The following is a 57,127-nucleotide window of genomic DNA, read 5'->3' as shown; positions in this document are numbered from 1 at the left end:
AGTTCGATGCGGCGCTGGAAAATACGCCGGTCCATCGAACGATGATCTTCGATCAGCCTGAAGGCACGAAAGCCGTGGATTTCGGCTTCACCTCAGCCCGCGATTTCGCCCCGGAGCGCGGGCGAGGCGAAAACGTTTACACAGCGGTCGTCCAGCACCTCGACGAAGTGCGCAAGGCGAACAAGCGCCCCATTCTCGCGGCCTATTCGAAGGGCAGCCGGGCGCGCATTGCTTCGATCCTCAAGGAAGCGGGAACGGCAACGCGCGAAACCGACAGCTGGCAGGAAGCGCTTGGCGCGGCGCGCAAGGGCGATCCTGCGATCCTCGTCCTGCCGCTCGACACCGGGTTCTCGAACGACGAACTCGAGCTCCTGACCGAGCAGGACATTCTCGGCGATCGCCTGGTCCGCCGCAGGAAGACGCGGAAGGGAAGCGACGCCTTTCTCGCCGAACTCTCGGCACTCGTGAAGGGCGATCTCGTCGTTCATACCGATCACGGCATCGGCAAGTATCTCGGCCTCGAACCGATCAAGACGGGAAAGAGCGAGCACGACTGCGTGATGCTCGAATACAAGGGCGGCGACAAACTCTATATCCCGGTAGAGAATATCGATGTCCTCAGCCGCTACGGTAGCAGCGAGGAAAGCGTCATGCTGGACAAGCTGGGCGGCGAGGCATGGCAGCGCCGCCGGGCACAGTTGAGGGAACGCATTCGCGCGATTGCAGGCGATCTGATGAAGACCGCGGCACAGCGTGCCTTGCGCAAGGCGCCGGTGATGGATGCCGAAGACGGCGACTACAACCAGTTCGTCGATCGCTTTCCGTGGGAAGAAACCGACGATCAGGAACGCGCGATTGCCGACGTGCTCGGCGATCTGGAAGCAGGCAAGCCGATGGACAGGCTCGTCTGCGGCGATGTCGGCTTCGGCAAGACCGAAGTCGCCCTGCGCGCGGCGTTCGTCGCCGCGATGAGCGGAAAGCAGGTTGCCGTCGTGGCCCCCACAACCCTGCTCGCCCGGCAGCATTACACCAATTTCACCGAACGGTTCGCCGGCTTTCCCTTGAAGGTCGGTCGGCTTTCGCGTCTCGTCCCGTCGAAGGAAACGAAGGAAACGCGCGAGGCGCTTGCCGACGGAACGATGGACATCGTCATCGGAACGCACGCCATCCTTTCCAAATCGACCAAGTTCAAGGATCTCGGCCTCGTCATCGTGGATGAGGAACAGCGGTTCGGCGTGACGCACAAGGAGAAGCTGAAGCAATTGCGCGCCGACGTGCATATGCTGACGCTCACCGCGACCCCTATCCCGCGCACGCTGCAAATGGCCATGACCGGTTTGCGCGAACTTTCCACGATCCAGACGCCGCCGATCGACCGGCTCGCCGTGCGGACCTATGTGAGCGAGTGGGACGATGTCGTCATTCGCGAGGCATTATTGCGCGAACATCATCGCGGCGGGCAGAGCTTCATCGTCGTGCCGCGCATCGCCGACATGGAACCGCTGGCCGACTGGCTGAAGGAAAACGTTCCGGAAGTGAAGTTCGTAACCGCACACGGCCAGATGACCCCGGCCGAAGTCGAGGATCGGATGGGCGCTTTCTACGAGCGGAAATACGACGTCCTTCTGTCGACGACGATCGTCGAAAGCGGTCTCGACATCCCGAGCGCGAATACGATCATCATTCATCGTGCTGACCGGTTCGGGCTCGCGCAGCTCTATCAGCTGCGCGGACGCGTCGGCCGGGCAAAACTCCGCGCCTACGCCTGTCTGACCTATGCGCAGGACACCGCCCTATCCGAGGTGGCCGAAAAGCGTTTAAAGGTGCTGAGCGATCTCGACTCGCTCGGGGCCGGTTTCCAGCTTGCCAGCCACGATCTCGACATTCGCGGGGCCGGCAATCTTCTCGGCGACGAACAATCAGGCCATATTCGCGAGGTCGGTTTCGAACTCTACCAGTCGATGCTTGAGGATGCGATCCTCGCCGCCAAGGCCGGCGATGCGGGTCTTGCGAAGGATCGCAGCAAACTCAGCCCCTCGATTACGGTCGATGCACCGATCATGATCCCCGAAGACTACGTTCCCGATCTCGCCGTTCGCATGGCGCTGTATCGCCGCCTCAACGATGCGTCCGACAAGGCCGAGATCGAGGGGCTGGCGGCCGAGATGATCGACCGGTTCGGGCCGCTCCCTTCGGCAACCGCCAATCTCGTTCGCCTTCTCGAAATCAAGCATCAGGCCATTGCCGCAAATATTGCCAAGATCGATGTCGGCGCGGCGGGCACGCTCGTGACCTTCCACGAAGATGACTTTCCCGATCCCGAAGGACTGCTTGCCTATGTCGATCGCCTGAAGGACACGGCGAAGCTGCGTCCCGACATGAAACTCGTCATCAGCAGGAAGTGGAGCGACCCGCAATCGCGGCTGAACGGCCTGTTCCAGCTGACCAAGGGTCTGAGCGGGATCGCGAAGAAGAGTAACAGGGAACGAGAAGCAGCGTAGATCTACTTGCCGATAAGGTCCATGAACCTCTCGGGCCGAAGCGGTTCGCATTTCAGGAACCCCTGATAGAAGTCGCATTTCTCCCGTGCGATGATCCGGCGCTGTTCCTCGCTCTCGACGCCCTCCGCGACGATCTTCAGTTCGAGCGCTTTCGCCATGGCGACGATCGCGCGAAAGACGGACAGGTCGCGTTCGTCGTTCTCGATATTCTCGATCATCGTGCCGTCGAGCTTGATGTAGTCGAGCGGCAGGACTTTCAGATATCGAAAATTGCAAAAGCCTGCGCCGAAATCATCGAGCGCCAGACTGACGCCCTTGGCCTTTATCGCTTCGAGCGTCTCGGTGGTCTGGACAAGGTCGGTCAGCAGCAGTTGCTCGGTAATCTCGACCGTGATGTTGTTCGTCTTGCAGCCTGCTTCCTCGATCATCGCGAGAAAATCTCTGGCAAAATTGCCGGATGAGAGGTCTGTGGGCGTAATGTTGAGCGACAAGCGCATGGGTTGCGGCCATTTGCAGGCAAGTCGCAGAGCTTTTTCCGAGATATGTCGCGAAAGCTGCGCGACATGATCGGCCCGCTCGGCAATGGTGAATAGCGTGCTTGCGCCAACCAGACCGAGTTCGGGATGCTGCCAGCGGGCGAGCGCCTCCGCCCCGATCAGGCGCTCACCGGCAACCGAAAATTGCGGCTGAAAGACAATCTCTATTTCGTCCCGGTCGAGGGCCGCGATCAGGTCCGCCTCAAGCCGCGTGCTCGATCGGTTGTGGATCGGCGCGTCGTCGCTAACCCATGCGATCCTGCGGGCATTGCCGTCGAACTTCTCGGCAAAAGCGCTCGCCATCCGGTCTAGCAGCGCATCGGTGTCCAGATCGACCGACCGCATAAGCGTGACCCTCGGCCAGAGCCGAACGGTTCCCTCCCCGACGACGTTGGATACGGGAAGCGCGATCGCGTCCGCCAGAGCTTCGGCAAGCCACTGCCAACGCTCTCGGCTGCACCGTTCGAGCGAAGCTATCAGGAACGTTCCTCCACTCACACGCGCGGCCAGCCAGCCGCTTGCAGCAAATTCGTCGTCAGCGAAATGGGTGATCCGCCGCGCCACTTCGATAAGTGCGCCATCGCCTGCCGTCTCTCCGAAGGCGACGTTGATCGTGTCGATGCGTTGCAGAGAAACGAGCATCGCATGCATCGTGAACTGCGCGTCGCGCTTGGCAGCATTCGCTCGCCAGCCTTCGATGGTCTGCCGCGCCTGCGCAATGCTTGCGAGGCCAGTCAATTTGTCGCGTGCGTCAGCCGACCCAAGAGAAAAGCCCGAAGCCTCCCTGCCCTGCCCTGTCGATTTCGGCGAGACGGTCATCATTTTACGATCCGGAAAAACCCTTTTGAGCGTGCATTGCCGACCCACTCATGAAAATATACTTACTCGCCCGTATTGTCCATTTCACGCAGAATATCTTAGAGCAGTCGAAATGGCACACTCCTTCGGAAAAGCGGTCGCGTGAACGACGAGTTCGAAAAGATCGCATTGCTCGCTTCGGATACCGAAAACGCGCAAGAGGCAGCGACCAGCCTGTTGGAATTGCAAGACTGGTGCGATCCGAGCGAGGCCGACGCCGTCGTGGTCATCGGCGGCGATGGTTTCATGCTGCAGACGCTGCACGATATGCTCGATCGCGAAGCGGTCCTCCCCGTTTACGGACTGAACCTGGGCACGGTCGGCTTTTTGATGAACCGCCTGCGTGATCCGAACAAGCTGGTCGAACGCGTACGAAGGGCGCGGCAGGTCAGTATCGCTCCGCTCAACATGGAAGCGACTACGCAGGCGGGTTCATCCTTTTCCTATCGCGCTATCAACGAAGTCTCGCTTCTGCGCGAAACCCGGCAAACGGCGAAAATAGAGATTGCAGTCGATGGGAAGGTCCGCATCCGCGAGCTCGTTTGCGACGGCGTACTCTTGTCGACCCCGGCCGGCTCGACCGCCTACAACCTTTCGGCAAACGGGCCGATCCTTCCCCTGGATTCGCAACTTCTCGCCCTGACCCCGATCAGCCCCTTTCGTCCGCGCAGATGGCGCGGAGCGATCCTGCCGGACAAATCGCGCGTCACCTTACGCGTACGCGAACCGGACAAGCGGCCGGTGTCCGTCGTCGCCGACCAGATGGAAGTGCGCGATGTTGCAGAGGTAAGCCTCGAGATCGATCGCGAGCGTGCCCTTACCTTGCTGTTCGATCCCGGTCAGGCGCTGGACGAACGGATCGTCGCGGAACAGTTCATTGCCTGACTGTCGCAATGGCAAGGGTCGAAAGGCGTATTTTCGCGAAAGGGACGCTTGCCAAACACGAATGCGGACCATATAGGCGGCGTCCTGCAACGCAGCTGTTCCCCGATAGCTCAGCGGTAGAGTAGGTGACTGTTAATCACTTGGTCGTTGGTTCGAATCCAACTCGGGGAGCCACCTTTTCCGACAAACTGAAATAGTGGTCCGTCCGTAGGCAAACTTTCGTCTGCGCGCCGCAAACTGTTGCCTCTTGCGGTCCAGCCCGTCTAGCATTTTCCGATGATCGATTTCTGTATCGGAGGCGCGCCCAAATGCGCAACGACGGCGGTTGCCAAATATCTTGGCCAGCATCCGGACATCTTCTTTTCCGAGCCCAAAGAACCCTATTTCTATGCCTCCGAGGCGCTGAACAAGCAGGTAATGTCGCCTCGCATGTCGCGGTCGGAATATGAGTCGCTTTTTGCGAACAAGGCGGAGCACCAGGTCGCAGGCGAAGGATCGACCTATTACTTGCATCTTGCCGAGCGCGTCGCGCCATTGATGGCGGCCGACAATCCTGACCTTAAACTGATATTTTGCGTTCGAGACCCGGTCGAACGGGCGCGATCGCATTACAACTATGCGTTCAGTCGCATGGGGCCCTATATGCCGAACGGGGCGGGTCGGCCGATGCCTTTCGCCGAATTTGTGCGCGACGAAACGATGTTCGAAATGGGCAATTACGCGAAGCACTTGGAAACGTATTTCGACACTTTCGGGCGGGATAACGTGCTTATCGTGCTGTTTACCGACATCAGAAAGAATCTTTCGGACACGCTGTCACGGATTTGTCGGCATATCGGCGTCGATCCCCAGTTCGATTACCGCAAACCGGAAACGACCAACCGAACGAAATATCCGAAATACCATCGGACCATTCGCCAGTTCGATCGCGCTCTGAACCTCGTCTATCCTCATCTTCCGGTAAAGATGCGCAATGCGCTACTGCTCAAACGACGCGATCTTCTTTTTGCGGTCGACGGAGATAAGTATCAGTTGACCGATGAGGAACGGGCCGATGCACGCGCGCTATACCGCCCGTCGGTGGAAAAATTGCAGACCATGATAGATCGCGATCTATCGCATTGGCTGACGGACGATCGGGAGAAAACATCCTCTCACTGAGAGCTATCAAACCCGTATTGGCACTTCGCCGAGACGGAGGCCAAGTTACGTGCCGGTCAATAGTCGTGCGCCGACCCAGATCGTCAGGGCTGCTGTAAGCCACCTGATCCAGGCAAGCGGTAAAAAGCGGACCGCCAGCAAGCTGCCGATCTGACCGCCGATCACGACAGCCAGCATGAGCGGCAGACCGAACGATATTGCGGCGGAGAGGCGATCGGGGCCAGCCTTCATGATCTGGCCGGCGATGCCGAAAATCGAATTGACGAGAATGAAGAAGCTCGCCGTTGCCGCAATGGCTCGCGCGTCGTTCCAGCGAACGAGATGTAATAGCGGAGCAATAAAGATGCCTCCGCCGATCCCAACCAGGCCTGCGAGATAGCCGAGCGGAAAGGCGGCAATCGGCATCCACTTCGCCCCCGGCGACACTTGCTCGCCTTGCGGCCCGGTAGCGACGGGCGCGAGCATCGTAAGCCCGGTCAGAACAAGGCTTGCTCCGAGCAACAGCAGAAAGCTTCGCTCGTCGATTGGTGTCAAACCACCGAGAAATGCAGCGGGCGCGGCGATCGCCGTCAGAACGACAGCACCGCGCCACGGGGTTATCTTGCGACGTGCGAAGCGGACCGTACTGCCCGCCACCACGATGACGTTGCAGGATAATGCGAGCAGCGGCATTATCCGATAATCGACATCCGACAGGGCCAAAAGGGCACTATAGGTCGAACCTCCGCCGAAACCGACGGATGCGTACAGCAGGGCCGTCAGCAGGAAGGCTACCGCCAGGACAATCATTCAGCGGTGAGCTTTCCTGCTGTTCAGAGTTCTATTGCGCAGGTTCGCGCGCGCCGACTGCACCGTGACAATGCTTGTACTTGCTGCCCGAACCACATGGGCATGGCGCATTACGGCTGATCTCCTGATCGGCATAGGGATTGTCGTCCGCTCTACCACCCGGGCTCGCAGCCGCGCGCGGACTGCCCGCGAGCGAGCCGAACAGGGAAGCGCGACGCGCAGAACCATCGCCGTCGTTGGAATCATCCAGCCCGGTCAAGGGATCGATATGCCCGGTAAGGAAATCCGGCAGGTCGGGAAGCGGCGGCGGAGGCGGGGCCGGTGCGCCGACCTGGACCTTCAGCAGTTCGCCGGTCACATCTTCGCGCAGCGTTTCGAGCATTCGTTCGAAAAGACCGAATGCCTCCTGCTTGTACTCGTTGATCGGCTGCTTTTGCGCATGGGCGCGCAGCCAGACGACCTGGCGCAGCGCGTCGAGTGTTGCGAGGTGTTCCTTCCAGTGGAAGTCCAGACGGCGGAGTAGCAACCCCTTCTCGAACACGCGCCAGCGCGCCTCGTCCACCTGCGCGGTCTTCTCGTCCATCGCTTGCGTGACCTGCGCCAGCAGGCGTTCTTCGATGATTTCGGGTTCGACCGTATCTTCCTCGACCCATTCCTCGATCGGCGGCGTTATTCCCAGCGTTTCCTCGAGGCGATGTTTAAGGCCTTCGATGTTCCACTGTTCCGGATACGAGCCCGGCGGGCAGGTTTCGCTGACCATCGCATTGATGGCGTCCTGCCGCATGTCGAGAACGACATCGTCGACTGCTTCGCTATCCATGATTTCGGCGCGCTGATCGTAGATCACCTTGCGCTGATCGTTCATCACATCATCGTATTCGACGACTTGCTTGCGCATTTCGTAATTGCGCGCTTCGACCTTGCGCTGCGCCGTCTCGATCGCCTTGGAAAGCCATTTCGAGCCGATCGCCTCGCCATCCTCGAGGTTGGAATTCATCATCTTCGAGAACAGCGTATCGGGTCCGAAAATTCTAAGGAGGTCATCTTCGAGACAGAGATAGAAGCGCGAGAGACCGGGATCACCCTGCCGTCCCGAACGACCGCGCAGCTGATTGTCGATGCGCCTGCTTTCGTGTCGCTCGGTTCCGAGGACGAACAGCCCTCCGGCTTCGAGAACCTTCTGCCGCTCCTCCGCAACTTCTGCCTTGATCCGCGCGATGGCAGCGTCCCGCTCCTCACCCTCTTCCAGATGCGCAAGCTCTTCCTCGATCCGGAATTCGACGTTGCCGCCGAGCTGGATATCCGTACCGCGTCCGGCCATGTTGGTGGCGATCGTGACCGCACCGAGCCGCCCGGCCTGGGCGACAATATGCGCTTCCTTTTCGTGGAAGCGCGCATTCAGCACTTCGTGCTTTACCCCCTCCTTGTCGAGGAAGCTGGAAAGAAGTTCCGACTTTTCGATCGAGACCGTGCCGACGAGCACCGGCTGGCCTGTTTCGTTCTTTTCTGCGATCGAACGGGCAATGGCCTGGAACTTGTCCTTGGTGTTCTTGAAGAACTGGTCTTCCTCGTCGATCCGCTGGACCGGCAGATTGGTCGGGATCGTGACCACATTCATCTTGTAGATGTCCCAAAATTCGGAAGCCTCGGTGGCCGCCGTGCCGGTCATACCGGACAGCTTGGGATACATCCGGAAGTAGTTCTGGAAGGTGATCGAGGCCATCGTCTGATTTTCCGGCTCGATCTTAACGCCTTCCTTCGCTTCCGCAGCCTGGTGAAGGCCGTTGGACCAGCGACGGCCATCCATCATGCGACCGGTGAATTCGTCGATAATGACGACCTTGTCGTCCTTCACGATGTAGTCGGTGTCGCGCTTGAACATGTGAACGGCGCGCAGGGCCTGATCCAGGTGATGAACGACCTGCGTGTTCTCGACATCGTAGAGATTGTCGGTTTCGAGAAGGCCCTTCGCGATCAGCAGCTTTTCGACCTCCTCGATGCCGTCTTCGGTCAGAGAAATCTGCTTGGTCTTCTCGTCCTTCTCGTACCAGTCTTCAGGGATTTCCTTCACAACCTCGTCGAGCGCGACGTAGAGTTCCGACTTGTCCTCCGTCGGTCCCGAAATGATGAGCGGCGTTCGCGCTTCGTCGATCAGGATGGAGTCCACCTCGTCGACAATCGCGAAATTGAACGGCCGCTGCACCATCTGGTCGCGGCTGTGCTTCATGTTGTCGCGCAGGTAATCGAAGCCGAACTCGTTGTTCGTCCCGTAGGTTATGTCAGCCTGATAGGCTTCGCGCCGTGCATGTTCTGGCAGGTTGGGAACGATGACGCCGACGCTCAGACCGAGGAAGCGATAGATCTGCCCCATCCATTCGGCATCGCGCGGAGCAAGATAGTCGTTCACCGTGACGACGTGCACACCCTTGCCTTCGATCGCATTGAGATAGGTCGCAAGCGTCGCGACCAGCGTCTTGCCCTCACCTGTGCGCATCTCGGCAATTTCGCCGCGGTGCAGGACGATGCCGCCGATCAGCTGAACATCGAAATGCCGCATGCCGAGTACGCGCTTCGATGCTTCGCGTACGGTCGCGAACGCTTCGGGAAGAATGTCGTTCAGCGTTTTTCCGTCGGCCAGCTGTCCCCGGAATTTCTCGGTTTGCGCCGCCAGTTCCTCGTCGGAGAAAGAGGTTATCTGTTCTTCGAGAGAGTTGATCTGATGGACGATCTTGCCGAGCGATTTGACGTAGCGATCGTTCGAGGAACCGAAGATCGATTTGGCGATGGTCTTGAGCATGATGACGGCCTTTCGGGCACCAAATAAGTCGAAGAAGCCCGCCGCCATTCGGCGCGAGCGTAGAAAAACAACGATGTAGGAAGCGTTCGCCTATTCGTAGGCGCGGTCGATACCCATCTGCACCGTCGGCAGGAATATCGTCGTCGAGGCCACCGGCTTGCACCGGATGCGCTTGACGTCCTTGCGCTGCCAGCCACGAGGAGCGAGAACTTCGCATTCCACGTCGGCAGGCGTTTCGCTCGCCTTGTCGCGACCATCGACCTCCGCTGCCATCGCCGCCACGGAAAAGGCCTGCGCCGGAATTCCGATCGCGGCGAGACCGGTCAGTAATGCCAGACAGGTGAGTAGCCGTTTCAACATGGTGGCGCCTGCATATCGCATAACAAGTTAAAGGTCTATGCCCGGCGCACGAAATTGAGAATAGCCTGCCTACTGTTCCTTCGATACAGGCGTTGCGCATGGACCTGACCCGCTCGCCGCTCGCCCTTCCGTTCCCCGAACTTCCCGAAATAGAGGGTGTTACAGTGCGCGTTGCGCGTGCGCAGTACAAGGATTGGGACCGAGCCGACCTGACCTTCATCGAACTGGCCGAGGGAACGAGCGTAGCGGGCGTCTTCACGAAAAGCGCCTGCGCCTCGAGCGAGGTCGAACTCGGCCGCGAGCAACGCGAGAGGGGTAAGGCGCGCGCGCTCGTTGTGAATGCGGGCAATGCCAATGCCTTTACCGGCTATCGCGGGCGCGAAGCCGTCGAGCAGATCGCCAAGCAGGTTTCCGATCATTTGGGCTGCGAACCCGGAGAAGTTTTCGTTTCTTCTACGGGCGTCATCGGCGTACCGCTTCCGCAAGACAAGGCTCGGCGCGGCATCGCGGCAGTGTTGGACAGCGCTCCGGTCGGGTGGCGCGAGGCGACCGACGCCATCGCGACCACCGATACCTTTCCGAAGGCCGCCCGAACGAGTGCGATGATCGGCGATGCGCGGGTCGAACTGGTCGGTGTCGTCAAGGGAAGCGGCATGATCGCGCCGGACATGGCAACCATGCTCGGCTATGTATTCACCGATGCGGCGATATCGCCAGCACTGCTTCAAGAGATGCTCGAACGAGCGAACGAGCAGACCTTCTCGTGCATTACGGTCGATGGCGACACGTCGACGAGCGATACCGTGTTGGCTTTCGCAACGGGCAAGGCCGCTAACCCGACGATCACATCGCAGGACGACGCCGGAGCCGACGCATTCGCCGCTGCGTTGACAGACTTGTGCCGAAAGCTCGCCCAACTCGTCGTGCGCGACGGGGAAGGAGCGCAGAAGTTCATAACCATAGATGTCGTGGGCGCTGCTTCCGATGAAAGCGCCCGCAGGATCGGTCTGGCTATCGGCAACTCCCCCCTCGTCAAGACCGCCATCGCCGGCGGCGACGCGAATTGGGGTCGTGTCGTGATGGCTGTGGGAAAGGCCGGCGAACCCGCCGACAGGGATCGCCTCTCGATTGCATTCGGCGGCGTATGGACCGCGCGTGATGGCCAACCGGTCGAGGACTACGACGAGCGCCCCGTTGCCGAGCATTTGTCTGGTGATGCCATCGATATTCGCGTCGAATTGGGAATTGGTCAGGGTCACGCGACGGTTTGGACCTGCGATCTTACCCATGGCTATATCGCCATCAATGCGGATTACCGCTCGTGAAATCGCTTTCGAAAGCGGATCGTTCGCTCGACAAAGCTATCCATGCGCTGATGAAGCGCACGGCGGAGACTGCGATCCTGCCGCATTTTCAATCGCTGGATGCCGGAGACATCGAAAGCAAGGCAACCGACGACGTCGTGACGATCGCTGATCATGCGGCAGAACGGATGCTGGCCGACGGGCTCGCCGAGATCGACTCGTCGCTGGCCATCGTCGGGGAGGAGGCAGTTCACGCCGATCCTTCGGTTCGCGAGGGGCTGACGCGGCCGTGCTGGATCATCGATCCGCTCGACGGAACCAACAATTTTGCAAAGGGCAATCCGCCCTTCGGAATGATTCTTGCACAGGCCGAGAACGGCATCGCCACAAAAGGATGGATTTACGATTGCCTGACCGGCCGGTTCTGCTCTGCACATCGCGGCTCCGGGGCTTGGGCAGACGGAGAGCCTGTTCGCGCTAGCGAGACCGGTCAGGACAAGCCGGTCGCAGCGATCTCCCTCGTCTTCATGCAGGAAGAGCACCGCGAGGCCATTCGCGAACACATCGCCCCGCATTACCAGCTGGTCGACATTCCTCGCTGTGCGGCAGAGCAATATCCAAGGCTGGCATTCGGAACGAACGACGTTTCGATCTTCGAGCGAACCCTGTCATGGGATCATGCGGCAGGCGCGCTATGGCTCAATGAAGCGGGCGGCAAGGTCGCGCGGCTGGACGGCAGCGAATACCGCGTCAACGAACCGAATCGAACCGGCCTCGTCGGAGCGGCATCGCCACGATTGTTCGATGATCTGGCGGAGCGCCTCGCGGCGCTTCCTGCACGATCAGCCTAAAGCTGCTGTTCGAGCCAGCCCTTCAACTGGCTCTTCGGCGCGGCACCGCGCATATCCGCAACGATCTCGCCATTCTTGTAGAGCGCGAGATAGGGAATGCCCTGAACACCGAGCTTTCCGGGCGTATCCGGATTTTCCATGATGTCCATCTTGGCGATGGTAACGCGCTCGCCCAGTTCGTCGCTGATTTCCTCCAGCGCCGGGCCGATCATCTTGCAGGGTCCACACCAGTCCGCCCAGAAATCGACCAGCACAGGCTTGTCGCTTTCAAGGACATCGCTTTGGAAACTAGCATCGGTGACGGCGCTGGTGGGCATCGTATATCTCCTGTTTTCTTCTCAATAACAGCTAGGAAGCGTTCCGGTTTCGACAAGCTGGATGAGGGCGAAGCTTTCCTACTCCCCCGCGAACCCGGCCTGTGCCGCCTCCAGCATATCGTAGGGAAGGACAAAGGTCTTAGGAGCATGGGTATAGACCAGATGCACTTCGATGGCGCGATCCGGATATATTGCCTTCAATGCCGCGGCATAAGCGGCCATTTGCTCTATCGTCGCCTCGGGTATTTCGGATAGGTCGGAAGGGGGCCGGCGCGTCGTCTTGTAATCAACGATGCGGACGTATTCGTCAGTCAGCACCAGCCTATCGACGGTCCCGATAACGACGCGACCCTCGACGATGGCCGAGAATGGCACTTCGGCTAGAGAGTTTTCCCCGAACAAATCAGCGAAGCGAGCATCCCCAAGAAGGGAAAGCGCCTGTTCGCCAATCTCTTCGCGTTCCTCCACGGTAAATTCCTCACCATGTCGGGCAAGCCAATTTCGGACCAACTCGCTTCGTCCACCTTCTGGAACATCGGGCAGACGCTCAAGCAACTTGTGAATGAGGGTTCCGCGAAGCGCTGCCGCCGCCCGCTCATCGGGTTTGAGCGGCGGAAAGGACGGCTCCGCCTGGCCGAGTGCCGAAGGCGACAGCGGACGCGGCGGACGCGGTTCAGCGCCGACGGGCCGCCTGACCCATTCAGGGAAGGCGAAGGCAACTTCCTCGGCTTGCTTTTGCTGAGTCGCCGACGGCTTCGCGCGCTGCCCTATCTCCCAGCGCGAGCCCCATATCGGATCTTCCAGCGCATTATCTTCGAAGAGCGGTTTGAGCTTTTTATACCAGCTGTTCTCGGGCGCTTCTCCCTTGTCGCGTGGACCGAGCGAACCACCGATGAAAAGGGCCTCCTCGGCTCGTGTCATCGCTACGTAAAGGAGGCGCCAGTGCTCTTCCATTTCAAGGGCATTGGCTTCTTCGATCGCGGTCAGAAGCGGCCCTACCCGCTGCTCCTTCGCCGGGCGTGGAATGGGAACGCTTTTGGTCGTACCGTCGGCAAGTCGTTCCTCGAGCAAGAGATCGCCAGGCTCGGAAGGCTTGCCCGCAGCATCTGCGAGGATGACGATTGGCGCCTGCAAACCCTTGCTTCCATGGACAGTCATCACTCTGACCTGATCGCCGCCCTCCCCTGCCTCGCGCTTCAGTTCGCCCTCGCCAGCATCGAACCACTGGATGAAGCCCTGAAGGCTCACGATATGCGAACCGGCATAGGATTGGGCCGCGTTCAGTAGTTCGTCGATCGGATCGTTGGCTTCGCTCCCCAGCCTCGCGATCAGGGCTGCGCGCCCCTTCATCGGTCCGACGAGAATGTAGTGCAACAGAGCCTGCGGTGTGGAGAAGTCCGCTCTGGCTAGGATATTGCGCAATTCCTCTACCGTTCGGGTGACAACGGGCTGTTCCGACTTTCGAAGGTGGTCCCATAGCCGCACGCCGTCTGGCCGATAGCCATGCGTGAGCAAATCCTCCTGCGACCAGCCGCATAGCGGGGAAACCAGCAAATTCGCGAGATTGAGGTCGTCATTGGGTTGCACTGCGAAACGGATCGCCGCCATCAGATCCTTGACCGCGAGCGGATTGCCCAGTCGAAGCCGGTCGACGCCCGCTACCGGAACGCCATGGGCATAGAGGCGCGCGACGATCAGCGAAGCGAGTTCGCGGCGCTTTCTGACAAGCACCATAACGTCACCGGGGGTTGCGCGGCGGGCCTGGTCTTTAGCCAGTTCGAACGGTTCGTCTGTCATCCACCGGGCCACCTGCCGGGCGATCTTGTCGGCCATCTTGCGATCGTGGCGGGACAGCCAGTTCTCGCCCCCCTCCTCGTCCTCGCGGTCGTCGTCCTCCGAAACCCCGTCCTTCACAGTGTTCCACAAGGCTACGATGCCGGGGCGGCCCTCCCCCACATGTTCGACTTCGCCGTCGGACAGACCAAAGCTTTCCGGGCCGATTTCCGCGATCGCCCGATCGACGAAATCGAGGATATGGGACGAGGTGCGATAGGAGCGTTCGAGCTCGAAATCCTTGAGATAGCGCGGTTCCGGAGCGTCGCGCAGAAGCGCTGCATTATTCGCCGCCGCAGCCATGCGCTCCGCGACCTTGCGCTTCGCAGCCTCGAAATTCCGCGGACTCGTGCCCTGGAAACCGAAGATTGCCTGCTTGTAATCGCCGACGGTGAAGATGGTCCTCACCTTGCCCTCACGAGCACCTAGACCGGCATAGAAGTCGTCGATGAGGCCAAAGACGATGTCCCATTGAGCGCTGTTCGTGTCCTGCGCCTCGTCGATCAGAACGTGATCGAATTGCCGGTCCATCTTGTAGCGGATCCATGCCGCCATCGATGCATCGCCGAGGAGGCGAGCGGCTCGCCTGATCTGATCGTCGAAATCGATGAGCCCCTCGCGCGCCTTCGCCTCGTCCCAGCGTAGGGCAAAGCGCCGCCCGAGTTCGAGCGTCGGTGCGAGCGTGTCCGCAAAGTCGATGAACGCAGCCGTTTCGCCGATCGCTTCGAGACCTGCCTTGATCTCCTCGACCGCTCGTTCGTAAGTCTCGGATCGCTTCGCCAGCGCCGCGACCGGCGTTCCCGCCTTGGTGAGCGCCGTGCCGTAGAACCCGCCGAGCCGGTCGAGGCGTTCAGCTGGATCAAGGGCGAGCCATTCACTGAGGAAGTCCGCGATGTTCGTCCCGGTCTTCGTGTTCCAGTCGCGCGCGATCCGTTCGATTTCCCTCACTTGCGCGATCGGGAAGGCACCGTCGCCGCATCGCTCGGCAAGATCCTCTTGCGTCAGGTCTGCCGGCAATCCCAGAAGGCGCGCAGCACGCGGTCGCATCGGCGGGCTCCAGCCACCCGGTCCTGTCCACAGGTCCTGCGCCGCGGTACAGCGCATCAGCCAGCGAAGCACGGCATCCGGCCCCTTGCTGCGGCTGATCGTCTCGATCGCAGCGAAAACCGGATCGCCCGACCGGCGGGCTTCCTCGACGAGATCGCCAAGCACCTCCCGCGACAGGAGGTCGCGTTCGCGGTCGTCCATCGCACTGGTTCCCGGCATCAATCGCGCTTCTTCGGGGAAGCTCGCCAGCAGATATTGGGCGAAGGCGTGGATCGTATCGATCCGCAGGCCGCCGCCGGGACAATCGAGAACGCTGGCAAACAACGAACGAGCCCGGTCGAGGCTCGCCGGATCGATCGGTGCGCCGATATTCGACAACTCTGCCGCCAGTTCCGTTTCCGGCAGGCGCACCCAGCGGGCCAGCACCGAATTGACGCGCACCGCCATTTCCGCCGCGCCTGCCTTGGTGAATGTCAGGCACAGCAATTGTTCGGGCCGCGTGTCGGGTCTCAGCAGCAGGCGCAGTACGCGTGCGGAGAGAACCTGCGTCTTGCCGGTCCCGGCAGAGGCGGACAGCCAGACGCTCTCGCGAGGGTCGATCGCGTCGCGCTGCGCGCCTTCGAGGCGATAGACCTGACCGCTCATTCGGTTTCCTCTTCCGCCAGACGAGGAAGCCATTCGTCGAGCCGCATAAGCTGGTCGTAATCGTTATAAGCGGGATAATCGGGATTGAGGCGCGCCGTGAAAGCCGCGTCTCCCTTGATCCAGTCCGCGATCGCGCCCCGGAGGAAACCTTCCGTCACGGGGAGGAAATCATCAGGTGCAATTCCGCTTCGCTTGCGATCGACCTTGAGCGGCGTCTCGACATAGCCGAACCCCGTCTCGCTCTTCGCAGACTTGCCGAGCGACCAGTATTCGAAGCATTCCGGTTCGCCGCTGATATCTTCGAAGCCCCCCTGGCGGGCAATGAGGCCGAGCAGACCCAGTTGAAGCGCAAATCCCTTTTCGACCATCGCGGCACTCGGCGGCTTGCCGGTCTTGTAATCGACGATGCCAAGCGTTCCGTCCCCCATCCGGTCGATGCGGTCGGCCCGCCCGTAAATTCGCACATCGTCGACGATCATCTCGCCTTTGCGTTCGACCGCGAGCACCGTGCGAACGTCGTCGCCTTCCAGCGAAAGCGCGATCCAGCGCAGTGCATCGATCAGACGCGGACGCCATAGCGCGATGGTAAGAGCGCCGGTATGCGTCGCTTCCAGAACCTCGTCGGCGACTTCGACGATGTCGCGGCGCTGACCTTCCTCGTGCCATTTCTGGAGGATGTCGTGGGCGATGTTACCCTGCCAGGCGGGCGTGGCCGCCGCATCGAGCGCATCGAGCGATCTTAGTTGCAGGATGGAAGAAGCATAGAACTGATACGGATCGCCGCGCAGGCGATCAAGCGCGGTCACGGTGATCGGAACGTCGCGCTGCGCCGGGGACGGACGCGGCGCAGGACGCTCATACGCTGGCAACGCTTCGGTAGGCGCATCGAGCCGACGTGCGAGTTCGGGCATCCGCGCCTCTTTCGCGGCACCTTCCGGATCGTTTATCAGTGCTTCGACACGAAGAAGGAAGCGCGAGGCGATCGCCGGACCGGATTCGTCGCGTCGCGCCCTGCTCAACACGACTTCGGGAGCGCCCAACGCACTTGCGAGATCGTGGGCGGAGAGCCCGATCCGGTAATCCGGTCCGGGCACGCCCAATGCGCGAAGGACCGGAGCCGCGAGGTTTGCATCCATGGTCGCTCCGGCTGGCCAGGTTCCTTCATTCAACCCGGCGCAGATCATCACGTCGGCGCGGGCCATACGCGATTCCAGAAGCCCGTAGATCGCCACGCGCGAATGGCCGCCATAGGGCGGTCGAACCGCAATCCGTTCCATCGCGTCGGACAGGATCGCGGGAAGATCGCTTATGGCGACGATCGTGCCGGCTTCCCATGCGTGCCGCCGCAAGTCGTCGAGAAACTGGGACAGCGCACGTCCGTCCTCGCGTGCCCACAACCGCTCGCCGCACAGTTTCTCGCCCGCCTCGATCATAACCTCGCAGCACTCGGCAATCGGGATGCGCTCGCGTTCGGCCAGCGCGAAAAGATTTTCGAGTGCGTCGCAGCAGACCTGCCACCACCCGAGAGGCTCGTCGCTTTTCCTTTTCCTCGCAAACTCGGTCAGCATTGCCTCGATCGGTCGCAAACCGCCTTCCGGTCGTGGACCGCGGAGCAGCAATTCCAGCTCACGAACGCGCCGGAGCCAGATGCCTCGATCCCCTCCGCCGTCCACCAGCGGATGCGAGAAAAGCGAGACGAGCGGCACCGGCGCGGCATTCTCGGCCACGGTTTCAGCCAATAGCAAAACGAGCCGCCCGGCCGCCGTGATCGACAAAGGCTTTCCAGCGCTGTCCTCGGCAACGATGTTCCAGCGAAGGCAGTGCTCGGCTATTCGCGCGGCGAGGTTGCGATCCGGCGTCACGACCGCAATCTGTTTCGCTGGCGTTTCCAGCGCCTCCCGAACGAGAAGAGCGACCGCTTGCGCTTCCCCTTCCGGATTGGCGCTTTCCATAATCCTGATGCCTGCGAGACGCCGCTTTTCCGGTGGCAATTGCGCCCAAATCCGGCTCGCCTTCGGCGGCAGGAAAAGCGAGGATATCGCATGACTGCGCGCTGGAGGGCCAGCCATGTCGCCCTTGCGATGCCAGGGTCGCACCTCTCCGCGTGCGACACCCATCCGATTAAGCAGGAGCTTGAGGTGATATTGCGGATGGGTCACGGCGTCGTCGCGGGAAAATGGCGTCGAGCCATCGGCCGTTGGAGCACCCGCCGAGCCGAGTTCGTCCCAGACATCGTCCGGCATGGCGAGATCGAGATCGGGCAAGATGACCGAACCCTGCGGCAGGAACGCAATCGTTCGCAGCAGGCGCGCAATACCCGGCGAAGCGCTGGTAATGCCGGCAGCAACGATCGGGAAATGCGGCGGATTTCGGCTCCACCGCTCGCTTGCCTTGGCGAACAGCGCATTGCGCCGCGTGGCGAGATCGACCCGCCCCCATTCTTCCAACTTGGCGCGCCAGCGAAACTGGATGCGGGCAAACATTCGCAAAGAATCGGTCCAGTGCTGCGCCAAGTCTCCGAGCAGGTCGAGGACCGGTTCGCCCAGCAGGTCGTCGGGGGCTACTTCTTCGATCAGCAGCCGGTCCATCGTCGCCGCCATGTCGCGCGCCATACGCAGCCTTGCAGCATCGGAGCGGATGTCTTCGCCCCATTCCTCAGCGATCAGATCGGTGAGGGTCAGCCACCGGCGCATCGGATCGACGGCTGGCAGCAGATCGTCCGAACCGAGCGGATCGAGCAGGTGACCGAGCGCCTCGTCGAGTTCGATATCGCCGATGACCGCCATCCGGGGGAGGAGCATCCCGCGTCGGTCGTTCTGATCGAGGAGGCGCACGAACGCCTCGCCGACCGTTCGCTTGGCGCGTCCGCTGGGCAAGAGAAGCGTGAGGTTCGCCATGCCCGAGATGTCGTCGGCATAGCGCGGGACGAGACCGGCGACCAAGGCGTCGGCGAACCCGCGATGCGCCGCAACCGAATAAACGTCGGGGTGCGACTTGATCATCGCGGCGCGTGAAACCGCATGTCAGCCATTGCGCAGCGCATATTCGGTTGGAGCGATCGATTGCGGCGTGCCGACTTCGAACCACGATCCGGTGAAACTGACACCGAACAACCGGTCCTCCGAGATCGCACGATCCCATAAGACATTCGTCGAGAACTTTCCCTCTGGAGCGTCGCGCAACAGGCGATGCGACACGAGTTGCAAACCGGTATAGATGAACGGCGCAATGCGGCCCGACTTGCGACGGGACAGCCGCCCGACATCGCTGAGGTGGAAGTCCCCCTCGCCCTTAAAATTGCGGGCATGGCCGTGCTCGACCAGCAGCAGCAGCGCGTCCATTCGTTCGGGGTCCCATTGCGCCGACAGGTCGAGAAGCGCGTTCCGCGGTCCGTCGAGCCAGATGTTGTCGGCGTTGAGGCAGAAGAACGGGTCGGGCAACTGCGGCAGCGCCTTGATCATGCCCCCGCCCGTCTCGAGCAGCTGGTCGCGTTCGTCCGAAATCGTGATCGCAGGCTTCTTCCGCTCCTTCAGATGAGCTTCGAGCGCATCGGCGAGGTAGTGCACATTGACCACGGCACGTTCGATCCCGGCTTCCGCAATCCAGTCGAGCACATGGTCGATGAGCGCCTTCCCCGCCACGCGAACGAGCGGTTTCGGCTGCGTTGCGGTCAGCGGACGCATTCGCTTGCCGAGGCCCGCGGCCATGACCATCGCGCTATCGCTCGCGAGGCCGGACGCGCTCATTCCGAAATACCTCCATAATTCTTGCGGACATCGGCAGGAATGTTCGCGTCGAACCAGTCCGCTACCGGTTGCAGAGCAGGGTGGAGAAGGTCGCGTTCGAACAAGCGCCAGACGCGGGGGATCATCCGCAGATAATGGCCTTTGCCGTCCCGTCTCGCGAGTCGCACGAAGATGCCGACGATCTTGGCGTTCCGCTGCGCGCCGAGAATTGCGTAATCGGCGCGGAACTGCTCGCCCTCGCCGGTCCGCTCAAGATAGCGGTCGATCATTGCGACTTCGGTTTCCGGCGAGACGTCGCGCCGCGCATCCTGCAGCAGTGATACGAGGTCGTAGGCAGGATGACCGGCCAGCGCGTCCTGAAAATCGATCAAGCCCTGTTCCGGTGCAGCATCGCCGCCCGGGTGTACAAGCATGATGTTCTCGGCATGATAATCTCGCAGTACGCAGATGCCCTCATCCTGCCGAAGCATGACGGGTTGCAGCACGTCTTCCCACGCCCGCTCCCAACCGCTTTCGTCGACCGTCAGGTCCAACGCCTCGCAATACCATTCGACGAAAAGACGCGCTTCGCGCAGATATGTCGGGAGATTGTATTGGTCGAATTCGGGCGTCGGAGCTTCGCGCAGCGCGACGAGCGTATCGACCGCTTTCCCGTAGAGCGCTTCCTCGTCTTGGGGTCGGTCGTCCAGCCACTCGCGCAGGCGGATATCGCCGAAATCCTCAAGCAAGACGAAGCCCTTGCCCGCATCCTGCGCGATGATGTCGGGAGCCCGGAAGCCGTTATCGCAAAGCCATTTGGCAACTGTCAGAAACGGTTCGGGATCCTCGTGCGGGGGCGGAGCAAACATCAGCATTGCCGACGATGCCCCCTTTCGGAGCCGAAAGTAGCGGCGGAACGAAGCATCGCCCGGCAGCGGATGAACCGTCGCCCCTTTCCATTGCGTATCGGCTAGAAAGCGCTCGCCCCCAGGCGGTAATTCGCTCGAACTCATCTTTTCAGCCAATCCTTGCCCGGTTCAATCTTCGCAATCCGCCTTTCGCCTACAAGAGACAGGTCGATTTGCAAGCATCGCTCGTCATGCGCGAACCCGCCGACATTCTCCGGCCATTCCGCGATCATAGCGGCGTCCGCGCGATATTCCTCCAGCCCCAACTGGTCCGCCTCGGAAGGATCGTCGAGCCGGTAGAAGTCGGCATGGACCAGCGGAAGCCTGACCGAAGGCGGTTCGTACACTTCGAGGATCGTAAAACTTGGAGAAGGCACGTCCCCCTCATGACCGAGATGCCGCAGAATCGCCCGCGCGAGGGTCGTCTTGCCCGCCCCGAGCGTCCCGGACAAGGCGACCACATCTCCGACCTTCAACTTCTGCGCTATCGCGCTCCCGAGCCGGTCCACGGCATCGAGGTTGGGGAGTTCCGCGGTCGTTGGCAGTTGTTCCGTCACGGCAGCGAGATCGTCGCCATCGTGCCTTCGCCCTTCTTCGAGACGATCTTCAATGATCCGTCATGCGCTTCGATCAATTGCTGGGCCAGCGGAATACCGAGACCCTTGCGCCGTTCCAGGCCTTTTCCATCGGTGGCTGGCCGCAGCCCATCCATCGCCCGCGACAGTTCTTCCTGATCCATTCCGCAGCCATTGTCGGCAATGATGATCTGTGTGCGCTTTTCGTGCTTGCGAAGGACGATCTGGATTTTCCCGCCCTGCTCCGCTGCAGTAATTGCATTGTCGAGCAGATGTGTCACGGCCCGCCGCAATTGCGGGCCGTCTGCCTCTGCATAGAGGCCAGCATTTCCGCGCAGATCGAGCGTCAGTCCGTTCTCGGTTATGACTGCTTCGCGAGAGCGGACGATCTGCGTGATGAAAGGCAGCAATTCGAGTTTGGCTTTTCTAATGGGAAGCAGGCCCGCTTCGCTCTGCGTAAGGTTGAGGACGTTTTCCACCTGCTCCGTAAGGCGCGCGACAGATGCGCTGATCGCTTTCGCGTAGTCCTTCGCCTGATCGGTGAGTTGTCCGGCAGCACCCGATTCGAGCAATTCGGCAAAGCCGCTGATGGACGTAAGCGGCGTGCGAAACTCGTAGGACATATTGGCGAGGAAGCGGTTCATCACCGCATCGGCCTCCTCAAGCGCGCGATTGCGTTCGAGCAATGCTTCCTCTGCCCGGCGCGACGCAGTGATGTCGAGAATGGTAAGCAAGCCGTTGCCGTCCGGCAGGGGAACGCCTGCATATTCCAGGGTACGCCCGTCAGCCAATTGCACCCGCCCCTGCCGTTTCTTGCGGTCGAGCGTGGCTGCCCTGATCGAATTTCCGATAGCGCTTGCCCGTTGCGGTTCGGCAAGTTTCGGTTCGATGATCCGCATGAGCGTTTCCGCATCGGAATGCCCCTCGATCGCGTCCTCTTCCAGACCCCAGACCCGATTGAAACCACGGTTCCATAATTCGAGCGTCCCGTCGGGCGTGAATACCGCCAGCGCTTCATAGAGATTGTCGAACGTTGCCGTCCGCGTCCGCAGCAGCGTATCGCGCATAGCCGAAATGGCGAGTTGTTCGGTCCGATCCTCCGCGATGAAGACCAGGCCCCCGTCGGGCATGGGCTGGGCGACGATCCGCAGATGGGTTCCATCGGGCAGAGGCCAAGCCTCTTCCTTGGTTTCCTTCGCCTGAAACCACTCGGCGATTTCCTTGCGCCATGCGGGAAAATCGCGCACTTCCGGAATGCGGCCGCCTTCGCGAGCGATCATCAGGACCCGTCCGAAATCGGCATTCTCCGTGACGGCTCCCGGCGGCAACGCGAAGACCCGGTGAAATGGCTGGTTGGCAAAGGTCAGCCGACGCTCTGCATTGAACTGGGCAACGCCGATCGACAGCTGATCGAGCATCTGCCGCTGTGCATTGCGGAATGCACGGAACTGGCGCGCCTGTTCCTTCATTTCTTCGATGTCGACAGCATATCCGGCAATGCCTTCACCGATCAGCGGTAAGTCGGTGACCCGCAAGGTGCGCCGCTCCCCGCCGATTGTCGCCGTGACGACTCGTTCGATTGGCTGGCGCTTGTCGGCTGCCTGCTGTGCGACTTGCGAGGCGCTTGCGCCGTCGACCGTCTCGACTAGTTCGATCTGGTCGGTAACGACGGCATCTGCACTCTCCGCGCCGACGGCCTCGACATAGGCGCCGTTCACGAGGCGCAGCCTGGCGTCTTTGCCGCGAAACCACATCGGACTGGGCGCGGCCTCGATCAGTCCCACGAGCGCGGCAAAGTCATCGCGCGACCGCCTCGCTTCTGCCCGCAGATGCTCCAGTTCTTCGTCGCTCTCGCTAAAGTCGAAGACCCAGATGAGCGCGGCTCCGGTCGGAGAGACTTCCGGATCGGCGAGATACCCCCACATTGCGAGGCTGCGTGACGACCCGACCGCTCTTACGGAAATGCGAAAGGGCGCAGCTGTCTTTTGCGTGCGGCGGACAAGAGTCGTAAGTTCCTCGACCTGCGTTTCGCTGAGGCCGCGATCCTTGTGCGCCGACAATTCGCTGAGATAATCGGGAACCTTGTCGAGACCCAGCCAGCGTGCAAGTCGATCCGGTGCCTCGATCCGTCCGTCCGTACGCACGAGCAACGGCACGGCGGGTGCCTCCTCGATCATGCGGGAAAGGCGCTTCGAGGTTTTTTTCGTCGCCTCCGCGGTCCGGGCCCGCCCCGCATATTGCAGGACGACCCAGGTCGCGCCGCCCGTCCAGACAGCCAGCAATAGGCCGATCAGGGCAAGAGCGGTGGCGGATATTTCCATCGATTCGACGCTATGGCGCTGCGCGGCGCATTGCAACGCAGATTCGGTTGGCCGAGTGCGCTCGTCCGGTCCGGCCCCGAGCCTCTCGCGAGGTTCTCGAAACCGGAGCGGACGTCAGACGCAGTTCGCCCGATCAGTAGCGATAATGATCGGGCTTGAACGGGCCTTCCTTGGGAACTCCGATATAGTCGGCCTGCTTCTGGCTCAGCTGGCTCAGTGCGACGCCGAGCTTGTCGAGGTGCAGGGCCGCGACCTTCTCGTCGAGGTGCTTGGGAAGGACGTAGACCTCGTTTTTGTACTCGTCCGACTTCGTATGAAGCTCGATCTGCGCCAGCGTCTGGTTGGTGAAGCTCGCGCTCATGACGAAGCTGGGATGTCCCGTCGCGCAGCCCAGATTGACGAGACGCCCCTTCGCAAGGACGAGGATCTTCTTTCCGTCGGGGAACGTCACGAGGTCCGTGCCTTCCTTGATCTCCTGCCATTCGTAATTGTCGAGCGCGGAAATCTGGATCTCGCTGTCGAAGTGGCCGATATTGCTGACGATCGCCATGTTCTTCATCGACTTCATGTGTTCGGCGGTGATGACGTCCTCGTTACCGGTAGCCGTCACGAAGATGTCGGCCCGCTTCACCGCTTCGTCCATCGTAACAACTTCGAAGCCGTCCATCGCCGCCTGAAGCGCGCAGATCGGATCGATCTCGGTCACCATGACGCGTGCTCCGCCGTCGCGCAGGGAAGCTGCCGAGCCCTTGCCGACATCGCCGTAACCGGCGACGCAGGCCACCTTACCGGCAAGCATGACGTCGGTAGCGCGGCGGATAGCGTCGACCAGCGATTCCTTGCAGCCATAAAGATTGTCGAACTTCGACTTCGTCACCGAATCGTTCACGTTGATTGCCGGAAACGGAAGCTTGCCCGCCTTTGCAATCTGGTAGAGGCGCATCACACCAGTCGTCGTTTCTTCCGAAACGCCCTTGATGTTCTGCACCGACCTGGTGAGATAACCCGGCTTCTCCGCGATGAATTTCTTCAACGCCTTCTGCATCTCGATCTCTTCGGCATTGGTCGGTTCGGGCATCGTCTCGCCCGCTTCGATACGTGCCCCCCACAGCGCGAACATCGTCGCATCGCCGCCATCGTCGAGGATCAGGTTCGCCGTCCGCTCGCCATCGTCGTCGGTCGACCAGTCGAAAATCTTCCCGACATAGTTCCAGTAGTCGGCCAGCGATTCACCCTTGATTGCGAAGACGGGGATGTCCTTCGCCGCGATTGCAGCTGCGGCATGATCCTGCGTGGAGAAAATGTTGCAGGTCGCCCAGCGCACGTCCGCGCCGAGTGCGACGAGCGTCTCGATCAGGACTGCCGTCTGGATCGTCATGTGGAGAGAGCCGGTGATCCGCGCGCCCTTCAGCGGCTTTGCCGAACCATATTCCTCACGCAGGGCCATCAGACCCGGCATTTCGGTTTCGGCTATCTCGATCTCCGCACGTCCGTAATTGGCGAGAGAAATATCCTTGATGACATAATCGTTGAAGTCGGCCACGCGCGTCGGTCCTTGTATTTGTTCGGATAGAAGATTTGCAGCGCACGCAAGAAAGGGCGGCGCCGAGTTGGCACCGCCCCTATCCTTTCGCCCTGCCAAGAGCAACCGTTGCGAACTTCCGTAAGGCCGTTCGCGCCGTACCTGTTCCTAATCGAGATAGGCGAGGTTCCGGCCGCGGCGCGAATCGAGAAGTTGCGAGGCAGCCAGGGCGAGCTGATTGGGGTCGCGTTCCTCCGACAGGTTGTTCGCAACCTTCTTGAGCTCGGCACATTCGAGCCACGGATGCCCCTGCCCGTATTCGTTCGCCATGCCGACGCTCATCCGGTCGAGTGCGCGCATTGCACCTTTAGCACCGTGTCGCTTCTGCAGATCGGTGCGAAGCTGCCGCCCGGCGAGGTTCAATGTCGAAAGATGCGCTGCGGAAAACTTACGGTATTCAGGCTGGAAATCGTCCTTCCCGGTTCGGCAGCGAAGGCTCGTCACCATTAGCATGATGTCGAGCTTGCGGATGTTTTCTGCCGTTTGCAGCGTGTCTGCGGCGATCGCGTTCGACGGCGTGGCAAGCATGGCGGCAGCGACGGCTGCCCCAGCTAGTTTCCTGCGGATATTCTGCATTTCCTGTCCCCCGTTGGGCCGGCCGCTACGAAGCGGCGGCGTCTGCTTCGAACAGGGCTGTCTCAAGGCCCCTGCCAACAGGGATCGCGCCCAAGCATTTAGGCTTTCTTAAACAAACAGGATGAGCGCAAATTAACCATCCGTCGGACGAGCGACGGCGCTCCGATGCAATCGCTTGCTATGCGACGGCACATGCCTATGTGCTAAGCGGACCACGCACCACCAGAAGCGGAGAAACAAGAATGACAATTTCCGTCGGCGACAAGCTGCCCGATACCACGCTCATCAAACCGACCGAGAACGGACCTGAGAAAGTCCAGTCCAGCGATTTCTTCGCGGGGCGCAAGGTCGCGCTGTTCTCCGTTCCGGGTGCATTTACGCCGACCTGTTCGGCCAAGCATTTGCCGAGCTTCGAAGATCACGCCGCCGAGTTGAAAGCCAGGGGCGTCGACGAGATCGCCTGCACGGCCGTCAACGACCCGTTCGTGATGGGCGCCTGGAAGGACACGACGGGCGCGAAGGAGGTCACCATGCTTTCTGACGGGAATGGCGATTTCGCGCGCGAACTGGGCCTTACGATGGACGGATCGGGCTTCGGTCTAGGCCAGCGGGGTCAGCGGTTCTCGATGCTGGTGGAAGATGGCGTCGTAAAGCAGCTGAACGTAGAGCAGCCGGGCGACTATTCCGTCAGCAGCGCGGAACATATGCTCGAGCAGATGTAATACGAACCAGCCCCGGGAATGCCGCATGGCGCGAGCATTCCCGGGCGCCTCTCTCGGAACGAACGAAGATGGTCGAGAAGCCTTCCGAACAATTCCCGGAAACGATTGACAACCGTGCCGAGATTTCGGCCGATTGCACTGACTACAAGGTTCTGCTCGGCTGGAGCGCGGGAGATCTGGGCGATCGACTATCCCTTCGGATGCAGTCGCTCGACGCATCACAGGAACGCGATCAGGATGTCCACGAAACCTGCATGTTCATGACAAAAACGCAGGCAGTGCAACTGGCTACCTATCTTTTCCAGATTACCGGAGAGAGCGCGCCGACGCGGCACAAGCCGCCTCTGCTCGACAGGTTGCTCGGCAAGTAACGACTAGCGCTAATTAATAGCCCATCAGGCTGAGGACTTCTTTCCGGCTGCGTTCGTCCTCGCGGAAGATGCCCATCATCCGGCTCGTCACCATGCTCACACCGGGGGTTCTGACGCCGCGCGCAGTCATACAGGCGTGGCTTGCCTCGATAACGACCGCAACGCCTTGCGGTTTCAGATGCTCCTGAATGCACTGCGCGACTTCTGCCGTAAGTCGCTCCTGTATCTGCAACCGGCGCGCGAAACCATGCAGGACGCGCGCAAGCTTGGAGATACCGACCACGTGGTCGTTGGGTAAATAGGCGATGGCCGCCTTCCCGATGATTGGAGCCATGTGGTGTTCGCAATGCGACTGAAAGGGAATGTCTTTCAACAGGACGATCTCGTCATAGCCGCCGACTTCTTCGAACACCCGGCTGAGATGCACCGCCGGGTCTTCTTCATAGCCGAGACAATATTCCTTCCATGCTCGCGCGACCCGTTTCGGCGTGTCGAGCAAACCTTCTCTCGTGGGATCGTCGCCCGCCCATTCGATCAGCGTGCGGATCGCCGCCTGTACCTCTTCGGGTACCGGCGGCTTGCCGCGTTCTACGTCCTCATCCGGTCCCACCAAACTGCTCATCGCGTCAGCCTCCTTGCGATGCGATCCTTCACTCGTTTCAGCCTCGACCGCTTACGGAACATTCCGCCTTTTGCAAACGGCTCGAACATGTCCTCCGGATCCTCCGGATCGAGCAATTGCGACTCTGCCAAGGTCTCTTCGACGCCATTCAATTCCGGCAACTCATATTCGCGCAAATTGCGTCCGCCCTCCGTCTGCGTCGCTTCGATGACACCGCGCATCGAACCGTGCGTCTTGAGTAAGGCGACCATTTCGCTCTCTTTCACGCCGCAATGCTCGGCAAGCAGGGAGTGGCGGATCTTCTCGATCTGATCGCCGACATGCGCGTTGGCCTTGCGCCGCTTGTCCAGGAACACATCGCACTCGCTATCGAGACCGAGGGACCGATTGTTCATGTTTGCCGAACCGATGCGGAAGACGACATCGTCGACTATCATGATCTTGGCGTGGACGTATATCGGCGTTTTTCCGGTAAAGGGCGTCCAGAGCGAAAAGCGCTTCTTCGTATCGGCATCGTTCAGGCATCGGACCAGTTCCGCGCGAGCATGGTCCATCGCCTGCTGTTCGAGCCAGCCTTCAGCATGTTCGGGATGAACGATGACAAACTCCGGCGGGTTGTCTTCGCCGAGGCGATCCAGAATCGCTTCAGCGATGACACGTGAGGCAAAATACTGGCTTTCGGCGTAGATGAAGTATTCGGCCTCGCGGATATGCTTGACGAACAACCGCTCGATTTCCTCGACCTTTTCCCAGTCGCGATAGGCTGCGCGGGTTCGCGCAATGCCGAGTTCGACATTCTCGAACTGAACGTCGAGCCCTTCGGGCCAGATGCTTTCATGCGGTTCGACATCCGGAAGGGGTTTGCCCCCTGCCCTGATCCATCGGTCCTTACCCAGCTCCGCAAGAGCGGTCGCGATGGGACCTTCCATCATCATCGTGGCATCGTGCCACGGCGGATGCTGGTCGCCATCAGGCCCGGTCCGCCCGTCGTCGTCTTCCTTGTGTTGACGTGTGTCCCAGCGGCCGGTCGTCATGTCGATCCCCCCGCAGACGGCCAGCGTCGAATCGATGACGGCAATCTTCTGGTGATGGCTGCAACCGACCGGGTGCGCGCTGTCGAATTTGAAATCGATCTGTTTGTGGGGAAACCACCGCATCAGGTCCCACCACATCGAACCGCGCAGCGCGAACTTGAACGCCCCGAAGCTCCATTTCAGGATACGGATCTCAAGACCTGGACGATGGCGAGCGAGCCACGCGACGAAGCTGCCGAGCCTGCTCGGATATTTCTCGCTCCAGCCGCGTTGCCACCAGCTTCGTCCCGTAGCGAGATGAATGCGCGTGTCGACATCCCAGCCGATCAGCAGGATGCGCCGTCTGGCTTTGAGCATGGCGGCCTGCATGACTGCGAAGTAATCGGCAGCATCGATGATGAGGGAAGCGCGTTCGACCATCTCGTAGCGCCAGACTTCCGGCTCTACGCTCGGCGGCAGCCGCGACACGCTCTTGTCGGTCAACGTATCGTCGTCGGTCGTGCTCAATTGCAGGCTCCCCCTCGGCACCGTTGGCCTATCGCGCGCAAGCGTTAGACGCTTATCGCCCTCTTCGGCTAGAGCCGAAATCGCTCGCCAAGCCCCATCCCGAGAAGAAGCTCGTCGAACGGCTTACGGGATGGCGATTGCAGGGAAAAAATGGCGCGCCCGGAAGGATTCGAACCTCCGGCCACCTGATTCGTAGTCAGGTACTCTATCCAGCTGAGCTACGGGCGCGCAATGGAAGTGGCCACATAGGAGGCAGTGGCAACCTTGGCAATAGCTCAATTCAGAAGATTGGCTTCGCCTTGCCTACATCATGCCGCTTCGCATTGAATAAGGCGGCGAGATAGTTCGGCATCAATCGGCGGCATATCCAAATCTCGGAACCGGCTCGCGGGGACCCACGCTATCTGGCCCCCCTCGAGTGAGCGTGGTTCACCCTCCCACTGGTCGCAACTGTAAAGCATGACGACAATGGTCCCACCGTCTTCTCTGTCGTCGCTATCGCCGAAGGCAAATGCCCGGAGATCTTTCGCCTGAATGCGGATGCCAAGCTCTTCCGCAATTTCCCGAACGAGGGCGGTGCGAGGCGTTTCGCCGGGTTCGACCTTACCACCGGGAAATTCCCAAAGGCCGCCGTGCTCTTTTGAAAGAGGGCGTCGTTGCATCATCCAGTGCCCGTCCGAATTGCGCAAAGCCAGCGCAACCACGGGGAGCCATGTCGGAATACTTTCCACTTTCTTCGTTTCCTTCAACCAATCCTTAACTGCAAATGCTTAGTGCCTGTCGCATCCGAATTCCGAAACGTCCCGGAGACTGCTCCAGCATGCGACACGAACTGACAGCCTTCCTCAAGGACGAAAGCGGCGCGACCGCCGTCGAATACGGACTGATACTTGCGCTGATCTTCCTCGGCGCAATGACGAGCTTCACCTATGCCGGTGCGTCCATTTCCAACCTCTGGAACTATACCAGCAACAACATCGATGGCGTCGTCAACGACTGAGAATTCATCGGTTTCACGTTAGCGAATTTTCAACACCTTCAACCTAAACCCGAACACTCTTGAACCGACATGGCGCAAGACGGGTATCGAAGACCAAAACCAGGAGACTACAAATGACGAATTTCAAGAAGCTGATCCGCGACGAAGAAGGCGCAACGGCAATCGAATACGGCCTGATCGCCGCTCTTATCGCTGTCGCTCTGATCACGGCTCTCGGCAGCCTCGGCAACAACCTGAACAACACCTTCAACGCAGTTGGCGACGAACTTAGCAACGCTAACAGCTAAGTCGATGCCGATGCAGGCCTGAGACCTGCATCCGTAAAAGAAAGGGCGGCCGGCAATTCCGGTCGCCCTTTTCTTTTTTTTGTGTCTGTGTGGCTGACCTAAGTGGTTCTGCGTATGTTGTGGATAATGTAACCGCCAAAGGACAGCAGCTAACTCCCCCTTCGAAGCATCCCGCTGTTCGGGACGCCATCAGATCGGAGAGGGAAGATGAACAGGTTCATGCAGTGCCTCAAGAGCGAAGCGGGTTCTGCCAGCGTCGAGGCAGGCGTCCTCGCTGCTTTTCTAGCCTTGGGCGCAATGTCCTTGGCAGAGGCGCTGACGGAGCAGATATCGCAACCGCTAAACAGCGCCGCAGCAACCATCCAACAGAATTCGCAAACCGAAAAAACCGTGATGCGTACCTCTGCACCACCTGCTCACGAGAAGTCCCGCGAAGAAGCGTCAGGAGCGCGAAGTGACGGATTCGTACGTTCTAGCGTCCGCGAACGACGATCTTCACTTTTTGCCCGGCCCGAAGCTGTTCGTCTCCGACCAATCCGTTGAGGACGCGGAACCGCTCGATCTGTCCGGTGTCGTAAGCCATTCGGCTAGCAAGGCGCTGAACGGTATCACCCGGCTGCACGGTTACGACGTCCAATACGCGCGGTATGATGTTGTCAGCCTCAGCCTGCGTAATGCGCCGCATCGAATTGAACAGCGGCGAGAAGACGCCGGCCCTTCCAGCAGGCGCAATCGCCTGAAAGTGGTAGGCCCGGTCATTCGAGAATTCGTAGGCAAAAACGACAACATCGACCTGGCTTTGGCCGTTATTGACCCGTGCAGTGCCGTAGGCGGCAGGCAAGCCGTTGACGGTCGTGCGCTGAATGCTTGCCGGCGTTAGCGCCTGCTGGTCTCCGCCCAGACTCCTGAACACCGAAGCGACATAGTTTTCGAGATTTCCACCATACTGAGCGAGCGTAAACTGCGCCTGGCCGGTCTGCCCGTTGATCGCGACCGCTCTCGTCGAATTGACCATGTAGTAGCCGTCCGGCGCCGTGAAACGCAGACGAAGATCGGGATGAATGAAGCTCTGTCCTTCGATGACCCCTTGCGATGGGCTGTCACCATACGTCAGACCGTCTATCCGCGTCAGGAACGTGTCACGATTCGTGATACCTTCTCCCAAGCCCTGCGCCCGCTCCAAGGCAGTTTGCACACGACTGGCGGGATCGGGGTGCGTCGAGGCCCATTCCGGAAGTTTTGCGTCGCCCCTCCCCTGAAGCTGCGCATCGAGCTGGTTTTGCAGGGCAAGACTGCGCAGAACCGTGCTCATCGCACGCGGATCATAACCGGCAGTGTCGAGATAACGGATTCCAAGCGCGTCGGCTTCAAGTTCCTGACTGCGGGAAAAACGCAGGGTCAGCAATTGCGACGTTTGCAAGGCTGCCTGTCCAAGCTGCTGGCCGAGCGGATTGTTGCCCAAAAGAATGCCCGAAAGAATGGCGGCACCGGCGCCAAGAATCGAGTTACGCTGTGCATTCGCCTGCCGCCGCTGGGCGTGACGAGCAGCCACGTGGCCGACCTCATGGCCGAGCACGGCGGCAAGCTCCGCCTCGTTGTTCATGAGCGAAACGAGCTGGCGCGTCGTATAAACATATCCGCCGGGGATCGCGAAGGCGTTGTTCACCGAACTGTCGAGCAGCGAAACGGTGAAGGATTCGCGGGCATTGGCGAGGCCCGATTCGACGGCGATATTCTGTCCGACCTGTTCCACGTAGTTCGCTTGCGGGCCCGTCATCCGGCCACCGAACTCCGAGAGCAATTGCGGGTGATACTCGGCACCCTGTTGCGCTTCGGACTGCGTGATCGGTGCGGAGGCGCTCGGAATGTTCGCCGTGCCCATGCAACCCGACAGGGTGAGGGCGAGACCGGCACAGCTTGCCAGCGCGGTAATCTTGGAACGGTTGAACGACGATCTGGACATTGTTTTCCCCTTGCAGCGTGAGAGATGCACGATGCTTTTCGCATCGGCTTCAGCCTCACGGCGCGCTTGCGCGTTTTATGCAGGTGAAAGTATTGTCTTCGCCGATTTGTTCCCGCCTTGCGCGGTCTTAGCGGGCCATATTGAGAAAACGCTCTTCGCGCTGAGCAACGATTTCCTTCGAGGTTCGGCCATCGAATTGTGCGAGTTCTTCGGAAATTCGAGAGGTCAGGCGATCTGCGGCGGTTTCAGGATCGCGATGCGCGCCGCCAACCGGCTCGGGAACGACGCCATCGATAACGCCGAGGGACAGCAGATCGCTGGATGTCACTTTCATCGCTTGCGCCGCTTCGGACGCCTTTTCGGCGGTGCGCCAGAGGATCGACGCACACCCTTCGGGCGAAATGACGGAATAGACCGCGTGTTCGAGCATCAGCACGCGGTTCGACGCAGCCAGCGCGACCGCGCCGCCTGAACCGCCCTCGCCGACGATGACGGAGATGATCGGTACCGGAAGGGCAAGGCAGGCTTCTGTCGAGCGAGCAATGGCCTCTGCCTGGCCGCGTTCCTCCGCTTCGACGCCCGGGAACGCGCCTGAGGTATCGACGAGGGTGACCACCGGCAGGCCGAACCGTCCGGCAAGCTCCATGAGCCGGATTGCCTTGCGATAGCCCTCTGGCTTTCCCATGCCGAAATTGTGACGCAGGCGGCTTTCCGTGTCGTGCCCCTTCTCGTGACCGATCAGCATGACCCGTCGCCCGTCGAGCTTGGCGAAGCCGCCCATGATCGCCTCGTCGTCGCCATAGAGCCGATCCCCGCCCAGCGGCATGAAATCCGCAAAGCCGTACTGCACGTAATCGCGAAAATGAGGCCGCTTAGGGTGTCGCGCGACCTGCGTCTTCTGCCACGGGGTGAGCGAGGAGTAGGTCGTTTCGAGGAGGGCCGCGCTCTTCTGTTCGAGGCGAGCGAGTTCCGCCGAAATATCGACCTGGTCGGACTGTGCACTGCTTCGCAGATCGGCAATGCGCGCTTCGAGCTGCGCGACGGGCTTTTCGAAATCGAGGTAAGCGTTCATGCAAGCTGCGCTAATGCGTGGACCCTGCCCAAGCAAGCCTCGAACGGAACGTCGTCGCCGCTACCCGTCCCTTTTCGCCAGAGGATGCCGCTGATTGACCAGTTCGACGAGCCGCGCCGCGTCGAGATGAGTATAGATTTGCGTCGTCGCGATGTCGGCATGGCCGAGCAACGTCTGCAGAACGCGCAGGTCCGCACCGCCCTCCAGCAGATGCGTCGCAAAGGCATGGCGCAGCACATGCGGGCTGACTTTCTCCATCGGCAAGCCCGCGCGGCCAGCCAGTTCCTTGATTATCTGGTAGAGCCGGATGCGCGATATGTGCGTCGCGCGCGATGGAAAGAGGTAGCGCGATTGCACCTTCCTCAGAAGTAGCCAGCGCGAAAGAGCGATCCGCGCCCGGCCGCTAATCGGGACGAGCCGCGTCTGGCCGCCCTTCCCCGTTACCGTCAGGAAAGGAGCATCGCGCGGCACGGCGGCAAGCGGCAGTCCGACCATCTCGCTCGCGCGTAGCCCCGAACCGTAAAGCAGCTCGACGAAGAGAAGTTGGCGCACCTTGCGCGGTTCGTCGCCGGTCGCTTCCTCCTCCGCGCGTTCGAGCAAACGATCGACCTGTCCGACCGACAGGATCTTCGGCAAATTGCGGGCCGGTGTGGGCGCACGCAGAGCCGTGCTCGGATCGTCTTCGCGAATGCCTTCTTCGCGCAGAAAATCGCAGAATTGCCGAACGGCAGAAATCTTGCGCGCGACGGTCGCCGGCGCTGCCTCGGACAATGCCGAAGTGAGCCGCTCGAATGCACGCTTCTCGGCAGTGGCCAGGTCGCCAACGACCTCCGCGGCCTGTTCGAGGTCTCGCCTGTAGGCGAGGATGGTGTTCCGGGCGGCCCCTCGTTCAGCAGCCATCGCTGAGAGAAACCGCTCGATGAGTTCGCGGTTATCCGAGCGGATTGCCGCCCCGCCCGTCAACCGCGGGCAATCGCTTCGGCTGCGATCATGCGCGCTTCCGCGCCGAGGCCGACGGCGTCGAGCGAGCGCACGATTTCGAACAGGTGAGCTGGCGTCATGCGTGCCCAGCTATCCCCCTGCATTCCCAGCCCGGCAAGCAGGACCACCATCGTCGGATTGCGAACTTCTGCGGCGCGACGGATCGTCTGCGCCCATTTCGAATTCTTTTGCAGATTGACCGAAAGCCTCTCTTCGAAATCGGAGATGGTTCCGCCCTGCAAGCGGCCCAGTCCGGCGAGCCCGGCCAAAGCCAGCTTCGCCTTGCGCTGGCCGGAACTGTCGTCGTCATCGACGAAACTGTCGAAATCGCCTGACGAGACGCTACCGCCTTCGCCAGGGCGCGCGACGGCCAACAATGCCCAGGCCGCACTCCCCTCCTCGACCTGATTCTCCCAAGCGAGCGCATTGCGGTCCAGTCCAGCGGAAAGCATGGACGCCAGAAGTGAGAAGGCGTCGGCGCTTTCTACCGAGGTTACTGGATAGCGGGCCGAAGCGAACGCCGTACTGACCATCTTGCCGTAACGCGTTTCCCCCTCGCTCCAGATGGCGCGTAAGGCTTCCAGCTTCTGCGCCGGGCTCGGCGCAACATAGGCGGCACGCAACGCTTCCGCGCTCTGCAATGCGTCGCTGTCCTGCTCGGCAAAGACATAGGCTTGGGAATAGAGGTCGACCATTGCCGAAGAGGAAAGGATTCCGCGTTCCGCAGCTTCGGGCGCGCCGTCGAGCCGCTGAGCGATCGGCAGCATTGGCGCGGTCGCTGCGATCAGACGGTAATAGGCAGGTGCGCTTTCGACCAGTTCCTCGGGCACTTCCTCTCCCAGCGCGTTCGCCAAGGCGAACCGCCACGGCGTCAGTTCCTCGACCCCCTGCCACTCGATGTTTACCGCGCGTCGTCCGCGTGCCGAAGCGCCTGCGAAGCGTTGGGCGAGCAGCGCGTCGATACGTTCGGCGGAACCGCTTCGCAGGACGCGATTGAGATCGCTTGCCGCCCGGGCGCTTTCTCCGGCGAAAGATGTGCAGATACCCTGCAACATGCGCCACTGCGCGTCTTCGCGCTCCGTGCCCTGAAGGTTCACGGCCGGACAGATGCCCAGAATGTCGGACGTCGCGAGATAGGCGTTGACCGCCGCATCGGTCAGCGAACGGTTCCATTCTCCCGTATCGACGCTCTGGGCAAGCGACCGCGCCGCGGCGAACTCGTTCATGCGGTTCAGAAGGGCGGTCCGCTTCGCCGCGAAGACGACAGGTTCCATGCCTTCGGGTGCGGCTAGGCGACTGGTCAGCGCGCGCCGCAGAAGGATATGCCCCCAGCGGGACACGAACTGACCGTCCATTCCGTCTAGCACGGCGGCAACGAGCGTGCCGGGCTGGTTCGCGAGCGACTGACTCGGAACGCCGCCTTCCTGCGGTCCGATGACACCTACCCGCGTCAGCGGGCGGCGAGCAGCAGGCGGAATATCGTATTGTGGACGAAGGCCGAGCAACTCGTCGAGCTCGTCAGTGGAGAGGTTTTCGAGTTCTTCGAGCGTCGGTAGTTCTGCCAGAATATCGCGGCTCGGCGCCGGCGGGGCTGGCCGCGCCTCCTGTCCGCCGGGAATGGGTTGCACCACCGCGCCGGAAGGATCGGGTGCGGGCGTTCCGGGCGAACCCGTCGATGGCGCGGGACGGGACGGTTGCGCCGGCGAAGGGGTCGGTGCCGGGGCGGGAGCTGGCGTGGGCGCTGGTGGATCGCCGAATCCCGGCGGAAGGAGGGATTCGGGCGCTTCCTGCGCTACGACCAAGGTCGATCCGGCGAACAGCAAAGCGCCTGCGGCCACTCCTGTCAGCCAGCGCCTGCTCGGCATGGTTCGACCGTTCGTTCTCATAGCAATTCCAACCACTCGTTCGCGCATATCAGCCAGCCGCATCGTCCGGTACCGGGATTTCCTCGACCACAGGGCGCAGAGGTTCGCGGCCCCCGTCGATCAGGGCATATACCAGCAAGATTACCAGTCCGGCACCGAGGATGATCCCGATCCTTTTAGCAGACATCGCTATCCGTTAGCTCCTGCGCCGCACCGATGCGACTACGCTTGCGCAGCGTCTAGCGCATCTATAGCGATGCTATCAATGTCGAACAGGCCTCAAACAAGCGAAGCGGGGGCGGATGCAGCGCCTTCTCCCGACATCGAACGACAGGCGCTGCACGATCTCAGACGTCGCCTTCCCAAGCCGATCGTACTCGTCGGACTGATGGGTGCAGGCAAGAGCACCGTCGGGCGCAAGGTCGCCTCGCTGCTCGAATGTTCCTTCTGCGACGCGGACGAAGCGATCGAGGACGCTGCGCAGCGCAGCGTATCGGAAATCTTCGAGGCTCATGGCGAAGCCTATTTCCGCGAGGGCGAACGCCGGGTCATCGCACGGCTCATGCGTGAGGAAACGGGCGTCATCGCGACCGGCGGCGGAGCATTCTGCAACAACGAAACGCGCGAGCTCATCCTCGAAGAGGGGATCGCGGTATGGATCGATTGCGACATCGATACGCTGGTCGAACGGACCGGGCGGCGCAATTCGCGACCGCTCCTCAAGAACGGCGATCCAAAGGAGATCCTCACCCGGCTGTATGAGGAGCGCGCGCCTTTCTACGCGGAGGCGCCGATCCGCATATCAGGCTCGAACAATCCGCATCTTGAAACGGCGAAGAACATACTGGAAGCGGTCGAACGATGGCTGTCATAAAGGTCGCCTTGGGCGGGCGCTCCTACGATGTGGTGGTCGAACCCGACATCTTGCCAAATTTCGCCGCTATTACCGACAAGCTGTTGAAATCAGACACGGTTTGCGTCGTTGCGGATGAACGCGCCTGGGCCGAACATGGTCGCCGATTGGAGGCATCGCTGGCGCAGGGCGGTCGAGAAATTGCGCTTTACGAAGTCGCTTCGGGCGAGGGCTCGAAAAGCTGGTCGGAGCTCGAAAAGCTGACCGACTGGCTCTTGGAGAAAGGTGTAGAGCGCAGCGACAACGTCATCGCTTTCGGGGGCGGCGTGGTCGGCGATCTCACGGGCTTCGCCTGCTCGATTCTCAAGCGTGGCTGCGGGTTCATCCAGGTGCCGACGACCCTTCTGGCGCAGGTGGACAGCTCGGTCGGCGGCAAGACGGCGATCAACACCAAAGCCGGGAAGAATTTGGTGGGCGCGTTCCATCAGCCGAACCTCGTCCTGGCGGACATCACGACCCTCTCGAGCCTTCCCCCGCGCGAGATGCGCGCCGGATATGCGGAGGTCATCAAATACGGCATCCTTGGAAATCTCCCGTTTTTCGAGTGGTGCGAGCGTCATGGACCCGCGCTGGTTGCGGGCGATACGGCGCTGCTCGAAGAGGCGGTCGCGCAGTCCGTCTCGATGAAAGCGGCGATCGTCGCGGAGGATGAGCGGGAAACCACCGGAAAGCGTGCGCTCCTCAATCTCGGACATACGTTCGGCCATGCGCTGGAAGCGGAAACAGGCTTTGGAAACAAGCTCTTGCACGGCGAAGCTGTAGCGCTCGGCATGGTGCTGGCCGCCCGTTATTCCGCCCGGCTCGGAAACATCGCCCGGAAAGAGGCGGAGCGCATCACCCGCGCCCTCGATGCGGCTGGATTACCGTCCGAAATCAGTGCCTTGTCGCTCGATTGCGATGGCGAAACTCTGGTCGGACACATGCTCCATGACAAGAAGATGGAGGGCGGCACCCTGCCCTTCATCCTGCTCGACGCCATCGGCAAGGCGCGCCTCGACCGCAATGTGGTGCTCGACGACGTCGCGGCCTTCCTGACGGAAGAATTGCAAGCGCATTGAGTGACTTAGGCGGCGCTATTCGGATCGACTCGAAAATCGGCACAATGATGTCTAAACGGCCCACACTGATGTCGAGGGCCCGCCAAGCGTCGGCTATTCCAGTTCGAGAATGACCTCGTCGACGGCCAGGCTGTCGCCCTCGCCTGCATTGATCGTGGCGATCGTTCCGCCCTTCTCGGCGCGCAGGATATTCTCCATCTTCATCGCCTCGACCGTCGCCAGTGGCTGGCCCGGTTGGACTTCTTCGCCTTCGGTCACATGCAGCTTCACGAGCAGGCCGGGCATCGGGCAAATGAGCATTTTCGACGTATCGGGCGGGACCTTCTCGATCATGTGTTCTGCCAGATGCGCGACATGAGTCGGCAGGATCCGCAGCCGGTGCGTCCGTCCACGGGTCGTCACTGCATAGCCGGTCGTCGTCGGCTTCAACTGGATCGTCAGTTCTTCCTCGTCGAGGGTTACCGCGACGACCCGGTCGCCGGGCGTGTATTCCATTTCGAGCGCCACTTCGCGCCCGTCGACCTCGATGTCGCTCTCGCCGAGCGTCACCGCGTAGTCCTGTCCGTCGATCCGCACCGTCCAGTCGCCCGGAGGCGCAACCCGCCCGCCGAGGCGCTGGTCGATCCGCCGTGCGCGGTCGGCATCAACCGTGGCGATCACCCCGCCGATTGCAGCAAGCCCGCGTTTCAACTCGTCCGAGGCCGCCGCCCCTTCGAACCCTTCGGGATATTCCTCCGCGATGAAGCCCGTCGTCAGTTCGCCGGAGCGGAACCGGGGATGCTGCATGATTGCGGATAGAAAATCGACATTGTGGCCGACCCCCTCGATCCGGAAGGCGTCGAGCGCGGCCACTTGCAGGTCCGCCGCCGCATCGCGCGTTTCGCCCCAGGTGACGAGCTTGGCGATCATCGGGTCGTAGAACATCGAGACTTCGCCGCCATCCATCACCCCGTCATCAACGCGGATGCCGTCGATGCCGCGCGTGTCGTTCTTCGCCCCGTCGCTTGCCCAGGGTTCGACCGGCGGGTCGTAATGGACGAGCCGCCCGATCGAGGGGAGAAAACCGCGATAGGGGTCTTCGGCATAGACCCGGTTCTCGATCGCCCAGCCGTCGATGCCGATATCCTCCTGCCGCATGTCCAGCTTTTCTCCGGCGGCAACGCGGATCATCTGCTCGACAAGGTCGATGCCAGTAATCGCTTCGGTCACCGGATGCTCGACCTGCAGCCGGGTGTTCATCTCGAGGAAGTAGAAACTCTGGCCGCTCTTGTCCGCGCCGCTGACGATCAGTTCGACCGTGCCCGCCGAATGGTAATCGACCGCACGTGACAGGGCGACCGCCTGTTCCCCCATCGCGCGACGCATTTCGGGCGTCACGAAAGGCGAAGGTGCCTCTTCGACGACCTTCTGGTGGCGTCGCTGGATCGAGCATTCGCGCTCGTTCAGATAAAGGATGGTGCCGTGCTTGTCGCCGAGGATCTGGATTTCGATGTGGCGCGGGTCTTCGATGAACTTCTCGATGAAGACGCGATCGTCACCGAAGGAATTCTTGCCCTCGCGCTGCGTCGCTTCGAAACCTTCGCGCACATCGGTATCGTTCCAGGCGAGACGCATGCCCTTGCCGCCGCCGCCCGCGCTCGCCTTCATCATCACGGGATAGCCGATCTCGTTCGCCCATTGCAGCGCCTCTTCGGTATCGGCAATCGCATCCGGCGAGCCCGGCACGGTGTTGACGCCGGCTTCCTTCGCGAGGCGCTTCGATTCGATCTTGTCGCCCATCGCCGCGATCGCGCTGGCAGGCGGGCCGATGAAGACGAGCCCTTCCTTTTCCAACTGTTCGACGAAGCTCGCCCGTTCCGACAGGAAGCCGTAACCGGGATGGATCGCCTCCGCTCCGGTCTGTTTCGCCGCTTCGATGATCTTGTCCGCCAGCAGGTAGCTTTCGGCCGCGGGCGGCGGACCGATGTGCACGGCCTCGTCCGCCATGCGCACGAACGGTGCGCGCGCATCGGCGTCGGAATAGACCGCCACCGTGGCGATGCCCATGCGGCGGGCCGTCTTGATGACCCGGCAGGCAATTTCGCCGCGATTGGCGATCAGGATTTTCTTGAACATCGGCTCTCCGAGGACGGCATTGGAAGTTGGCCGTTCCTATGCCGCCCCCGTGGCCTTACATCAAGCCGCCGCGGCGATGCAGGGACGCCATGCCCCTTCTGCCGCAGCCGGGCTCGTTCGATGCGCGGTCAGTCGCGGTCGATATGCGCGAGATGACGCGCTTGCGTGTCGATGAGGGAATTGAATTCGTCCCAGATCGCCTCTGCCGTGTCTTCGCCGCCGACCTGGCGCGCAAATTCGGCTTCCCATTTGGCGCTTTCGGGATTTTCCGCCCAGCCCATTGCGGCGATGCCCTGCCGCATGGGGAAGGCGACGATAGAATCGTAGTCGCCCGTCGCCATGTGCAGATCGATCACGCCGTCGAGCCCCAGCGCAGTATCGACCTTCTCGAACATCTCGATGATCTCGTGCGCGCGCTCGCCCTTGCCCGGCTTCCACTTGATCATCGAAACCCGGTACCAGTCGAGCTCGGCAAGCGCCGGATCGGCGTCCTGCGCGAAGGCGGCGGGGGTCATGCTCGTTGCGGCGAATGCGACAGCGGCGGCGAACATCAGTTTCTTCATGGTCAGTCTCCCTGTTGATAGAAACTGCGACCCGAAACGGACCTTTCTCCCGACGGTGTCTGCGGTCTGCCGGTCCGACCGGCTTATTAACCTAGTTTAACAAAAAAAGCGAGTCGGCGGGTCGCGCCTGTGGGCTGACACGGCCGTCCTCGTCTCGATCAGCCGAATGCGCCCGCGATCAGCGCGAGGAATGACCCGATGCCGGCGCCGAGAAATCCCGGAACGATGCGATGGCCGAAGCGCAGCCACGCGGCCGAGACCTTCTTGCCGCGCGCCATCTGCACGATGTCCGCCTGGCATTGCAGCGCGACCACGCCGCCAGCCGCGATCAGTCCGGCGGTAAGCATCATCTGGCGGAACTCGATCCGTTCCGCGAACAGGCCTTCGGACAGGGTCAGGATACCGCCGAGCGTCAGCACGGACAGCGACGTCATGTTCTTGAAGAAGTCGTAGCTTAGATTTTCGGCATCCGCGCCGGTGAATTCCGCCAGCAGTTGTTCGTCGGTGGTGCCCCCCAGCTTCTCCGTCAGGGTTTTGCGCCCTTCCGCTTCCTGCCCGTCCTCGCTCATCTTCGCCCCCTTTCGGAAGCCTTGTTATTCCGCCGGTTCGCGCATCTGGCAAGCCCCGTGACGGCTGCGGCGAAGCGGCTCTTCCTCTTGCAGCGGCGTGAGGCCAAGTTTGGCGAACAGCGCGCTGTCGCTGTCGTCGCCTGCATTGGGCGCGGTCAGCAGCTTGTCGCCGGTGAAGATCGAGTTCGCACCCGCCATGAAGCACAGCGCCTGCGTCGCCTCGCTCATGCTCTCGCGGCCTGCGGACAGGCGCACCATGCTCATCGGCATGCAGATGCGGGCCACCGCCACGGTGCGGACGAACTCGATATCGTCGATCTTGGCGAGCGGCGTATCGGCGAGCATATCGCCCAGCACCGTGCCCTTGACCGGCACCAGCGCGTTGACCGGCACGCTTTCGGGATGCCGTTCCAGCGTGGCGAGCGTGTGGACGAAGCCCACCCGGTCCTCGCGCGTCTCGCCCATGCCGACGATGCCGCCGCTGCACACGTTGATCCCCGCATCGCGCACGTTCTGGAGCGTGTCGAGCCGGTCCTGATAGTTGCGGGTCGAAATGACGCGCTCGTAATATTCCGGCCCGGTGTCGACATTGTGATTGTAATAGTCGAGGCCCGCTTCCTTCAGCATATCCGCCTGTTTCGGCGTCAGCATGCCCAGCGTCATGCAGGTTTCGAGGCCCATGGCGGAGACGCCCTTCACGATCTCGACGATCGCGGGCATGTCGCGGTCCTTCGGGTTGCGCCACGCCGCGCCCATGCAGAAGCGTTGGCTGCCCGCATCCTTCGCCTGCGCCGCGGTCTGGAGCACGGCGCGCACGTCCATCAGCTTGGTCGCCTCGACGCCGCTATCGGCCTTCACCGACTGCGAGCAATAGCCGCAATCCTCGGGACACCCGCCGGTCTTGATGCTGAGCAGCGTGCAGAGCTGAATTTGCTCGGGCGGATGATACTCGCGGTGGACGGTGGCCGCGCGGAAGAGCAGCTCGGTGAAGGGGAGGTCGAACAGCGCCGCGATTTCCTCGCGGGTCCAGTCGGTGCGGATGTCAGTCATGCTTTTCCGATGTCTTTTTGTGAGCAAACAGGCTGACCACGATCAGCAGCGCTCCGATTAGCAAGAAAGCGTAGCCCCAAGGCCAATGAAGCTCACGGAATTGCTGGCACTGTGCTTCCAGCCAGCCAGCAGGATTTGACCGGCAGCGCAACGCAAATGTCTTGGCTGGCGAGGTAAGCAACCCAATGAGCAGCATTATCCCGCCGAATGTTTGCAGATTTTTGCGCTTCACTCCGCCGCCTCGTCCAGATCTTCACCCGCGGGCGGCATGTTGTGGCCCAGCAGGCGCAGCACGTCCGCCGCGCATTCGACCACATTGCTGCCCGGACCGTAAATGCCTTGCACCCCGGCATCGCGCAGGAAGTCGTAATCCTTTTGCGGGATCACGCCGCCGGCGATGACCTTGATGTCGCTCCGGCCCGCTTCCTTCAGCAGGCCGATCAGTTCGGGGATGAGCGTCTTGTGGCCCGCGGCAAGGCTCGACGCGCCGATGGCGTCGACATCGTTCGCCAGCGCCATTTCGCGGGTTTCCGCAGGGGTCTGGAACAGCGGGCCGGAGAGCACTTCGAAGCCCATGTCGGCAAAGGCGGATGCGATGACGTTCGCGCCGCGGTCGTGGCCGTCCTGCCCCATCTTGGCGACCATCAGCTTCGGCGCGCGCCCCAGCCGCCGCTCGACCGCCTTCACGCCCTCGACCACCTGCGCGTAGCGGGTGTCGTCCGAATAGGCCGCCGAATAGACGCCTTTCACCGGGCTCGGCATCGTGTCGTAGCGGCCGAAGACGTCTTCCAGCGCCGCCGAAATCTCGCCAAGCGTCGCGTCATGGCGTGCAGCCTCGACCGCGAGTTCGAGGACATTCGCGCCGCCCTTCGCGCCTTGGGGCAAGGCATCGAGCGCGGCCTGACACGCATCCTCGTCGCGCTCGCTGCGAACCCGTTCGATCCGCGCGATCTGCGACTGGCGCACCGCGTGGTTGTCGATGTCGAGCGTGTCGATCTCGTCTTCCTTGTCGCGGCGATACTTGTTCACCCCGACGATGACGGTCTCGCCGCGATCGACGCTCGCCTGTTTGGCTGCCGCCGCGCGCTCGATCTGCGCCTTCGGCTTGCCGCTGGCGACGTATTCGGTCATGCCGCCTGCCGCCTCGACCTCGGCGAGCACCACCTTCGCCTCGTCCACCAGCGCGGCGGTCAGGCTCTCGATGTAGTAGCTGCCGCCCAACGGATCGGCGACATTGGTGATGCCGGTCTCCTCCTGAATGACGAGCTGCGTGTTGCGCGCAATGCGGGCGGAGAAGTCGGTCGGCAGCGCGATCGCCTCGTCCAGCGCATTTGTGTGGAGCGATTGCGTGCCGCCCAGCACCGCGGCCATCGCTTCGATCGTGGTGCGGATGACGTTGTTGTAGGGGTCCTGCTCCTGCAAGGACACGCCGCTCGTCTGGCAATGGGTGCGCAGCATCTTCGACTTGTCGTTCTGCGCGCCGAGATCGGTCATGACGTCGTGCCACAATGCACGCGCCGCGCGCATCTTGGCGATCTCCATGAAGAAGTTCATGCCGATGCCCCAGAAGAAGGACAGGCGCGGCGCGAAGGCATCGATGTCGAGGCCCGCTTCCATCGCGCGCTTGGCGTATTCCTTGCCGTCGGCGATGGTGAAAGCGAGTTCCTGCACCGCCGTCGCACCGGCCTCGTGCATGTGATAGCCGGAGATCGAAATGCTGTTGAATTTCGGCATGTTGGCCGAGGTATATGCGATGATGTCCGAAACGATCCGCATCGAGGGTTCGGGCGGATAGATATAGGTGTTGCGGACCATGAACTCCTTCAGGATATCGTTCTGGATGGTCCCGGCGAGCTTGTCCTGCGAAACGCCCTGCCGCTCCGCCGCGACGATGTAAAAGGCGAGGACGGGGATCACCGCGCCGTTCATCGTCATCGACACGCTCATGCTGTCGAGCGGGATCTGGTCGAACAGGATTTCCATGTCGCGCACGGTGTCGATCGCGACGCCCGCCTTGCCGACATCGCCGACGACACGCGGATGATCGCTGTCATAGCCCCGGTGCGTGGCGAGGTCGAAGGCGACCGACAGGCCCTTCTGCCCGGCGGCAAGGTTGCGGCGATAGAATGCGTTCGATTCCTCGGCGGTGGAGAAGCCGGCATATTGGCGGATCGTCCACGGGCGGCCGGTGTACATCGAGGCGTAGGGGCCGCGCGTGAACGGCGCGATGCCCGGAACACCGGGGTCGAGACCTTCGGTATCTTCGCTGGTATAGAGCGGCTTGACGTCGATCCCCTCCGGCGTGTGCCAGGTGAGAGCATCGAAGTTTTCCGGGCCCTTCACTTCCTTCGTGGCGCGGGCTTTCCAGTCGTCATAGGTCGGGATGTTGTCGCTATCGCTCATGCGGCGTCTCTAATCACAATTCGTCCGGCCGCGAAAGTGCAGCCACGTCACAGTCCCTTGAATTCGGGTTTGCGCTTTTCGAGGAACGCCATGCCGCCTTCCGTCGCATCGGCGCTGGCCCCGGCGCGCTGCTGCCCCTCGGCCTCCGCGAGCAGCACTTCGTTCAGGCTGCAATCGAGCGCAGTCGCGATATTGCGCTTCATCGTGCCGAGTGCGAGCGTCGGACCATCGGCGAGTTTGCGGGCGAGCGCCCTCGCCTCGTCCATCAGCGCCTCGTCCTCGACCGCCTTGTAGATGAGCCCCCAATCCTCGGCCTGTTCGGCGCCGATGCGCTCGCCCAGCATCATCATGCGATTGGCGCGGGCGCGCCCGATGCTGCGTGCGAGCAGCCAGGTCGAACCGCCATCGGGAACGAGGCCGATATTGACGAAGGCCTGCAGGAAATAGGCGCTTTTCCCGGCAAGGACGAAGTCGCCCGCCAAGGCCAGCGAACAACCGATCCCGGCGGCGGGACCATTGACGGCACAGACGACCGGAACAGAGGCGCGCAGAACCAAGTTGATCGCCGGATTGTAATGGTTTTGCAGGGCGCGGTGGCTGCCACCCTTATTGTCGAGCGCGCTTCTCTCTCCGCGCGCTGCCAGATCGGCGCCCGAGCAAAAGCCCTTGCCCGACCCGGTGATGAGGACGGCGCGTGCATCGCCGAGATCGTAGAACGCCGCCCCGATCTCGTCCGCCATTTGCGGCGGCATGGCGTTCAACCGGTCGGGCCGGTTGAGCGTGATGGTCGTCAGCGGACCGTCCTTCTCGACGATGATGGTCTCGTAGCTCACGCGCATTCTCCCACAGCTTATCTTCGGCCAGCGCGGTAGCGCCCAGTGGCCTCGCTTAGCAAGTGCATCGCACCGCGATGCTGCCCGATGGGCTAGGCCGCCGCGCTCGGGCGGGCGGAAACGCGCTCGTGCCAGGCGCGAAGGTTGTCGCATTCCTCTGGCATGGCGAGCCCGACGAAGGCAGCGAAGTCCACGGTCGTCAGCAGAAGGATGTCGGCGGCGCTGTAGCCGTCTCCGGCGAGATATTCGCTTTCCGCAAGAGAACTGTCGAAGAACCGCATCGCATCGGCGACGCGCGGCCTGTTCGCCTCGCCCCACTCGCTATTGCGACCGGGCAGCGCGGCGGTGAAGGCGTGCGTGTGGACCCAGACCGCGCCGACGGGCGGCATCGCGATCATCTCGACCCGGCGCGACCACATCTCGATCCGGGCAATCTCCAGCGGCGTGGTTCCGAACAGCGGCGGTTCGGGATGCAGCGTCTCGAGATAGCGCATGATCGCGACGCTTTCGGCAATCACCGTACCGTCGTCGAGTTCGAGGATCGGCGTCTGGCCGCGCGGGTTCTTCGCGACGAAATCGGGAGCCTTCTGCTCGCGCCTGGGAATCGAGACTTCGCGCGACGGCAGATCGATGCCCTTCTCGGCCGCGAAGATACGGACGCGGCGCGGATTGGGTGCCGGGTTCGGACTGTCGTAGAACAGCATCAGTGCGCGTCCTTTTTCGGCGTTTCCATGATCTCGGTCAGCTGGCCCATCATGTCCTTGGGGTGGAGGAAGAAGATCGGCGTTCCGTGCGCCCCGATGCGGGTGGGGCCAAGAATGCGCTTGCCCCTCCCCTCGAACCAGTGCCGCGCTTCCTCGATGTCCTCGACCTCGTAGCAGACGTGGTGCTGCCCTCCGAGCGGGTTCTTCTCCATGAAGGTGTTGAGCGTGGAGGTCTCTCCCAGTGGTTCGATCAGTTCGATCTGGGTGCCCTTGCCGACTTCGCCTGTGCTGTCCGGCGTATCGACGAAGCAGACTGTCACGCCCTGTTCGGGGAGGTCGAACGGCTCCGTAATCTGCACCGCGCCCATTGTGTCGCGGTAATAGCGCAAGGATTCCTCGATCGAGGGCGTGGCGACGCCGATATGATTAAGACGGCCGAGTTTCATTTCACTTTTCCGATCAGAGTAGCTGCGAGCCAAACCAAGCCAATCCCCGCCATCAAGCAAAATATATAGGCTTGGACGTTGAGGAAGCCTTTCAGGAGTCCGAAGAGATTTGACCAATTCTCTTCGCCGATACCGTGAAAGAGATATCGGAACGTGCCGGTCTCCTTCGCAGCATTCAGCCGATTGAAACATACCCATGCTGCAATCGCCGCAAATGCGGTCCAGCAAATTAAGAATGTGATGCCCTTAGCGTCCATGTCTCACCTAAAGCGGAATATTATCGTGCTTCTTCTAAGGGTTTTCGATCTGCTTCGTCCGCGATGGCAGCTCGGTGACTGCTGAGGAATATGGGCTAGCATCGGCATAAAGTTCCAGCAAATCGCTCTGTTTAATCGCCGTCGCACTAGCGGCAGTAGCGCACGCCATGCAGAACAATGCTGCACCGCCACCAACAAAAATGCGATCTCGTGATGAGAGGTTGGGATTGGGATTGGTCATTCCCTGATACACGCCAAACAAACCGCCTCCGGCAAATACCATTGCCACGAACCAGAACTGCATAGGACTGACTGGCTCCCCATATCTGACGACCAGATCACTTTGTGTCTTCATCGATAATGCCTCCCACCACATCAAAGCAGGGAAGCCTACGAAAAACGCCAATGCGACAATACACCAGACAGCTTTGCCCATCTCATCACAACGGAATGTTGTCGTGCTTCTTCCACGGGTTCTCGAGCTGTTTGCCCCGTAGCTTACGCAGCCCCAGCGCGATCCGCCGCCGCGTCGAATGAGGATAGATCACCTCGTCGATATAGCCACGCTGCGCCGCCACGAACGGATTAGCGAAGCGGTCTTCATATTCCTTCGTTTTTTCGGCGATCTTTTCGGGATCGTCGCGGTCCTGGCGGAAGATGATCTCCACCGCGCCCTTCGCGCCCATCACGGCAATCTCGGCCGTGGGCCAGGCGTAATTCAAATCGCCGCGCAAATGCTTCGAGGCCATGACGTCATAGGCGCCGCCATACGCCTTGCGGGTGATGACGGTGATCTTGGGGACGGTCGCCTCGGCATAGGCGAAGAGCAGCTTCGCGCCGTGCTTGATGATGCCGTTATGCTCCTGCGCCGTGCCGGGCAGGAAGCCGGGCACATCGACGAAAGTGAGGATCGGGATTTCGAACGCGTCGCAGAAGCGCACGAAGCGCGCAGCCTTCTTCGAACTGGCGATGTCGAGCACGCCTGCGAGCACCATCGGCTGGTTCGCGACGACGCCCACGGTGCGCCCCTCGATACGACCGAAGCCGCAGATGATGTTCGCGGCATGGGCTGGCTGCACCTCGAAGAAGTCGCCCTCGTCCAGCACTTTGCGAATGACCTCGTGCATGTCGTAGGGCTGGTTCGCATTGTCGGGAATGAGCGTGTCGAGGCTCGGCTCCGCGCGGTCCCACTTGTCCGAAGTCGGGCGCTCGGGCACTTCCTCGCGGTTCGACAGCGGCAGGAAATCGAAGAAATTACGCGTCGCGAGCAGGGTCTCGATATCGTTCTCGAACGCCACGTCCGCGACGCTGGTCTTGGTCGTGTGGGTGACGGCCCCGCCCAGTTCCTCCTGCGTGACGACTTCGTTCGTGACCGTCTTCACGACGTCCGGGCCGGTAACGAACATGTAGGAGCTGTCCTTCACCATGAAGATGAAGTCGGTCATTGCCGGCGAATAGACCGCCCCACCCGCGCATGGTCCCATGATGAGGCTGATCTGCGGGACCACCCCGCTCGCCAGCACGTTGCGCTGGAAGACCTCGGCATAGCCGCCCAGCGAGGCGACGCCTTCCTGGATGCGCGCCCCGCCCGAATCGTTGAGGCCGATGACCGGCGCGCCGACCTTCATCGCCATGTCCATGACCTTGCAGATCTTCTCTGCATGGCGCTTCGAGAGCGAGCCGCCGAACACGGTGAAGTCCTGGCTGAACACGAAGACGAGCCGGCCATTGATCGTGCCGCTGCCCGTGACGACGCCGTCGCCGGGAATGCGTTGCTCGTCCATGCCGAAATCGGTGCAGTCATGCTCGACATAGGTGTCGAGCTCCTCGAAACTGCCGAAATCGAGAAGGACGTCGAGCCGTTCGCGCGCGGTCAGCTTGCCCTTGGCGTGCTGCGCTTCGATGCGTTTTTCGCCGCCCCCGATCCTTGCGGCCTCGCGGCGGCGTTCCATTTCAGCGATATTGGCCGACATTCCAGTCCCTTCGGTCGCGATGCTTTTGCAATGATGCCGCTGCCTTGCCGCGCGCCGGTGAAGCGGTCAAGCGAAGCGGGTGCAGCGCGCGGAGGTCGGCGAGGTCAGCCGCGTCGTGCCGCGATCAGGAATTCGACATTGCCTTCGGGTCCGGTGATCGGGCTCCGGACGATGCCGTCCACCGCCCAGCCCGCCCCTTCCAGCCATTCGCGCACTTCGCCGCATACGCGCTCGTGCAGTGCCGGGTCGGAGACGACGCCGCGCTTGCCGACCTCTTCGCGCGCCACCTCGAATTGGGGCTTGATGAGCGCGACGAGGCGACATTGGCGCTCGGCCAGTTCGAGGGGCCGTTCCAGCACCTTGGCAAGCGAGATGAAACTGGCATCGCACACCACCCAGCCGACCGGACGATCGATCTGTTCGCGGGTCAGGATGCGGGCACTCGTCTGCTCGAGCACCGTGACGCGCTCGTCCTGCCGCAGCTTCCAGGCAAGCTGGTTCGTCCCGCTATCGACGGCGAAGACGTGGTCCGCACCGTTCGCCAGCAGGACGTCCGTGAAACCGCCCGTCGAACTGCCGACGTCCATCGCGATCGCACCTGTCGGATCGAGCGCGAAATGTTCGAGCGCATGGGCCAGCTTGATCCCGCCACGGCTGACCCAGGGATGATCGCGCCCCCGCACTTCGAGGGGCGCACCTTCGGCCAGTTGCTGGCCGGGCTTGACGAGCTTGGTCTCGCCCGAAAAGACCAGCCCTGCCATGACGAGCGACTGCGCCCGCGTGCGGCTTTCGACGAGACCGCGATCGACGAGCATCTGGTCGAGGCGCATTTTTCTGGGCATGGGAGCGAAAGCCGTTAGCGCGCATTGGAGGACCATGAAACCGATATATCTGCATCTTACGGGCGCGATTGCGCTGAGTTTCACTCTGGCGGCCTGTATCCCCTCCGTCCCCGAAGAGGCCCCGCCCCCTGTTTCGCAGCCGCTTCCCGCGCCGACGCCGACGCCGACCCCCGCACCGCCCCCGCCCGTTCCGCAATACGAGAATTATCTCGATGCGCCGCAAACGCCAGGCGATTGGAGTTATGGGCGCGAGGAGGTCGGACAGACGCGGCGACTCTACACATTCGCCACCTTCGACACTCCGCAGGGAGAGACGCTGCTGCGGCTGACATGCAGTCCTGGCGGAAATGTCCTCATCGGACGTAGCGTCGACGGAATCACGACTTCGCAAATGGTCATCAAGACGGAGACAGCGACAAAGAGCTTCGTCGCACCACCCGACCCCGAAGGCCGGAAGTTGAAAACAGCGGTGGTCGATCCGCGAGACCCGATCCTCGATGCCATGGCCATTACCAAAGGCCGGTTCGCGATCGAGATGGACGGTTATCCCTCGATATACGTTCCCGCCTGGCCTGAAGTCAGCCGCGTGATCGAGGATTGCCGATAGCTCGACCCTTCGAGGTGCTTTACCGCGAGCGGTGAGCACCCGAAATTACGCTGTGAAAATCTCGTAAATCGCCCCTTGCATTTTGCGGTTGCGAACAGCAGATTGCTTTTCAAGATCAGCGGCGAACGCGGTCTTGGGCTTCCCGGTGAACGGCAGGCTCTGGCTAAATAGCGCGAAAGGAGGTGATCCGATGTCTCATGGTTCAGCAAGGGGGTCGGTAAAGTTCCAGGCGGAGCATTATCGCGGTTGAAGACGCGGTAAAGGTTTCGTCGGCGGCACTTCCGGCCGCTGACCCATGAAAGGGCGGCTCCTCTTTGTTGAGGGCCGCCCTTTTGTTTGGGTAAGCCATTTCGGACAGGTGCTCTCCGCCATCGCGCTTTGGCCGGGTTATCGACAGTCCTTGCCCTCGGCGCGGCTTGGCCATATTCGCGTCGAACCAAACGACGCCCACTCCGATGGAGAAGCACCTCATGGCCGATGCGCCGGCTCTCGACTTTCAGGCTATTCCCCACCCCGCCCCGGTACCCGGCGAAACGCGCCGCCAGGCGATCGCCGATCCGGGCTTCGGCACGGTGTTCACCGATCACATGGTCGTCCTCGACTATGACGAGGCAAAGGGCGGGTGGCATTCGGCAAGGCTCGGACCGCGCGAGGCGATTGCGCTCGATCCGGCGGCGGCGGTGCTGCATTACGCGCAGGAAATCTTCGAGGGGCTGAAGGCCTATCGCCATGACGATGGCTCGCTCGCCCTGTTCCGGCCCGAACAGAATGCGCGCCGTTTCAACGCCAGCGCGCGGCGCATGGCGATGCCGGAACTGCCCGAAGAACTGTTCATCGAAAGCATCCGCCAGCTGATGGCGGTGGACCGGGACTGGATGCCCGACGCTGAGGGCGGCTCTCTTTACCTGCGCCCCTTCATGTTCGCGAGCGAGGCGTTCCTCGGCGTACGTCCTGCAAAGCAATACAAGTTCGTGCTGATCTGCTCGCCCGTCGGAGCCTATTTCAAGGGCGGCGCGAAAGCGGTGAAGATTTGGGTCAGCAGCGATTACGTCCGCGCCGCACCAGGCGGTACGGGCGCTGCGAAGACCGGCGGCAATTACGCGGCCAGCCTCGTTCCGCAAGCGCAAGGCATTGCGAACGGTTGCGACCAGGTCGTCTTTCTCGATGCGGTCGAAAAGAAATGGATCGAGGAACTGGGCGGCATGAACCTGTTCTTCGTCATGGACGATGGCAGCGTTGTCACTCCGCCGCTGACGGGCACGATCCTGCCCGGTATCACCCGCGACAGCCTGATTCACCTGCTTCGCGAGGAGGGGCTGGACGTGCGAGAGGAACCTTATTCGATCGACCAGTGGGAAAGCGATGCGACGAGCGGACGCCTCGTAGAAACGCTGGCCTGCGGAACGGCGGCGGTCGTGACGCCGGTCGGGCGGGTCGTCGGAGAAGATCGCGACTTTACCATCGGCAGTGGCAGCGCCGGACAGATCACCACGAAATTGCGCGAGCGTCTCGTTGGTATCCAGCGCGGGACTGTGGCCGATCCAGCCGACTGGGTAATGCGCCTCTGACGAGGCCGGTTGCGCCCACTCCTGCTTGCCGGGCAAAACGATTACTGTAATTCAAAATCGCACCGTTCAAGCGGGCAGCCTGCGCACCTATCTCCGGTCAAAAGCAATCCGGAGTCTGACCAATGATCGAACATCGTCCTTTCGAAAGCCTCGGCGCAGCCAACCACGGCTGGCTCGACGCACATCACCACTTCTCCTTCGCCGGCTATCACGACCCGGCGCGCATGAACTGGGGAGCGCTGCGCGTGTGGAACGACGACCGCATCGCAGCCGGTGCCGGCTTTCCGCCGCACGGACATGCCGACATGGAGATCATCACCTATGTCCGCAGCGGCGCGATCTCGCACCGGGACAGCATGGGCAATGAAGGCCGCACCGAAGCGGGCGACGTCCAGGTGATGAGCGCGGGAACTGGCATCCAACATTCCGAATTCAATCGCGAAGACGAGGAAACGACCATCTTCCAGATCTGGATCGTTCCCGAAGAACGCGGTGGACGACCGCATTGGGGCGCTGCGCCGTTTCCGAAAGACGATCGCGCCGGGCGCTTCGTCACCCTCGCTTCCGGCATGGAAGGCGACGGGGACGCCTTGCCCATTCGCGCTAATGCGCGCGTTGCCGGGGCGAGCCTCGCTGCGGGCGAGAGCGTGACATACGAAACCGGCAAGGACCGGCACCTGTATCTTGTCCCGGCCACGGGTTCGATCCGCATCGAGGACGTCGAGGCGAAGGCCCGCGACGGCGTCGCCATCACCGACCGCGAAAGCGTGACGGTGACCGCGCTGGAGGATGCGGAGATCGTGCTCGTCGACGCCCGCTGAACTGCACGTCCCGCGCGGTCTTGCGTCAGTCGCGCGGGACGTTTTCGCGCAGTTCCGTCAGCCAGACGTCGGCTACCGCGTCGCTCGGTGCGCGCCAGTCGGCCCGCGGAGAGAGCGCCCCGGCTGACGTGACCTTCGGCCCGTTGGGTAGCGCGGATCGCTTGAACTGGCTGAAGGCGAAGAAGCGCTGGCAGAACTTTTCCAGCCAGTCGGCGATCGTCGACAGATCGTATTCGTTCTTCGCTTCCTCAGGAAACTCGATCGGCCAGACGCCGCTCGCCTTGTCGCGCCAGGCATGGTGCGCGAGGAACGCGATGTGGCTCGGTTTCTGTCCGTAGCGGATCGTGTGATGCAGGAAGAAGTCGTTGAGTTCGTACGGGCCGATGACTCCTTGCGTCGACTGTATTTCGCCGTCCTCGCCCGCCGGAACCAGCTCCGGCGAAATCTCGGTATCGACGATCGCATCGAGCGCCTTGTTGGTTGCAGGATCGAACTGGTCCGTGCGTTCCGTCCAGCGAATGAGATACTGAATTAGTGTCTTTGGAACACCACTATTGACGTTGTAGTGGCTCATCTGGTCGCCGACGCCATAGGTGCTCCAGCCCAGCGCCAATTCGCTCAAATCGCCCGTTCCGAGGACGAAGCCCTTGTGATGGCCGGCAAGCCGGAAAAGGTAGTCCGTCCTCAGCCCGGCCTGAACGTTCTCGAAGGTCGTATCGTAGACCGGTTCGCCGTCCGCAAAGGGGTGGCCCATGTCGCCCAGCATTTGACGTGCGGCCGGCTTGATGTCGATCTCTTCCGCCGTGATGCCGAGCGCGCGCATGAGGTCCCACGCATTGCCCTTCGTGTGATCCGAGGTCGCGAAACCGGGCATCGTGTAGCCGCGAATGTCGGTGCGATTTCTGCCGAGCCGGTCCATCGCCTTGGCCGCGACGATCAGTGCATGGGTCGAATCGAGACCGCCCGAAACGCCGATGACGAGCGATTTCGAACCCGTTGCCTCCAGCCGCCGCATAAGGGCATCGACCTGGATGTTGAACGCCTCGTAGCAATCCTCGTCCAGCTTGTCGGGGCGGTTCGGCACGAAAGGAAAGCGCCTGATGGGCCGACGCAGGCCGATGTCCCCGCCCTCGTAGCGATGCGTGAAGGAAACGGTCCTGAACCAGTCTTCGGGCCTTTCGGCGGCTTCTGCCGCATCGTTGAAGGTCTGCATCCGCATCCGCTCATTGAGGATGCGCTGCGTGTCGATGTCGGCAATGCACAATTCGGCCTCATGATCGAAGCGCACGCTCTCGACCAGCAGGTCGCCGAGCTCGTAGATCATGCCCTGCCCGTCAAATGCCATGTCGGTGGTGGATTCGCCGTAGCCGCTCGCCGAATAGGCATAGGCGGAAACCGTCCGGCTGGACTGCGCACGCGACAGCAGATGTCGCTCGTCCGACTTTCCGATCGTGATGTTCGACGCGGAGAGGTTGAGCAGGATCGTTGCTCCTGCAAGTGCGGCGCGGGTCGAGGGCGGATCGGGCGCCCAGAAGTCCTCGCAGATTTCCAGCGCGAAGGTGAAGCCCTTCAGATTGTCGGCGGAGAATACGAGGTCCCAGCCGAACGGCGCCTCATAGCCGCCCGCCGCGATCGTCTTGCCCACGATGTCGCGGCCATGCGCGAAGTAGCGCTTTTCGTAGAACTCGCGATAATTGGGCAGGAAGCTCTTGGGCACGACGCCGAGCAATTCGCCATTCGCGATGGCGAGTGCGCAATTGTAGATGCGCCCCTTGTGCCGCAGCGGCGCGCCAATCACCAGCACCGGGGTAACGTCGCGGCTCGCCTCGACGATCCGCTCGATATGCGCCTCGACGCTATCGAGCAGTGCCGCGTTCAGCAGAAGGTCGTCGATGGCATAGGACGACAGGCATAATTCCGGATAGAGAAGCAGATCGACATTCTGCGCATGGGCTTTCTTCGCCTGCTCGATGATGCCGTTTGCGTTGTATTCGACGTCGGCGGTGCGCACCTTGGGCGTGCTTGTCGCCAATCGCACGAAACCATGCGTATGCAGGTCGTAGAACGGGTGGTCGGTATCGGGCATGAAGGCGAAATTCCCCCTTTCGGTTTCGGGAACGCGCTGCCTGCGGCCCTCCCTCTGGCGAGTGTCCTAACGGCTCCTTACGCGGCGAGCAATTCGGACGCGGCCGGCGACTGTTCGAGCATGGCGATAAGCCCGCGCTCCTCGCGCGAGAGGTACTTGGTCGAGCGCGGAAGACGCTCAGTCTCGCGCCATGCTTCCTGTCCATCGACTTGCGCGATGACCGCCGGGTGGATGTAGCTGCGCCGGGTAACCGCGGGCGTATTGCCCAGCCGCTCCGCTACCGCTTCGAGCAGCACCTTGAGCGTCAGGCGTTCCTTCGCATGGAACAGCGCATTGTATGCCAGAACGCTGCCGTGCCAGGTGCGGAAGTTCTTCGCCGTGAAATGCTGGCCGGTCGCCTCGCGGATGTAGTCGTTCACATCGCCGCTATCGATCGCGTGAAGTTCGCCATCGTCATCGCGAAACTGGAACAGGCGCTGCCCTTCGAGGTCCTGCAGCCGCTTGATGACCCGTGACAGGCTCTTGTCGGCAAATTCGACGTGACGCTCCTTCCCCGACTTGCCGGGATAATGGAGAACGAGCTTGGTCCCGTTGACCTCGACATGGTTGCGTTGGAGCGTCGTCGCACCATAACTCTGGTTCGAGCGCGTGTATGTATCGTTACCTACGCGCACCGCACCCCTGTCGAGCAACCTGACGACGGTCGCCACGACCTTCCGCCGCGTCAGCTTGCGCGCCTTCATATCGTCCTCGACCTTCTTGCGCACCAGCGGTAGAAGGTTGCCGAATGCGAGGCAGCCGTCGAACTTCTCACTCTCGCGCATGGTTCTGAAGTCAGGGTGATAGCGATATTGCTTGCGCCCCGCCGCATCGTAGCCGGTCGCGAGAATGTGGCCATTGTCGGCCGGGCAGAACCATGCGTCGGTATAGGCCGGCGGGAGCGCGATAGCATTGAGGCGGCGTTTTTCCGCGCGATCCCTGATAAGCGTTCCCTTGGGATCGTAATAGGCCCAGCCGGTCCCGGCGCGCTTGCGCGTGATGCCGGGTAGATCGTCGTCGACATAAATGAGATGTTGCGGTTCGCTGGCCATGATCTTCGATACGTTCGAGGCGGCCCTTGGGTTTCCGATCGGGGAAAGAGAGGGCTTAAGGCGCTGCCGGTTTGTTCGCGCCGTGCGATCCCTGCGCCTTGCGCCAAGGGGACTGTCTGCCCAAGTTGCGGGTCGAGCGCATTCCAAAAGAAGGAGCCCCCTCGATGACCGACACGACCTATACTCCGCCCGAAGTCTGGACCTACGACCGGGAAAACGGAGGCCGCTTCGCCAATATCAATCGTCCGACCGCGGGCGCACGAGAGGAGCGCGAACTGCCCACAGGCGAGCACGATTTCCAGCTCTATTCGCTCGCCACGCCCAACGGGGTGAAGGCCTCCATCATGCTGGAGGAACTGCTCGAAGCCGGACATTCTGAGGCGGAGTATGACGCGTTCACCGTCAATATCGGCGAGGGCGAGCAATTCGGCAGCGGCTTTGTCGACATCAATCCCAATTCCAAGATTCCCGCCCTCCTCGACCGCAGCGGGGCGGAACCTGTGCGCGTCTTCGAATCGGGTTCGATCCTCGTCCATCTGGCGGAAAAGTTCGACGCCTTCCTGCCTGCCGAAGGCAAGGCGCGGACCGAAACCTTCAATTGGCTGTTCTGGCAAATTGGCAGCGCGCCCTTCATCGGCGGAGGCTTCGGGCATTTCTACGCCTATGCGCCCGAGAAATACGAATACCCGATCAATCGCTATGCCATGGAAACCAAGCGATTGTTCGACGTCGCGGACAAGCGGCTTCAGGAAAGCCGCTATCTGGCAGGAGACGAATACACCATCGCCGACATGGCGGCATTTCCGTGGATGGAGCCCTTCACCACCGGCAAAATCTACAACGAGGCGAAAAAATTCCTCTCGATCGACGAGTATGAGGCGGTCGGCAGATGGGCAAAGGAGATCGCCGAACGCCCCGCTGTCAGGCGCGGACGGATCGTGTGCAAGACCTGGGGCGAGGAGAACGAGCAGCTCGCGGAGCGCCATTCGGCTGAGGATTTCGAAGGCAAGGCGATCTAGCGCCGCGAGACAATGAAGGGCGAAGCAATTCGCCCTTCACATCCGCATCGACACCGCTATATGGGGCGGCGCCCGGCCGGCGGTTTCTTCCACGAACCTGCCTGCTTGTGCATTGCTGGGGTGTGGCCAAGTGGTAAGGCACCGGTTTTTGGTATCGGCATTCGCAGGTTCGATCCCTGCCACCCCAGCCACTCCTCGACAGTCTCGCCCCGAT

At 61.5% G+C, this 57,127-nt stretch carries 51 protein-coding genes and 3 tRNA genes (1 of these 54 only partly in view); 17 read left to right on the top strand and 37 right to left on the bottom strand.

Annotated elements, in window-relative coordinates:
* Positions 1-2,501: the 3' portion of a transcription-repair coupling factor gene (gene mfd / locus GRI38_RS03690; protein WP_160681556.1), read on the top strand. 991 nt of this gene lie to the left of the window's left edge; 2,501 of the gene's 3,492 nt are visible here — the last part of the coding sequence; its start codon lies beyond the left edge, outside the window; the stop codon is at positions 2,499-2,501.
* 2 nt (positions 2,502-2,503) lie between these two features.
* Here mfd and GRI38_RS03685 read toward each other — a convergent pair whose 3' ends face one another.
* Positions 2,504-3,859, bottom strand: a complete 1,356-nt coding sequence (locus tag GRI38_RS03685; RefSeq protein WP_237487334.1) for a GGDEF domain-containing phosphodiesterase — start codon at positions 3,857-3,859, stop codon at positions 2,504-2,506.
* Between the two features lie 138 nt (positions 3,860-3,997).
* Here GRI38_RS03685 and GRI38_RS03680 point away from each other — a divergent pair, with 138 nt between their 5' ends.
* From GRI38_RS03680 to GRI38_RS03670, 3 genes are all read left to right on the top strand, one after another.
* Positions 3,998-4,780, top strand: coding sequence for an NAD kinase (locus GRI38_RS03680; RefSeq protein WP_160681555.1), 783 nt, complete (start codon positions 3,998-4,000; stop codon positions 4,778-4,780).
* Between the two features lie 99 nt (positions 4,781-4,879).
* Positions 4,880-4,954, top strand: a tRNA-Asn gene (locus GRI38_RS03675).
* Between the two features lie 102 nt (positions 4,955-5,056).
* Positions 5,057-5,941, top strand: coding sequence for a sulfotransferase (locus tag GRI38_RS03670; protein ID WP_160681554.1), 885 nt, complete (start codon positions 5,057-5,059; stop codon positions 5,939-5,941).
* A 45-nt stretch (positions 5,942-5,986) separates the two neighbouring features.
* Here GRI38_RS03670 and GRI38_RS03665 read toward each other — a convergent pair whose 3' ends face one another.
* The 3 genes from GRI38_RS03665 to GRI38_RS03655 form a co-directional block, all read right to left on the bottom strand.
* Positions 5,987-6,730, bottom strand: a complete 744-nt coding sequence (locus tag GRI38_RS03665; protein WP_160681553.1) for a sulfite exporter TauE/SafE family protein — start codon at positions 6,728-6,730, stop codon at positions 5,987-5,989.
* Positions 6,731-6,761: 31 nt separating this feature from the next.
* Positions 6,762-9,527, bottom strand: a complete 2,766-nt coding sequence (secA, locus tag GRI38_RS03660) for a preprotein translocase subunit SecA (protein ID WP_160681552.1) — start codon at positions 9,525-9,527, stop codon at positions 6,762-6,764.
* Between the two features lie 90 nt (positions 9,528-9,617).
* Positions 9,618-9,887, bottom strand: a complete 270-nt coding sequence (locus tag GRI38_RS03655) for a hypothetical protein (protein WP_160681551.1) — start codon at positions 9,885-9,887, stop codon at positions 9,618-9,620.
* 98 nt (positions 9,888-9,985) lie between these two features.
* Between GRI38_RS03655 and argJ the strand changes: the two genes are divergently transcribed.
* Positions 9,986-11,212 (top strand): bifunctional glutamate N-acetyltransferase/amino-acid acetyltransferase ArgJ, encoded by a 1,227-nt coding sequence (argJ, locus tag GRI38_RS03650; RefSeq protein ID WP_160681550.1) that lies wholly within the window; start codon positions 9,986-9,988, stop codon positions 11,210-11,212.
* A complete protein-coding gene (locus tag GRI38_RS03645) occupies positions 11,209-12,042 on the top strand; it encodes an inositol monophosphatase family protein (RefSeq protein ID WP_337191233.1) in 834 nt (277 codons plus the stop codon). Before argJ ends, GRI38_RS03645 begins: the two co-directional genes overlap by 4 nt.
* Here the strand turns inward: GRI38_RS03645 and trxA are convergent.
* The 9 genes from trxA to GRI38_RS03600 form a co-directional block, all read right to left on the bottom strand.
* Positions 12,039-12,359, bottom strand: a complete 321-nt coding sequence (trxA, locus tag GRI38_RS03640; RefSeq protein ID WP_160681549.1) for a thioredoxin — start codon at positions 12,357-12,359, stop codon at positions 12,039-12,041. The genes GRI38_RS03645 and trxA overlap by 4 nt on opposite strands.
* A 78-nt stretch (positions 12,360-12,437) precedes the next feature.
* Positions 12,438-15,884, bottom strand: coding sequence for a double-strand break repair helicase AddA (addA, locus tag GRI38_RS03635; RefSeq protein WP_160681548.1), 3,447 nt, complete (start codon positions 15,882-15,884; stop codon positions 12,438-12,440).
* Positions 15,881-18,886 carry a double-strand break repair protein AddB gene (gene addB, locus GRI38_RS03630; protein WP_202389830.1) on the bottom strand — a complete coding sequence of 1,002 codons (3,006 nt, stop codon included), beginning with the start codon at positions 18,884-18,886 and terminating at the stop codon, positions 15,881-15,883. Before addB ends, addA begins: the two co-directional genes overlap by 4 nt.
* A gap of 21 nt (positions 18,887-18,907) precedes the next feature.
* On the bottom strand, positions 18,908-19,630 hold the full coding sequence (locus GRI38_RS03625) for a nucleotidyltransferase family protein (protein WP_160681547.1): 723 nt from the start codon (positions 19,628-19,630) through the stop codon (positions 18,908-18,910).
* A complete protein-coding gene (locus GRI38_RS03620; RefSeq protein ID WP_160681546.1) occupies positions 19,627-20,622 on the bottom strand; it encodes an aminoglycoside phosphotransferase family protein in 996 nt (331 codons plus the stop codon). The genes GRI38_RS03625 and GRI38_RS03620 overlap by 4 nt, the downstream gene beginning before the upstream one ends.
* Positions 20,619-21,074, bottom strand: coding sequence for a tRNA (adenosine(37)-N6)-threonylcarbamoyltransferase complex ATPase subunit type 1 TsaE (gene tsaE / locus GRI38_RS03615; RefSeq protein WP_337191232.1), 456 nt, complete (start codon positions 21,072-21,074; stop codon positions 20,619-20,621). The genes GRI38_RS03620 and tsaE overlap by 4 nt, the downstream gene beginning before the upstream one ends.
* Positions 21,071-23,413: a PAS domain-containing sensor histidine kinase gene (locus GRI38_RS03610; RefSeq protein WP_160681545.1), complete on the bottom strand. Its 2,343-nt coding sequence runs from the start codon at positions 23,411-23,413 to the stop codon at positions 21,071-21,073. The genes tsaE and GRI38_RS03610 overlap by 4 nt, the downstream gene beginning before the upstream one ends.
* 133 nt (positions 23,414-23,546) lie before the next feature.
* Complete coding sequence (gene ahcY, locus GRI38_RS03605) at positions 23,547-24,956, bottom strand: adenosylhomocysteinase (protein WP_160681544.1); 1,410 nt, start codon at positions 24,954-24,956, stop codon at positions 23,547-23,549.
* Between the two features lie 147 nt (positions 24,957-25,103).
* On the bottom strand, positions 25,104-25,571 hold the full coding sequence (locus GRI38_RS03600) for an S-adenosyl-L-homocysteine hydrolase (RefSeq protein WP_160681543.1): 468 nt from the start codon (positions 25,569-25,571) through the stop codon (positions 25,104-25,106).
* Between the two features lie 242 nt (positions 25,572-25,813).
* Between GRI38_RS03600 and GRI38_RS03595 the strand changes: the two genes are divergently transcribed.
* Together GRI38_RS03595 and GRI38_RS03590 are read left to right on the top strand one after the other, a co-directional pair.
* A complete protein-coding gene (locus GRI38_RS03595; RefSeq protein WP_160681542.1) occupies positions 25,814-26,293 on the top strand; it encodes a peroxiredoxin in 480 nt (159 codons plus the stop codon).
* A gap of 68 nt (positions 26,294-26,361) precedes the next feature.
* Positions 26,362-26,664: a hypothetical protein gene (locus GRI38_RS03590; RefSeq protein ID WP_160681541.1), complete on the top strand. Its 303-nt coding sequence runs from the start codon at positions 26,362-26,364 to the stop codon at positions 26,662-26,664.
* 13 nt (positions 26,665-26,677) lie between these two features.
* Here GRI38_RS03590 and folE read toward each other — a convergent pair whose 3' ends face one another.
* The 4 genes from folE to GRI38_RS03570 form a co-directional block, all read right to left on the bottom strand.
* Positions 26,678-27,286: a GTP cyclohydrolase I FolE gene (gene folE / locus GRI38_RS03585; RefSeq protein WP_160681540.1), complete on the bottom strand. Its 609-nt coding sequence runs from the start codon at positions 27,284-27,286 to the stop codon at positions 26,678-26,680.
* A complete protein-coding gene (locus GRI38_RS03580) occupies positions 27,283-28,827 on the bottom strand; it encodes a phospholipase D-like domain-containing protein (RefSeq protein ID WP_237487333.1) in 1,545 nt (514 codons plus the stop codon). The genes folE and GRI38_RS03580 overlap by 4 nt, the downstream gene beginning before the upstream one ends.
* A 151-nt stretch (positions 28,828-28,978) precedes the next feature.
* Positions 28,979-29,055: transfer RNA gene (locus GRI38_RS03575), tRNA-Arg, on the bottom strand.
* A gap of 80 nt (positions 29,056-29,135) precedes the next feature.
* The gene (locus tag GRI38_RS03570; RefSeq protein WP_237487332.1) at positions 29,136-29,576 is read right to left on the bottom strand and encodes a (deoxy)nucleoside triphosphate pyrophosphohydrolase; all 441 of its coding nucleotides are present in this window, start codon (positions 29,574-29,576) and stop codon (positions 29,136-29,138) included.
* Between the two features lie 71 nt (positions 29,577-29,647).
* Here GRI38_RS03570 and GRI38_RS03565 point away from each other — a divergent pair, with 71 nt between their 5' ends.
* Both GRI38_RS03565 and GRI38_RS03560 read left to right on the top strand, forming a co-directional pair.
* Positions 29,648-29,827, top strand: a complete 180-nt coding sequence (locus GRI38_RS03565; RefSeq protein WP_160681539.1) for a Flp family type IVb pilin — start codon at positions 29,648-29,650, stop codon at positions 29,825-29,827.
* Between the two features lie 113 nt (positions 29,828-29,940).
* On the top strand, positions 29,941-30,114 hold the full coding sequence (locus tag GRI38_RS03560) for a Flp family type IVb pilin (protein WP_160681538.1): 174 nt from the start codon (positions 29,941-29,943) through the stop codon (positions 30,112-30,114).
* A gap of 472 nt (positions 30,115-30,586) precedes the next feature.
* On the opposite strand, the gene GRI38_RS03555 is transcribed toward GRI38_RS03560, so the two are convergent.
* From GRI38_RS03555 to GRI38_RS03535, 5 genes are all read right to left on the bottom strand, one after another.
* Positions 30,587-32,077, bottom strand: coding sequence for a M48 family metalloprotease (locus GRI38_RS03555; RefSeq protein WP_160681537.1), 1,491 nt, complete (start codon positions 32,075-32,077; stop codon positions 30,587-30,589).
* A gap of 127 nt (positions 32,078-32,204) precedes the next feature.
* Positions 32,205-33,149 carry an acetyl-CoA carboxylase carboxyltransferase subunit alpha gene (locus GRI38_RS03550; RefSeq protein ID WP_160681536.1) on the bottom strand — a complete coding sequence of 315 codons (945 nt, stop codon included), beginning with the start codon at positions 33,147-33,149 and terminating at the stop codon, positions 32,205-32,207.
* A 60-nt stretch (positions 33,150-33,209) separates the two neighbouring features.
* A complete protein-coding gene (locus tag GRI38_RS03545; RefSeq protein WP_272916420.1) occupies positions 33,210-34,112 on the bottom strand; it encodes a tyrosine recombinase in 903 nt (300 codons plus the stop codon).
* The gene (locus GRI38_RS03540; protein ID WP_237487331.1) at positions 34,109-36,016 is read right to left on the bottom strand and encodes a hypothetical protein; all 1,908 of its coding nucleotides are present in this window, start codon (positions 36,014-36,016) and stop codon (positions 34,109-34,111) included. Before GRI38_RS03540 ends, GRI38_RS03545 begins: the two co-directional genes overlap by 4 nt.
* A 28-nt stretch (positions 36,017-36,044) precedes the next feature.
* Entirely contained in the window at positions 36,045-36,182 is a 138-nt protein-coding gene (locus tag GRI38_RS03535; protein ID WP_160681533.1) for a hypothetical protein, read from the bottom strand.
* A 78-nt stretch (positions 36,183-36,260) separates the two neighbouring features.
* On the opposite strand from GRI38_RS03535, the gene GRI38_RS03530 reads away from it, so the two are divergent.
* Positions 36,261-36,869 (top strand): shikimate kinase, encoded by a 609-nt coding sequence (locus GRI38_RS03530; RefSeq protein ID WP_160681532.1) that lies wholly within the window; start codon positions 36,261-36,263, stop codon positions 36,867-36,869.
* A complete protein-coding gene (gene aroB / locus GRI38_RS03525) occupies positions 36,857-37,966 on the top strand; it encodes a 3-dehydroquinate synthase (protein WP_160681531.1) in 1,110 nt (369 codons plus the stop codon). Before GRI38_RS03530 ends, aroB begins: the two co-directional genes overlap by 13 nt.
* A gap of 93 nt (positions 37,967-38,059) precedes the next feature.
* Here aroB and GRI38_RS03520 read toward each other — a convergent pair whose 3' ends face one another.
* The 13 genes from GRI38_RS03520 to GRI38_RS03460 all read right to left on the bottom strand — a co-directional run bounded on the left by GRI38_RS03520 (position 38,060) and on the right by GRI38_RS03460 (position 49,721).
* A complete protein-coding gene (locus GRI38_RS03520; RefSeq protein ID WP_160681530.1) occupies positions 38,060-40,081 on the bottom strand; it encodes an acetyl-CoA carboxylase biotin carboxylase subunit in 2,022 nt (673 codons plus the stop codon).
* Between the two features lie 128 nt (positions 40,082-40,209).
* Positions 40,210-40,644, bottom strand: a complete 435-nt coding sequence (locus GRI38_RS03515; protein ID WP_160681529.1) for a hypothetical protein — start codon at positions 40,642-40,644, stop codon at positions 40,210-40,212.
* Positions 40,645-40,802: 158 nt separating this feature from the next.
* On the bottom strand, positions 40,803-41,213 hold the full coding sequence (locus GRI38_RS03510) for a hypothetical protein (RefSeq protein ID WP_160681528.1): 411 nt from the start codon (positions 41,211-41,213) through the stop codon (positions 40,803-40,805).
* A 24-nt stretch (positions 41,214-41,237) separates the two neighbouring features.
* Positions 41,238-42,263: a biotin synthase BioB gene (gene bioB, locus GRI38_RS03505; RefSeq protein WP_160681527.1), complete on the bottom strand. Its 1,026-nt coding sequence runs from the start codon at positions 42,261-42,263 to the stop codon at positions 41,238-41,240.
* Positions 42,256-42,495, bottom strand: coding sequence for a hypothetical protein (locus tag GRI38_RS03500; RefSeq protein ID WP_160681526.1), 240 nt, complete (start codon positions 42,493-42,495; stop codon positions 42,256-42,258). The genes bioB and GRI38_RS03500 overlap by 8 nt, the downstream gene beginning before the upstream one ends.
* The gene (scpA, locus tag GRI38_RS03495; RefSeq protein ID WP_160681525.1) at positions 42,492-44,666 is read right to left on the bottom strand and encodes a methylmalonyl-CoA mutase; all 2,175 of its coding nucleotides are present in this window, start codon (positions 44,664-44,666) and stop codon (positions 42,492-42,494) included. The genes GRI38_RS03500 and scpA overlap by 4 nt, the downstream gene beginning before the upstream one ends.
* Positions 44,667-44,713: 47 nt before the next feature.
* On the bottom strand, positions 44,714-45,499 hold the full coding sequence (locus GRI38_RS03490) for an enoyl-CoA hydratase-related protein (protein ID WP_337191231.1): 786 nt from the start codon (positions 45,497-45,499) through the stop codon (positions 44,714-44,716).
* Between the two features lie 92 nt (positions 45,500-45,591).
* Positions 45,592-46,203, bottom strand: a complete 612-nt coding sequence (locus tag GRI38_RS03485) for a glutathione S-transferase family protein (RefSeq protein ID WP_160681523.1) — start codon at positions 46,201-46,203, stop codon at positions 45,592-45,594.
* Positions 46,203-46,649 (bottom strand): methylmalonyl-CoA epimerase, encoded by a 447-nt coding sequence (gene mce / locus GRI38_RS03480; protein WP_160681522.1) that lies wholly within the window; start codon positions 46,647-46,649, stop codon positions 46,203-46,205. The genes GRI38_RS03485 and mce overlap by 1 nt, the downstream gene beginning before the upstream one ends.
* Positions 46,646-46,906, bottom strand: a complete 261-nt coding sequence (locus tag GRI38_RS03475; RefSeq protein ID WP_160681521.1) for a hypothetical protein — start codon at positions 46,904-46,906, stop codon at positions 46,646-46,648. Before GRI38_RS03475 ends, mce begins: the two co-directional genes overlap by 4 nt.
* Before the next feature lie 34 nt (positions 46,907-46,940).
* On the bottom strand, positions 46,941-47,261 hold the full coding sequence (locus GRI38_RS03470; RefSeq protein ID WP_160681520.1) for a hypothetical protein: 321 nt from the start codon (positions 47,259-47,261) through the stop codon (positions 46,941-46,943).
* An 85-nt stretch (positions 47,262-47,346) separates the two neighbouring features.
* Positions 47,347-48,879 (bottom strand): acyl-CoA carboxylase subunit beta, encoded by a 1,533-nt coding sequence (locus GRI38_RS03465; RefSeq protein ID WP_160681519.1) that lies wholly within the window; start codon positions 48,877-48,879, stop codon positions 47,347-47,349.
* A 104-nt stretch (positions 48,880-48,983) separates the two neighbouring features.
* Positions 48,984-49,721, bottom strand: a complete 738-nt coding sequence (locus tag GRI38_RS03460; protein ID WP_160681518.1) for a TlyA family RNA methyltransferase — start codon at positions 49,719-49,721, stop codon at positions 48,984-48,986.
* A 34-nt stretch (positions 49,722-49,755) separates the two neighbouring features.
* On the opposite strand from GRI38_RS03460, the gene GRI38_RS03455 reads away from it, so the two are divergent.
* The 3 genes from GRI38_RS03455 to GRI38_RS03445 all read left to right on the top strand — a co-directional run bounded on the left by GRI38_RS03455 (position 49,756) and on the right by GRI38_RS03445 (position 52,717).
* Positions 49,756-50,328, top strand: coding sequence for a hypothetical protein (locus tag GRI38_RS03455; RefSeq protein WP_160681517.1), 573 nt, complete (start codon positions 49,756-49,758; stop codon positions 50,326-50,328).
* Between the two features lie 470 nt (positions 50,329-50,798).
* Positions 50,799-51,896 (top strand): branched-chain amino acid aminotransferase, encoded by a 1,098-nt coding sequence (locus tag GRI38_RS03450; protein ID WP_160681516.1) that lies wholly within the window; start codon positions 50,799-50,801, stop codon positions 51,894-51,896.
* Between the two features lie 122 nt (positions 51,897-52,018).
* Complete coding sequence (locus tag GRI38_RS03445; protein WP_160681515.1) at positions 52,019-52,717, top strand: pirin family protein; 699 nt, start codon at positions 52,019-52,021, stop codon at positions 52,715-52,717.
* Between the two features lie 25 nt (positions 52,718-52,742).
* Here the strand turns inward: GRI38_RS03445 and GRI38_RS03440 are convergent, their stop codons facing one another.
* The gene (locus GRI38_RS03440; RefSeq protein ID WP_160681514.1) at positions 52,743-54,803 is read right to left on the bottom strand and encodes an NAD(+) synthase; all 2,061 of its coding nucleotides are present in this window, start codon (positions 54,801-54,803) and stop codon (positions 52,743-52,745) included.
* Between the two features lie 77 nt (positions 54,804-54,880).
* Complete coding sequence (locus GRI38_RS03435) at positions 54,881-55,894, bottom strand: DNA topoisomerase IB (protein ID WP_160681513.1); 1,014 nt, start codon at positions 55,892-55,894, stop codon at positions 54,881-54,883.
* Positions 55,895-56,058: 164 nt separating this feature from the next.
* Here GRI38_RS03435 and yghU point away from each other — a divergent pair, with 164 nt between their 5' ends.
* Both yghU and GRI38_RS03425 read left to right on the top strand, forming a co-directional pair.
* A complete protein-coding gene (gene yghU / locus GRI38_RS03430; protein WP_160681512.1) occupies positions 56,059-56,913 on the top strand; it encodes a glutathione-dependent disulfide-bond oxidoreductase in 855 nt (284 codons plus the stop codon).
* 116 nt (positions 56,914-57,029) lie between these two features.
* Positions 57,030-57,104: transfer RNA gene (locus GRI38_RS03425), tRNA-Gln, on the top strand.
* Positions 57,105-57,127: the final 23 nt, after the last annotated feature.

The organism is Parapontixanthobacter aurantiacus (genome assembly GCF_009827635.1).
Taxonomy (GTDB): Bacteria; Pseudomonadota; Alphaproteobacteria; order Sphingomonadales; family Sphingomonadaceae; genus Parapontixanthobacter; species Parapontixanthobacter aurantiacus.
Note: the sequence above shows the minus strand (reverse complement) of the source record. Positions and strands in the feature narration are given on the sequence as shown.

Excerpts from the sequence above, each read along its gene's own strand:
- GRI38_RS03590 (WP_160681541.1), top strand. The coding sequence starts at position 26,362 with ATGGTCGAGAAGCCTTCCGAACAATTCCCGGAAACGATTGACAACCGT.
- GRI38_RS03665 (WP_160681553.1), bottom strand. The coding sequence starts at position 6,730 with ATGATTGTCCTGGCGGTAGCCTTCCTGCTGACGGCCCTGCTGTACGCA.
- GRI38_RS03565 (WP_160681539.1), top strand. The coding sequence starts at position 29,648 with ATGCGACACGAACTGACAGCCTTCCTCAAGGACGAAAGCGGCGCGACC.
- GRI38_RS03510 (WP_160681528.1), bottom strand. The coding sequence starts at position 41,213 with ATGAGCGAGGACGGGCAGGAAGCGGAAGGGCGCAAAACCCTGACGGAG.
- GRI38_RS03600 (WP_160681543.1), bottom strand. The coding sequence starts at position 25,571 with ATGCAGAATATCCGCAGGAAACTAGCTGGGGCAGCCGTCGCTGCCGCC.
- GRI38_RS03435 (WP_160681513.1), bottom strand. The coding sequence starts at position 55,894 with ATGGCCAGCGAACCGCAACATCTCATTTATGTCGACGACGATCTACCC.
- addB (WP_202389830.1), bottom strand. The coding sequence starts at position 18,886 with ATGATCAAGTCGCACCCCGACGTTTATTCGGTTGCGGCGCATCGCGGG.
- GRI38_RS03455 (WP_160681517.1), top strand. The coding sequence starts at position 49,756 with ATGAAACCGATATATCTGCATCTTACGGGCGCGATTGCGCTGAGTTTC.
- GRI38_RS03540 (WP_237487331.1), bottom strand. The coding sequence starts at position 36,016 with ATGAGAACGAACGGTCGAACCATGCCGAGCAGGCGCTGGCTGACAGGA.
- GRI38_RS03465 (WP_160681519.1), bottom strand. The coding sequence starts at position 48,879 with ATGTCGGCCAATATCGCTGAAATGGAACGCCGCCGCGAGGCCGCAAGG.
- addA (WP_160681548.1), bottom strand. The coding sequence starts at position 15,884 with ATGAGCGGTCAGGTCTATCGCCTCGAAGGCGCGCAGCGCGACGCGATC.
- GRI38_RS03445 (WP_160681515.1), top strand. The coding sequence starts at position 52,019 with ATGATCGAACATCGTCCTTTCGAAAGCCTCGGCGCAGCCAACCACGGC.
- GRI38_RS03460 (WP_160681518.1), bottom strand. The coding sequence starts at position 49,721 with ATGCCCAGAAAAATGCGCCTCGACCAGATGCTCGTCGATCGCGGTCTC.
- GRI38_RS03535 (WP_160681533.1), bottom strand. The coding sequence starts at position 36,182 with ATGTCTGCTAAAAGGATCGGGATCATCCTCGGTGCCGGACTGGTAATC.
- mce (WP_160681522.1), bottom strand. The coding sequence starts at position 46,649 with ATGAAACTCGGCCGTCTTAATCATATCGGCGTCGCCACGCCCTCGATC.
- GRI38_RS03555 (WP_160681537.1), bottom strand. The coding sequence starts at position 32,077 with ATGTCCAGATCGTCGTTCAACCGTTCCAAGATTACCGCGCTGGCAAGC.
- GRI38_RS03610 (WP_160681545.1), bottom strand. The coding sequence starts at position 23,413 with ATGGAAATATCCGCCACCGCTCTTGCCCTGATCGGCCTATTGCTGGCT.
- argJ (WP_160681550.1), top strand. The coding sequence starts at position 9,986 with ATGGACCTGACCCGCTCGCCGCTCGCCCTTCCGTTCCCCGAACTTCCC.
- GRI38_RS03475 (WP_160681521.1), bottom strand. The coding sequence starts at position 46,906 with ATGGACGCTAAGGGCATCACATTCTTAATTTGCTGGACCGCATTTGCG.
- GRI38_RS03450 (WP_160681516.1), top strand. The coding sequence starts at position 50,799 with ATGGCCGATGCGCCGGCTCTCGACTTTCAGGCTATTCCCCACCCCGCC.
- GRI38_RS03620 (WP_160681546.1), bottom strand. The coding sequence starts at position 20,622 with ATGAGTTCGAGCGAATTACCGCCTGGGGGCGAGCGCTTTCTAGCCGAT.
- scpA (WP_160681525.1), bottom strand. The coding sequence starts at position 44,666 with ATGAGCGATAGCGACAACATCCCGACCTATGACGACTGGAAAGCCCGC.
- GRI38_RS03625 (WP_160681547.1), bottom strand. The coding sequence starts at position 19,630 with ATGAGCGCGTCCGGCCTCGCGAGCGATAGCGCGATGGTCATGGCCGCG.
- folE (WP_160681540.1), bottom strand. The coding sequence starts at position 27,286 with ATGAGCAGTTTGGTGGGACCGGATGAGGACGTAGAACGCGGCAAGCCG.
- GRI38_RS03670 (WP_160681554.1), top strand. The coding sequence starts at position 5,057 with ATGATCGATTTCTGTATCGGAGGCGCGCCCAAATGCGCAACGACGGCG.
- GRI38_RS03520 (WP_160681530.1), bottom strand. The coding sequence starts at position 40,081 with ATGTTCAAGAAAATCCTGATCGCCAATCGCGGCGAAATTGCCTGCCGG.
- GRI38_RS03560 (WP_160681538.1), top strand. The coding sequence starts at position 29,941 with ATGACGAATTTCAAGAAGCTGATCCGCGACGAAGAAGGCGCAACGGCA.
- GRI38_RS03530 (WP_160681532.1), top strand. The coding sequence starts at position 36,261 with ATGTCGAACAGGCCTCAAACAAGCGAAGCGGGGGCGGATGCAGCGCCT.
- secA (WP_160681552.1), bottom strand. The coding sequence starts at position 9,527 with ATGCTCAAGACCATCGCCAAATCGATCTTCGGTTCCTCGAACGATCGC.
- GRI38_RS03440 (WP_160681514.1), bottom strand. The coding sequence starts at position 54,803 with ATGCCCGATACCGACCACCCGTTCTACGACCTGCATACGCATGGTTTC.
- GRI38_RS03550 (WP_160681536.1), bottom strand. The coding sequence starts at position 33,149 with ATGAACGCTTACCTCGATTTCGAAAAGCCCGTCGCGCAGCTCGAAGCG.
- GRI38_RS03470 (WP_160681520.1), bottom strand. The coding sequence starts at position 47,261 with ATGAAGACACAAAGTGATCTGGTCGTCAGATATGGGGAGCCAGTCAGT.
- bioB (WP_160681527.1), bottom strand. The coding sequence starts at position 42,263 with ATGACTGACATCCGCACCGACTGGACCCGCGAGGAAATCGCGGCGCTG.
- GRI38_RS03685 (WP_237487334.1), bottom strand. The coding sequence starts at position 3,859 with ATGATGACCGTCTCGCCGAAATCGACAGGGCAGGGCAGGGAGGCTTCG.
- GRI38_RS03655 (WP_160681551.1), bottom strand. The coding sequence starts at position 9,887 with ATGTTGAAACGGCTACTCACCTGTCTGGCATTACTGACCGGTCTCGCC.
- trxA (WP_160681549.1), bottom strand. The coding sequence starts at position 12,359 with ATGCCCACCAGCGCCGTCACCGATGCTAGTTTCCAAAGCGATGTCCTT.
- GRI38_RS03515 (WP_160681529.1), bottom strand. The coding sequence starts at position 40,644 with ATGAAGAAACTGATGTTCGCCGCCGCTGTCGCATTCGCCGCAACGAGC.
- yghU (WP_160681512.1), top strand. The coding sequence starts at position 56,059 with ATGACCGACACGACCTATACTCCGCCCGAAGTCTGGACCTACGACCGG.
- GRI38_RS03485 (WP_160681523.1), bottom strand. The coding sequence starts at position 46,203 with ATGCTGTTCTACGACAGTCCGAACCCGGCACCCAATCCGCGCCGCGTC.
- aroB (WP_160681531.1), top strand. The coding sequence starts at position 36,857 with ATGGCTGTCATAAAGGTCGCCTTGGGCGGGCGCTCCTACGATGTGGTG.
- GRI38_RS03595 (WP_160681542.1), top strand. The coding sequence starts at position 25,814 with ATGACAATTTCCGTCGGCGACAAGCTGCCCGATACCACGCTCATCAAA.